Genomic DNA, 57,671 nt, shown 5'->3' with positions numbered 1-57,671 from the left:
CCCGCACCATCATCACCGGCCCCTAAACCAGCAGGCCCCACACCATAAGCTTGGAGGCATTGAGTACCGACTATCGGACTCAGACTAGCCCACGCGGCGGGATACCAGTTCTCCACCTGACTCTCTGCCCTCGAAAATTGACGTGTAGGCAGCTGACGAAGAACAGGTAGAATGGTCAATGGATTTTTGATAACTCTTCCCCTAAACCCGAAATTAGCTCCCGCCCAGCGGATGAGCGGCGGGCCCGGGAACAATAGCCGGCAGATAGAAAGAGAAACAGTGGCAACTACTAATGACATCAAGAACGGCACGGTCCTGAAGCTCGAGGGCCAACTTTGGAACGTCGTTGAGTTCCAGCACGTCAAGCCCGGCAAGGGCGGAGCCTTTGTCCGCACCAAGATGCGTAACGTCCGTTCCGGGAAGCTGGTGGACAAGACGTTCAACGCGGGTCTGAAAATCGAGACCGCAACTGTTGATCGCCGCGATTATCAGTACCTGTACCAGGACGGCGCTGACTTCGTATTTATGGATACCCAGGATTTCGACCAAATCACGGTCAGCGGCGAGACAGTCGGCGACGCCACCAACTTCATGCTGGAAAACCAATCTGTAAATATTGCAATCCATGAGGGCACGCCGCTGTACATTGAGCTTCCTCCGTCCGTAGTTCTGCAGATCACCTATACGGAGCCTGGGCTGCAGGGGGACCGTTCGTCGGCTGGCACGAAGCCGGCCACACTGGAAACCGGCTATGAGATCCAAGTCCCGCTGTTCGTGGAAAACAACACGCGCGTCAAGGTGGATACCCGCGACGGCAGCTATTTGGGACGTGTCAACGACTAGTGGCTTCTCCGGATTCAACCCGGCCCAATTCCGCGCGAAGCAAGGCGCGCCGCCGGGCTCTTGACATATTGTTCGAGGCGGAGCAGCGTTCCGTCTCGGTAACTGAAGCGATCAGGCAGCGGCGTGAGCGCACCGATCAGATCATCAACCTATACACCGTCGATATTGTGGAGGGCGTATGCGCCCTTCAAGGCACCATCGACGAGTTCCTGGAGACCTATTCACAGGGTTGGTCCCTGGAGCGGATGCCCGCGGTGGACAGGATTCTGCTGCGGATCGGCACGTGGGAGCTGCTCTACAATGACGACGTGCCTGACGGTGTGGCCGTCAGTGAGGCCGTTGAACTTGCCAAGTTCCTCTCCACCGACGAATCGCCGCAGTTCATCAACGGTCTTTTGGGCCGATTGCAGCAGCTGAAACCAACGCTGCTGGCTTAGCCTGTGAGGACTTATCAAGAGTTCAGCCAGGGCGGTGCGCGGAGGATTCCGCGGCACCGCCTTTGTCGTCATTAAGCTCAGCTGGATTCAGCGCGCTCACCGGGCGTGGCCCGGTGGCGTGTGCCGGCTTGTTGGCGTGTTGTATCAGCAGCGCCGCCCGTGCCGCCGTCGTTCCTTCCAGCAAGACGCCCTCTAAGCGTACGGTTTCCCGCTGCCGCACTTGAGCCGGTTGGGGGCCGAGAAGTATTCGCTCACGGGTGAAAGCAACCCGGGTGGCCAGGTTGATGAAGCGTTTCATCGTCGCGCCGCCGCCAAAGGTCTTGGCCCAGACAATGGCCCGACGACGCCCCTCGGAGGTTCCAAGCATTCCGATTTCGTTCGGCAGAAACCAGCCGGAATCGGCGTACTCGGTCAGTCTGCGTCTGGTCAGCCGTGCCTCAGACCGGCGAAGCAGGGCAATGCCGAGCGCATACAGAATGAATATCGGTAATTGCAGGGCGCCGTAAATAATCAGAAAATTGGCCCCAATTAGCGAACTGCTGTTCCACAGTGCGTGCAACAGCATCGCGGGGACAAGCCCGACAAGCCAAGCGCAGATGACAAGCCAGGTACGGCCATAGCGAGCGGCATAGCCCACAAACGCACCCAAAACAGCAGTAAACATGACATGGGCAAATGGAGACATGAGGCCCCGTATGACAAAAGTGATTACCAGGCTAGGACCGATTTGCTGAAGATCTGTCATAGCGGAGCCAAAGTAGAGAATATTTTCCGTAAACGCGAAGCCTGCTGCAACGGTACCGGCGTAGACGACGCCGTTAATGGGGCCGTCAAAGGTCCGGCTGCGGAGCAGGAATATCAGTAAGACTCCAAGACCCTTGGACGCCTCCTCCACGAGCGGTGCCTGTACCAGCGTGCTGACCGTCGTGGGATCTGTAAGCGTTGCCCCGGCCAGCAGGATTGGCTTGACCCATTGCCCGACAACGAAGGAGGCCACAACGGACATGCCAGCGCCCCAGCAGAACGCAAAGATGAGTGCACTCTTCGGCTCCGGTTCCCACCGGTCAATCCACAGCAGGGTCAGCAGGCAAATCGCCAACGGAACCAGGGCCAGAGCTCCGCAGATCAAGAAAACGCTGGCGCCGAGTGCGTTCGCAAAGTAAATGAGCGTCGTCGTAGCCACCGTTGCCAGCAGCGCTACCAAGACGACATTGAGGACGCGGAATGCGCGGCTTCCTTCGAGTCCGGACTGCGGTCGCGGCCGTACGACGGCGACGGGCAACCTACCACTGGACAGTTCCGGTTCCGTGTGTGCCGGTTGTGCGTCTACGGGCTGCTGCTCCGGGCCGGCGGGGTCCAGCGAGGGCACGGGCTCCGTCATGTGATAAGCGTATGCGCGACGAAGGCCGCCACCTAGCCGGCGGTCCGGGTCGGCGGCTCTCTAGCCGCACCGGGCGCCAGTGTGGGAGCCTGAAGGCATGAACAAATCAGACCTTGAACAAGCCGCACAACTCGCGGCGGAAACGGAGCGCCAAAGCGCTGCTGATTTCCGGCGCGCAATAGCAGAACAGGATGCCCAGGCGTCTACTACCGGCGATTTCCTTCTGCCCAGCGGAAGGGAATGGGTGATTGCCTATGACGAGCTAAAAGCCGTACAAGACGTTTTGGCGCGGGAGTTCGGGCCTGCGGGCGGGTAATGCGGGCAACGGCAACGCGGACCGTTCTTGCCGCCGGAACCGTAGTTGCCTAGGTAGTAAGTAGGCTTTGGACGTTGCCAAAACCTCTGTTGACGCCTCTACTGAAGACAGTGCAACGCTATTCGTGCTCCGATGATGAAACGAAATAGGAGAGTCTAATGTCTGCTGACCAGTACACTTTTCAGGATCCTACGACGCGATACCCGTACATCAGCCCCCCGGAGCAGGACCAACCCGAGCCAGGCCTGGATCAGAAGCTGGAGCCGCAGACTGACCGAGGTCAGGAATCGTATCGTGGTACCGGCCGGCTGGCCGGGCGGCGCGCTCTGATTACCGGCGCGGACTCTGGTATTGGCGCCGCCGTAGCCATCGCTTTCGCGCGGGAAGGTGCCGATGTTGCGTTGTCTTATCTGCCCGCGGAGGAGCCCGACGCGAAGGAGATAGTCCGGCTTATCGAGGAATGCGGCCGAACTGCTGTCGCTCTTCCCGGGGATATCAGCAATGCTGAAGCCAGCAGGGGTTTGGTGCAGAAGGCTGTGGACGGGCTCGGCGGTCTGGACATTCTGGTCAGTAATGCCGGGAAACAGATCGCCTGTGAGCGGTTGGAGGACCTCAGCGACGAGCAGTTTGATCAGACTTTTAAAACTAATGTGTACCCCCTGTTCTGGATTACCAAGGCGGCGCTGGCCCACCTCCAGCCAGGCTCGTCTATTATTGCCACCACATCGGTGAATGCTTATCTGCCGTCGAAGGATCTGATCGATTACGCGATGACGAAGGCTGCCATTAACAACTTTGTCAAAGGAATGGCACAGCAGCTTGCTCCAAGGGGCATCCGAATAAATGCTGTGGCCCCCGGGCCGTTCTGGACGCCTTTGCAGGTATCCGATGGACAGCCGAAGAAGGCTCTCCCCGAGTTCGGCAAATCAACTCCGCTTGGCCGCGCGGGCCAACCTACAGAACTGGCACCGGCCTATGTGTTCCTAGCCTCTTCGGAGTCGAGCTACGTTGCGGGGGAGACCTTGAACGTAAATGGTGGCATGCCCACGCCCTGACCGCCGGGGAGCGGCCACTGTGACCACCGGGAGCCACCGCCCTGATCACGGGAAGCGGCCGCTGTGATAGTTTTGGGATGCAATGATCCTTTTAATTCCGTCCAGTGAGGCGGGGAAGGGGGAGGCGAGACATGATTCCTGAAGCAGCTGCTGCAGGCGCGTCACGCGTCGTCATGAGCGCAGCGGATATCGACCGCGCGCTCACTCGTATAGCCCATGAAATTCTGGAAGCCAACAAGGGCTCCAAAGATCTGCTTCTGCTCGGCATTCCCCGCCGTGGTTTTCCGCTCGCGCAGCGCCTTGCGGCGAAGCTTGCGGCAACGGACCCGAGCATCGATGCTGACGAGGTTGTCGGCCAGTTGGATGTCACAATGTTCCGCGACGATCTGGCAAGACAGCCGACCAGGGCCCCCGAGCGGACGAGACTCCCGGCCGCGGGGATCGACGACAAAGTGGTTGTCCTAGTGGACGACGTTCTGTTTTCCGGCCGTACGATCCGCGCTGCGCTGGACGCTCTGGTGGATCTTGGCAGGCCCCGCGCGGTACGGCTCGCTGTGCTGGCCGATCGCGGGCACCGGGAGTTGCCCATCCGCGCCGATCATGTGGGGAAGAACCTGCCGACGGCGTCGGCCGAGAAGGTCCGGGTCCGGTTGATCGAGACCGACGCCGCCGGCTCTGGCTGGAGCGGTTCGGATGAGGTCGTCATCGAGGCAGGCTTATGAGGCACCTGCTGTCCACCCAGGACCTGAGCCTGGCGAACACAATACGCATCCTGGACACCGCGGAGGAAATGGCGGCGGTCGGCGAGCGCGAGGTAAAGAAGCTGCCGGCCCTGCGCGGACGTACTGTGGTGAATCTCTTTTTCGAGGATTCCACCCGGACCAGGATTTCCTTTGAGGCAGCCGCCAAGCGTCTTTCAGCGGACGTCATTAACTTTTCAGCCAAGGGTTCTTCCGTTTCCAAGGGAGAGTCGTTGAAGGATACGGCGCAGACCTTGGAAGCCATGAGCGCGGACGCTGTGGTGATCCGGCACTGGGCCTCCGGTGCACCGGCGCAGCTGGCGACATCGGGATGGATCGATGCCGCCGTGATCAATGCAGGGGACGGCACCCACGAGCACCCGACGCAGGCGCTGCTGGACGCGTTCACCATGCGCCGGCACCTGGCGCGGTTGAACGGGACGGATTCGACCGGCAGCAATCTGTCCGGACTGCGGGTCGCGATTGCCGGGGATGTCCTGCATTCACGGGTCGCCAGATCCAATGTCTGGTTACTGCAGACTCTGGGCGCCGAGGTGACCCTGGTGGCCCCGCCCACTCTGCTGCCCGTCGGCGTCGAGCACTGGCCGTGCGCGGTCAGTTACGACCTGGATTCGGTGCTCGAGTCAGGCGTGGATGCGATTATGGTCCTACGTGTCCAAGCCGAGCGGATGAACGCGTCATTCTTCCCGTCCACCCGGGAGTATTCGCGCCGCTGGGGTCTTGACGATGCACGGTTGGCGCGGTTGGACACGCTCGGCATGAAGGACACGATCATCATGCATCCGGGCCCCATGAACCGCGGTTTGGAAATCTCCTCAGCGGCAGCGGATTCCTCCCGTTCCACAGTGCTGGCACAGGTGCGAAACGGCGTGTCCGTCCGGATGGCGGTGCTGTATCTGCTGCTGTCCGGGGATCTGCGCGATCCCGTGGCGCGGCTGCAGTCCCCGAGCATCTCAGTAGACAATCTTCCGAACACCCGCGCCGATGAAACCGGAGTGAATGCCCGATGACAGCACAGAAAACGGCAGGCCAGGCCGGACCTGAAGCCACGGCCCGCTACCTGATCCGGGGTGCCTCACCGCTGGGCAAAGCGCGGACGGATCTGCTGGTGCAGGACGGCCGGATTGTTGAGATCGGTTCCGGGCTGAGCGCCGCCTCGGCCACGGTGATCGACGCAGACGGACTGATCGCGCTGCCGGGGATGGTCGATCCGCATACCCACCTGCGGGAGCCGGGCCGGGAAGATGCGGAAACGGTGGAAACCGGGTCCCGTGCCGCCGCGCTGGGCGGTTATACCGCCGTGCATGCGATGGCGAACAGCTCTCCGGTCGCCGACACTGCCGGCGTGGTGGAGCAGGTATTCAGCTTGGGCCGGGATGCCGGCTGGGTCGATGTACGCCCGGTGGGTGCAGTGACCGTCGGGCTTGCCGGCAAGCAGTTGGCCGAATTGGGCGCCATGGCGGATTCCCGTGCCCGGGTCCGGATCTTTTCCGATGATGGGATCTGCGTCAGCGATCCGGTGCTGATGCGTCGGGCCCTGGAATACGTCAAGGCCTTCGACGGCGTCATTGCCCAGCATGCGCAGGAACCGCGCCTGACTGAAGGCGCCCAGATGAACGAGGGCAAAGTCTCCGCGGTGTTGGGGCTGGCCGGCTGGCCGGCGGTGGCCGAGGAATCGATTATTGCCAGGGATGTTTTGCTGGCCCAGCATGTTGATTCCCGGCTGCACATCTGCCATGTCTCCACCGCCGGTTCGGTGGAGCTGATCCGCTGGGCTAAGGCACGGGGCATAAAGGTCACGGCCGAGGTGACGCCGCATCACCTGTGGCTGACGGAGGAGCTGGTCCGCAGCTACGACCCGGTGTACAAGGTAAACCCCCCGCTGCGCGCCGAAGAGGATGTCGCAGCGCTGCGGGCGGCGCTGGCGGACGGCACCATCGATGTCATCGGCACGGATCATGCTCCACATCCGAGCGAGGCCAAGGACTGTGAATGGGCTCAGGCCGCGATGGGAATGACCGGATTGGAAACCGCGCTATCGGTGGTGCAGCACACCATGATTGAATCCGGGCTGATGGACTGGGAAGGGTTTGCCCGCGTCACTTCCGCGGCCCCGGCCAGGATCGGCCGGCTCGCGGGCCATGGACGTCCACTTGCGGTCGGTGAGCCGGCGAATCTGGTGCTGGTCGATCCTGCCGCGCGCTGGCAAGTGGACCTGCGGACCATGGCGACTAAGGGACGCAATTCACCGTTCAGCGGACGGGTTCTCCCGGGCGCCGTCGTCGCCACGTTTTACCGGGGGCACCCGACCGTGTTGGACGGCAAGCTCAACACCCCATCCCGGCAGAGCGGCCCGCGCGGCACCGAGGGGGAGCGCTGATGGACAGGCTGTTTCCGACGCTGCTGGCGGTCGTGCTGGTACTGGTGATTTTTGCCCTGCTCTGGCTGGGCTGGCGGCATCGACTCCAGCGCCAGGCCGGTATTGCCCCGCTGCCTGTTGTGCCGCAGCAGCTTTCCGCCGCTCTCACCAGCGCGGAAGGGCAGTACGTCGTGACAACGACGGAGGGAGACTGGCTGGACCGCTTGGCGGTGCATGGGCTGGGCATCCGCAGCAACGCCGTTCTGGCGGTGCATCCGGAGGGTATCTTGATTAGCCGCTCGGGAGCGCCGGACGTCTTCATCCCTCGAGACAGTTACAGCGGCGCCAGAACCGAAAGCGGCATGGCCGGGAAGTTTGTCGAGCGGGACGGGCTGATTGTCCTGTCCTGGCGGCTGGGTGGGCATCCCGTGGACACCGGCTTCCGCACCCGGAATGCCGCAGCGAAAACCCCGCTGCTGACGACCTTGACTGACTTTGCACCAGTTGAGACCGGCACGCCTGAGACTCACACGCCTAAGGCTCACACGGCTGAGAACGACACCGTGGTACACCACACCGTGGTAAATGACACCTTGATACATGACACCGAGCAGGCCGATACCGGAAAGAACGAGAATGACTGACCCCGAACAGAGCACATCCGCAACCGCTGCCTTGCTGATTTTGGAAGACGGCAGGACCTTCCGCGGCACCAGCTACGGCGCCACGGGCACGGCACTGGGCGAGGCGGTTTTCGCCACCGGGATGACCGGGTACCAGGAGACCATCACCGATCCGTCTTATGCCCGCCAGCTGGTGGTCCAAACCGCGCCGCACATCGGCAATACCGGTGTCAATGACGACGACGCCGAGTCCCGCCGGATCTGGGTGGCCGGCTACATTGTGCGCGATGCCGCCCGGCGGCCCTCCAACTGGCGCAGCGAACGCAGCCTGGACGACGAACTCGTCGCGCAGGGCATCGTCGGCATCCAGGGCGTGGACACCCGTGCGATCACCCGGCACCTGCGCGAACGCGGAGCCATGCGTGCCGGCATCTTCTCCGGCACCGCCGCACAACAGTCCGAAGCCGAGCTGCTGGCGCAGGTCTGCTCCAGCGCCGCAATGGAGGGTGCCCAGCTGGCCGAAGAGGTCAGCGTTGACCAGCCCTACGTCGTCGAGCCGTCCGATCATGGCTGGGATGGCGAGCCGCGTTTCACGGTGGCCGCGCTGGACCTGGGAATCAAGGCCATGACGCCGCAGCGTTTTGCCGAGCGGGGCATTCGCGTGCACGTCCTGCCAGCGGCCACAACGTTTGCCCAGCTGGAGTCGATCAGGGCGGATGGCGTCTTCATGTCCAACGGCCCTGGAGATCCGGCGACGGCGGACGGGCAGGTTGCGCTGCTGCGCCAGGTGCTGGATGCGCGGGTGCCGTTCTTTGGCATCTGCTTCGGCAACCAGATTCTGGGCAGGGCGCTGGGCTTCGGGACATATAAGCTGCGCTACGGACACCGCGGCATCAACCAGCCGGTGATGGACCGGCGTACCGGTAAGGTCGAAATCACCTCGCAGAACCATGGGTTCGCCGTTGACGCACCCCGGGACGGCGCGGGGCTGGCTCCTCAGGAGCGGTTCGGCCGTGTTGAGGTCAGTCACGTCAGTCTCAATGACGACGTCGTGGAAGGCCTTTCCTGTCTGGATATTCCCGCCTTCTCGGTTCAGTACCACCCGGAGGCGGCCGCGGGGCCGCATGATTCCGCCTACCTTTTCGACCGCTTCATTGACTTGATGGCAGCGGACGCTGCCGGCGCACCGATAAGCGGCGCCGCCGTCGACCATGCAACGGCCACGGCTGCCGCCATTTCAGAGACGCCAGCCATTTCAGAAACGCCAGTCAACCCAGAAACATCAGCACAGAAGCGGGACAAGAACTAATGCCGAAGAGAGCAGACCTCAAGAGCGTTCTGGTCATTGGCTCCGGCCCCATCGTGATCGGTCAGGCGGCAGAGTTCGACTACTCCGGGACGCAGGCGCTGCGCGTGCTCAAGGAGGAAGGCCTGCGGGTCATTCTGGTGAATTCCAATCCGGCCACGATCATGACGGACCCGGAATTCGCGGACGCCACCTACGTTGAGCCCATCACCCCTGAGGTGGTCGAGAAGATCATCGCCAAGGAGCGTCCCGATGCGCTGCTGCCGACCCTCGGTGGCCAGACCGCGCTGAACACCGCGATTGCGCTGGACAAAAACGGCGTGCTGGCCAAATATAACGTAGAGCTGATCGGGGCCAATATCGCCGCGATAGAGCTCGGCGAGGACCGGGAGAAGTTCAAGGGCGTAGTGGAGCGCTGTGGCGCCGAATCCGCTCGTAGCCACATTATCCACAGCATCGGTGAGGGCCTCATTGCCGCCGCTGATCTGGGCTATCCGATGGTGGTCCGGCCCTCCTTCACCATGGGAGGACTCGGATCCGGCCTGGCCTATGACGAGAAGGACCTGCGCCGCATTGTCGGCCAGGGCCTGCAGTACAGCCCGACAACCGAGGTTTTGCTTGAAGAAAGCATCCTGGGCTGGAAGGAATACGAGCTCGAGATGATGCGGGACAAAAACGACAACGTCGTGGTGGTCTGCTCCATCGAGAACTTCGACCCCGTCGGGGTGCACACCGGAGACTCCATCACGGTGGCGCCTGCAATGACGCTGACGGACCGTGAATACCAGCGGTTGCGCGATATCTCTATCGCTGTCATCCGCGAGGTGGGCGTGGATACCGGCGGCTGCAACATCCAGTTTGCGATCGAGCCGGACACCGGCCGCGTCGTGGTGATTGAAATGAATCCCCGCGTCTCGCGGTCCTCCGCGCTGGCGTCCAAGGCCACAGGCTTTGCGATTGCCAAGATCGCCACGAAGCTCTCGCTTGGTTACACATTGGACGAGATCCCGAACGACATCACGCTTAAGACACCGGCGTCCTTTGAGCCGGCACTGGACTACGTCGTCGTGAAGGTTCCGCGCTTCGCGTTTGAAAAGTTCCCGGCCGCGGATCCGACCCTGACCACCACGATGAAATCCGTCGGGGAGGCGATGGCGATCGGCCGTAACTTCACCGAGGCGCTGCAGAAGGCGCTCCGGTCGCTGGAGCAAAAGGGCGCCAGCCTGGACTTCAGTTCAGTCAATTCCCCGGACGTTCCTGACCTGATCGAGGCTGCCAGACGGCCGACGACGGACCGTCTCGCGCAGGTGCAGCGCGCGCTGCTGGGCGGCGGGACGGTGGAACAGCTCTTCGAGGCCACCGGAATCGATCCGTGGTATCTGGACCAGCTGCAGTTGCTCAACGAGATTTCCGCCGAAATCAAGGCATCCGCCGCGCTCGAGCCGGCCATGCTGCGCCGCGCCAAACGACATGGTTTCTCCGACGAGCAGATCGGCGCGCTGACGCACAACAGTGAGGACGTGGTGCGCGGAGTCCGGCAGGCGCTGGGCATTCGTCCGGTCTACAAGACGGTGGACACTTGCGCCGCGGAATTTGCCGCTTACACGCCCTATCACTATTCCTCCTACGACGAAGAGGACGAGGTGGCACTGCACGCCAAACCGTCAGTGATCATTTTGGGGTCCGGGCCGAACCGGATCGGACAGGGCATCGAGTTCGATTATTCCTGCGTGCACGCCTCCATGGCGCTGCGGGCCGCCGGGCACGAAACCGTGATGATTAACTGCAATCCGGAGACGGTCTCCACCGACTACGACGTCTCCACCCGGCTCTACTTTGAACCTCTCACGCTGGAGGATGTCCTGGAGGTCATCGCGGCGGAGGAACGCACCGGTGGCGTGCTCGGGGTGTTCGTCCAGCTGGGCGGCCAGACCCCGTTGAAACTGGCGCAGGCCCTGGCGGATTCGGGTGTGCCGATTCTCGGCACCTCGCCGGAGGCCATTGACCTGGCCGAACACCGCGGCATGTTCAGCCGCGTGCTGGACGCCGCCGGGCTGATCGCACCCAAGAACGGGACCGCGGTGTCCTTTGAGGATGCCAAGAAGATCGCCGATGAGATCGGTTACCCGGTTCTGGTGCGCCCTTCCTACGTCCTCGGTGGCCGCGGCATGGAAATTGTCTACGATGAGCCGAACCTGTCGCGTTACATCAAGAATGCGACCGAAATCACCCAGAACCATCCGGTACTGATCGACAGGTTCCTGGAGGACGCCATCGAAATTGACGTCGACGCGCTCTACGACGGCACCGAGATGTATCTGGGCGGCATCATGGAGCACATCGAGGAGGCCGGTATCCACTCCGGGGACTCCGCCTGTGTGCTGCCACCGCTGACGCTGGGCACGGACGTCTGCGACCGGGTCAGGGCAGCCACGCTGGCCATTGCCGAGGGCGTAGGAGTACGGGGTCTGATAAATATTCAATTCGCCCTGGCCTCGGATGTGCTCTACGTCCTGGAAGCCAACCCGCGGGCATCGCGGACCGTCCCGTTTGTCTCCAAAGCCACCGGCGTCCAGATGGCCAAGGCTGCGGCGCTGATCGGCACCGGCGTGTCCATCGACCATTTGCGCACTGTGCACCACCTGCTGCCGGAAACCGGCGACGGCGGCACGTTGCCGGCCGGTGCGCCGGTCGCGGTCAAGGAGGCCGTGCTGCCGTTCAACCGCTTCCGTACCCCGGAGGGGACCGTCGTCGACTCCCTGTTGGGGCCGGAAATGCGCTCCACCGGCGAGGTGATGGGAATAGACAAGCACTTCGACACGGCCTTTGCAAAGAGCCAGGCCGCCGCCAACAATGCGCTGCCGACCTCCGGAAAGGTCTTTGTTTCAGTGGCAAACCGGGACAAACGGGCCATCATTATGGCGGTCAAGCGGCTGGTGGATCTGGGCTTTGAAATCCTGTCCACGGGCGGCACGGCGGATGTTCTGCGGCGCAACGGCATCACCGCCACGACGGTGCGCAAAGTGGCCGAGGGCAGTTCAGCCGAGGGTGAGGGAACCATCACTGACCTGATTAACAATGGCGATGTGGATATGATATTCAACACTCCCTCCGGTGGCCAGGCGCGCGGAGACGGCTACGAGATCCGGGCAGCGGCCATCTCCAATGGACGCCCGTGCATCACCACCGTGGCGGAATTCAACGTCGCCGTGCTCGCCATTGAGGCGATGCGCACCTACGAGTGGGACGTGACCAGCCTGCAGGAGCATGCGGCCACCTTGCGGGCGGCTGTCCATGCCTGAGCAGGGGGCTGGGCGAACTGAAGCAGTGGTCAGCGGACGGGAGCCCTTCGGGGTCCGGCTTGCGGCCGCGATGGCCGCGCAAGGACCGCTATGTGTCGGCATAGACCCGCATCCGGCGTTGCTCATCGGCTGGGGACTGCAGGACAATGCTGCCGGGCTACGGCGTTTTTCGCTCGCCGCGCTGGAAGCTGTGGGACCGCTGGCGGCTGCGGTCAAGCCGCAGGTTGCTCTCTACGAGCGGCACGGTTCAGCAGGCATTGCTGTATTGGAGGAGCTGCTGGCCGAGGCTGCTGCCGCCGGAGTCCTTAGCATCGCCGACGCCAAACGGGGGGACATCGGCTCCACGATGAGCGCATATGCGGACGCCTGGCTGCGGGATGGTTCCCCCCTGGCCGCGGACGCAGTGACACTGAGCCCGTATCTGGGCTTTGAATCCCTGCGCCCGGCCCTGGATCTGGCAACGAACCAGGGCAGGGGAGTGTTCGTCCTTGCCCTGACATCAAACCCGGAGGGATCCTCCGTTCAGCACGTCGGCGGAAGGGATTCGGTGGCCCGCCGGATCGTTACGGCCGCAGCGGCGGAAAACGCCAGAACGGCGGGGCCGGGCTCGGTCGGGCTGGTGATGGGCGCCACCGTGGGCTCGGCCGTGACGGAGCTGGGGATTGAGCTTGGGACCCTGAATGGGCCTATTCTTGCCCCGGGCCTGGGCGCCCAGGGAGCCACCGCAGCAGATATGCGGCGCACCTTCGGGGCCGCTTACGATCAGGTGTTGGGTACCTCCAGCCGAGGCATCCTAATGGCCGGCCCGGATCCGGCGGCACTGCGGAATGCAACTCAGCGGGCGCTGGACACGCTCCGGGCCTAAACCGGATTCCAGATCCCCAAGTAGGTAGCAGCACCTGCAGCCAAATCGGGGAATGGCTGCAGGTGCTGCTACCTACTTGGGGATCGGGGCGGATTGATTTTGTCTCCCCGGTGCGGATAGGTTCAGGAGAAGTCATTCCCGTCCGGCGCCCTCCGCCCCAGCTTCCAAGGAGTTCCTCGTGAATCTGCGCCCATTGACGGCACAAGAACGAACTGCAGCACTGGCCAAGGCGACTGCGGCCCGCACCACGCGGGCGGCCGTGAAACATAAACTGAAGACAGGCACCGTCACCGTGGCGGAGGTCCTGACCGTCGGCGATGGCGATGAGGCAATCGGCCGGTTGAAGACCAGCGAATTGCTCCAAGCCCTGCCCGGCATCGGAAAGGTACGCGCAACAGTGATCATGAATAAGGTCGGTATTTCCCCGACACGCCGGCTCCGTGGACTCGGGATTCATCAGCGCAAAGCACTGATTGAATTTTTGGGCCAAGACTCGTGACAGCTGATCCCGCGCGAAGCGAGTCGGTCACAACCGAGGAGACAGCCGCTGGCAAGGGCACGAAGGCTGCCACCGGGCTGACGGTCCTGGCGGGCCCCACCGCAGTCGGGAAAGGTACCGTCTCGACGTATATTCGGGATAATTACCCACAGGTCTGGCTTTCCGTTTCGGCCACCACGAGGGCGGCACGGCCCGGTGAGGTCGACGGCGTGCATTATTTTTTCAAGGCCCATGCGGAATTTGATGAGCTGGCCGCACGCGGCGAATTTCTGGAGTGGGCGGTCGTGCACGGGCAGAACCGCTATGGCACACTCCGGAGCACCGTGCAGAAAGCGATTTCCGAGGGAAAGTCTGTGCTGCTGGAGATCGATCTGCAGGGTGCCCGGCAGGTCAAGAATGCTGTTCCGGAGGCAAATTTTGTCTTTCTGGCACCGCCGACCTGGGAAGAATTGGTTCGCCGGCTGGTGGGTCGGGGAACCGAAACACCGGAGGAACAGCGCCGACGGCTGGAAACGGCTAAACTGGAACTTGCTGCCGAGCCGGAGTTCGACCACACCATCGTAAATGATGACGTTCAACGGGCGGCAGACGAGCTCGTTTCATTAATGGGGCTGACGCCCAATCCACGCTGATTGGCGTTGTAAACCTACCGGATTTTGGAGAATTTGTGGCTACCAAGCTTGAAGGCATCATCAACCCGCCGATCGATTCACTGCTCGAGGCAGCGGATTCGAAATACGGCCTCGTCATTTTCGGTGCCAAGCGGGCGCGTCAGATCAACGCCTACTACGCTCAGCTGCACGAGGGCCTGTTTGAATACGTCGGTCCGCTGGTGGATACCCGGCTGAATGAGAAATCCCTTTCGATCGCATTCCGCGAGATCAACGAGGGAATGTTGGTTTCCACCCCCATTGAGGCCGCTGAGTAGCAGCCCGCTCCGTGTCGCCACTGAACATTGTCCTGGGAGTAGGCGGCGGCATTGCGGCCTACAAGGTGGCGTCACTGCTGCGCCTTTTTACCGAGGCCGGCCACGACGTCCGGGTTATTCCTACGTCGGCCTCGGCGCAGTTCGTTGGCGCGGCCACGTGGGAGGCGCTTTCGGGTAAAACCGTCTCCAACAACGTTTTTGACGACGTTGACAAGGTCAATCACGTCCGGCTGGGGCACGAGGCGGACCTGATAGTCATCGCTCCAGCCACGGCCGATCTGCTGGCACGTGCCGCTGCCGGCCTGGCGGATGATCTGCTGACCACTACCTTGCTGATGGCGCGAGGTCCGGTGCTGTTTGCTCCGGCCATGCACAGCGAGATGTGGCAGCATGCCGCCACAGCCGCCAACGTCGCCACTCTGCGCGGTCGCGGTAGCACGGTGCTGGAACCGGCAGTGGGCCGGCTGACCGGCGCGGACTCAGGACCGGGGCGACTTCCCGAACCGGAACAGATCTTTGCCGCGGCACTGGCGCTGGTGAACCGTGAAGCGGCCGGCGAGCTTTCGTCTGCCCGGGCACTGGCCGGCCGGACCGTGACGATCAGCGCCGGCGGTACCCGCGAACCCTTGGACCCGGTGCGGTTCCTCGGCAACAGGTCCTCCGGGAAGCAAGGCGTTGCGCTGGCCGCAGCGGCCCTGCAATCCGGGGCCAAAGTCCGCTTGATCGCCGCCCACATGGACGTTGCGGTTCCGACCGGGGTGGAGCTGATCACGGTGGAAACGGCTTTAGAACTCCGGGACGCGGCGCTGAGCGCTGCGGAGGACTCCGACGTGGTGATTATGGCCGCTGCTGTAGCGGATTTCCGGCCGGCGCATGCGTCTGCAAGCAAAATCAAGAAACAAGACGACGTCGCCGATCCGGTCATAACACTGGTCCGGAACCCGGATGTCCTTCTCGAGTTGGTCCGCGACCGGACACGCACCGGGCGAAGGCAGATTATTGTGGGCTTCGCCGCAGAAACCGGAGACGAACAATCCGACGTTCTGGAGTATGCCCGGGCAAAGCTGCAACGCAAGGGATGCGACCTGTTGGTCGTCAACCAGGTCGGTGTCGACAAGGTCTTCGGCCTTGATCAAACCGAGGTGGTCATTCTCGATTGCAGCGGCGTTGAGCCGGTGATAGCGGCGGGCAGTAAAACCGACGTCGCGGGTGCCGTCATCTCCCTGGTCAGCGACCGGTTGACTGCCACATAAAATTTACCGCCGTCGGCACAGGTGCTCCGCCATCCGCAGGGTTCCCCGCTGTCGGCACGGGGTTGCCGCCGTCGGTCTCTGGGCCGTGACCATCCGTGACCTGCGCCCCGGACGGTGCCACTGAAGGAAGTAGAGTGGATAAGTGACTTCAGCTAAAGGCCGTATGCGCCTGTTTACCTCCGAATCCGTGACCGAAGGTCACCCGGACAAAATCTGCGACCAGATCAGCGACTCGATCCTGGATGCATTGCTCGCGAAGGACCCAAATTCACGGGTAGCGGTTGAAACAATGGCTACGACGGGCCTTGTCCATGTGGCGGGTGAAGTCACCACCGAGGCCTACGTGGAGATCCCGCATCTGGTCCGCCAGACGATTTTGAACATTGGCTACGACTCCTCGGCCAACGGCTTTGACGGTGCACGGTGCGGCGTTTCGGTCTCGATCGGCCAGCAGTCCCCGGACATTTACGACGGCGTTTTCAACGCTCTGGAAGTCCGCGAGGGGACAGCGCTGGATGAGTACGACCAGCAGGGGGCCGGCGACCAGGGCATTATGTTCGGCTATGCCAGCGATGAAACCGCACAGTTCATGCCGACGCCGATCTATTTGGCGCACCGACTGTCCGAACGGTTGGCGGAGGTCCGAAAATCGGGGCTGCTGTCCTATCTTCGTCCGGATGGTAAGACCCAGGTGACAGTAGGATACGACGGCGACAAACCCGTTTCCGTGCAGACCGTCGTCATTTCCAGCCAGCATGCGCAGGAAGCGCCGTTGGGGCAGCTGCGTGAGGATTTGGCGCGCTACGTGATCGATCCCGTGCTGGCGAAGTCCAACCTGGACATTTCGCACGTCAAGAACATCCTGAACCCGGCAGGTCCTTTCGTGGTTGGCGGACCTGTCGGGGATGCCGGACTGACCGGACGCAAAATTATTGTGGATACCTACGGGGGTATGGCACGGCATGGCGGCGGGGCATTCTCCGGCAAGGACCCGTCCAAGGTGGACCGCTCCGCAGCCTACGCCATGCGCTGGGTAGCCAAGAACGTGGTGGCCGCCGGACTGGCGAGCCGGGCGGAGATCCAGATTGCCTACGCGATCGGGCAGGCACGGCCGGTGGGAACATATGTGGAGACTTTTGGCACGGAAACGGTGGACCCCGACCGGATCAGCGATGCCATCGACGAGATCTTTGACCTCCGTCCGCAGGCGATCATCAATGACCTGCAGCTCAAGCGGCCGATCTATGCCAAAACCGCAGCGCACGGGCACTTTGGCCGCGATGACCCTGACTTCACCTGGGAGAACCTCGACCGGGTGGACGCCCTGAAGACGTTCTTTAACGCCTAGTTCCGGCGTGCGGTACCGATGTCTGCGGGCCGTGGTCAGCTGAGCGTGACTGGTAGTCCACCGGTGTGAAGTACAGACGGGATGCCCGGCCGCCAATTAGGGATGCACGGACGGCAATTACGGATGTGAACCACCGGCGCAAGTTACGGATGTGAAACGCAAACGTGAAGCACAGCGGTCGCGTGAAGCAGCGAAGTAAACCGCAGTAGTGAAGGAGCTGATCATGCCGGCCGATGGCGGCTCCGTTGTTCAGCCCTCGCTGCTGCAGGGGTTTGTGACGCATCAGCCCAAACCTGACCCCTATAGCGCGGTGGTGCTGGCCAAGTACTTGCCTGTGGCACGGGTGCTGATCGAGTCGTCCCTGCCGCATCTGGACCGGCTCTTTGATTACAGCGTTCCTGCCGAGCTCGCCGGGCAGGCGCAGCCAGGAGTGCGCGTCAAGGTCAGGTTTGCGGGCCAGAATCTGAATGGATTCCTCACTTCCCGCGCCGAAACCTCGGAAAGCAGTCGCCTCACGCCCCTGACCAAGATAGTCAGTTCCGTTCCGGTGCTGACGCCGTCCGTGCTCATGCTGGCCGAAGCGGTGGCTGCACGCTATGCGGGGACCGTCAGCGACGTGCTCCGTGTAGCCGTCCCTCCGCGGGTGGCGAGCCTGGATAAGCAATACGCCGATAAGCAATACGGGCCCACCACCGAGGCACCGGCTCCTGCTTTGAACACGCAGCCGCCGTCGCAGCCGCAGCCGCCGTCGCCGTCACTCTTTCAGGGATACCGCAACGCCGGTGCCTTTCTAAGCCATCTGGCTGCCGGCGGGAACCCGCGCGGAGTTCTGTCCGCGCTGCAGGGTTTCGGCAAAAACTCCTGGCACCACCAAGTGGCCCACGCCATCGCCACCTGCCACGCGTCAGGAAGGGGCGCCGTCGCCGTCGTGCCCGATCAGCGGGACCTGCTCCTGCTTGAGCAGGCCGTCGCCGCAGTGCTGCCGGCAGATTCCTTCGTCCGGCTGACGGCGGAAGACGGCCCTAACCTGCGCTACCGGAATTTTCTGCGGGTCCTTAGCGGGGAGGTGACAGTGGTGCTCGGAACCAGATCTGCGGCCTTTGCACCGGTCACGAATCCCGGGCTCTTTTGCTGCTGGGACGACGGCGATGACCTGCATGTCGAGCGGCGGGCGCCGTATCAGCACGCCCGCGATGTGCTGCTGCTGCGCGCCGGTCAGGACGGTGCCGCGCTGCTGCTCGCGGGCCACACCCGGAGCACGGAGGCTCAGCGGCTGCTCAACAGCGGATGGGCCCAGCCAATTTACCCGGAGCGCACCCTCGCGCGTGCTGTGACGGCGCGGATCATTAGCACGGCCGACAGCTTTGAACAGGCACGTGATCCGTTGGCCGCCGTCGCCCGACTGCCGCAGCGGGCGTGGCAGAGCGCGAAGGAAGCGCTCAAACGGGGGCCGGTCCTGGTCCAGGTGGCACGTGCCGGGTACGCGCCGAGTCTGGCCTGTCAGCGTTGCCGGGAATCGGCGCGCTGCCTGACTTGCGGCGGCCCGCTGATGGAACTTCCGGCGCGAGGCAACCAAAGTGCCGTCCTGGCGTGCCGCTGGTGCGCCGCCCCGGGGAATGATCACAGCTGTCCCACCTGCGGTTCACGGGAACTGCGCCGCGTTGTCGTCGGGGCCGGGCGGACAGCAGAGGAACTCGGCAGGGCTTTTCCGGGTGTGACGGTCCTTGCCTCTGCGGGAGATCATGTAAAGGCCCGGATTCCGGACAAACCCGCGCTGGTGGTGGCGACGGTGGGTGCCGAACCGCTGGCGCCGGCCGGGTACGCCGCGGCTCTCCTGCTCGACGGGGACACCTTGCTGCGGCGCGAGTCCCTGCGCTCCGGCGAGGACGCCCTGCGCCGGTGGTTCAACGCGAGCGCGCTGGTTCGACCGGCGAAGGAGGGCGGAGTGGTGGTGGTGACAGCGGACGACGCCCAAGTAGTCGGTGCCTTGGTTCGCTGGGACCCCGCCGGTTACGCCGAGCGCGAGCTGGCCCTCCGGCAGGAATTAGGGCTTCCGCCGGCTACCCGTATTGCCTCCATCACCGGGCCGGAGTCTGCCGTGGAAGCATTCGTGGGCCAGCTCGACGTTCCCGCCGAGGTTCGGGTGATCGGGCCCGCGCCGGTGGCGCCCGGTCTGCAGAGACCACGATCCGGCAGCTCGCAGGACGGCGATGAGGAGGCCGAATACCGGACGCTGCTTTTCTTTTCCTACACGCTGGCCCCGCGGATCATCGCTTCGCTGCGGGCACTTAAGGCGGCGAACGCGGCCAAACGCAGCGGCACACCAGTGCAGGTCAGATGCGACGGCTTGGATGTGCTGTAGCTTTGCGTCCGGCTAAAGCCGTGGGCGCCGGGTGCTAAGTTCCTCGGCAATCTCCAGCAGCTCACGCGCCGAGGTGTCCCAGCTGAATTTGGCTGCCTGCAGCACGGACTCGGTGGACCGCTGGCTCCAGATTTCGGGATCGGCGAGGGCAAGGACGGCGGCGGCAAAGCCGGCGGGCGAGTCGGCCGCTACATAGGAGGCCGCGTCGCCGCCCACCTCCTTGAAGATTGGCGTGTCGCTGACCACCACCGGTGTCCCCAGCGACATGGCCTCCACCAGCGGCAGTCCGTAGCCTTCTGCCTTGGACAGCGTCACCAGCGCGGTCGCGCGCAGCAGCAGCTCGTCGTATTCGGCGTCGCTCACGCCATTATGGAAAATAACCTGCGCCCCCGCAGGCACCAGCGGCTCCAGCTCAGCCCGCCGCTGGTCAGTGATCCGGCTGAGTAGGTGGAGGGAAAACCCGTCCAATCCTGCCATCCCGCGGATCAGTGTCTCGACGTTCTTGTAAGGCATGAAGGACCCCATGTAAATCAGTGCCTTTTCCGGCGGCACAGAGGGGCTGCGCGGGGCCCTTTGATCCTGTGGCGCGTTCCCGATAATCCGCACCGGCCGCCGGGTCAAGCGGTGCTGGCGCATCAGCGACTCGGTGGTCGTGCTGATGGTGGTCACCACATCGGCACGATTGAGCAGCAGCCGCTGGGGCCAGTACGCCTTGTGGTACAGCCGCCAGAGCAGGCGCACCGGTGCGGGCAGAAAGCCCGGCGGTGCCGGATGCTCATAATAAATCAGGTCGTGCAGTGTGAGCACCAGCGGATATTTGCGTCCCCAGCTGCCCATAGTCTGCATTGGACAGAAGACCATGTCGGGGCTAAGGCCGTTGACCCGGCGGGCCACAAAAAGCTCCCGCGGCGACAACGGACTGCTGATTTTCGCGTACGGCACGTCGGGGAGCAGCGCCAGCTGGCGGTCATCGCTGATCAGCATGGTCACGTCCGCCAGAGGTGCGACGGCGGCAATCAGGGAGGCGCCGTAGCGGCTGATGCCGTCGTGATGGTCAAACCGGGTAAAGCGTGCGTCTATGACGATCTTCAGCTTTCCCGTCTTGGCGTCGTTATCCGCACTCATGCGCTCTGCCCCGGTTGCGCGGCGGAGGATTCCGGCCGCTGCGCCAGGAAAGCCACGATGGCGCCGGCCGCCGGAACAGGAGTCTCGTAATGGATTAGATGGCCGACGGCGGGAATCACCACCAGCTTGGCGTCCGGCAGGAGCTCCAGCAGTTTGTACTGCGTGGGCAGGGTGGCGATTTCGTCCTCGGCTCCGGCGATCAGCAGGACCGGCAGGGTCAGCTGCGAAGCCACCTGTCGGACGGTTCCTCCGACCGAGGCGCGAAATGACTGCAGCAGCATGCCGCGGTCGGCGAAGAGCGAGAAGTAAGCGTGGTGCTGCTGGTGGATGAAACGCAGCAGCGCCTGGTCCTTGGTTTTGGCCATCGTGACGCTCATGAGGTGCACGATGGTCTTGCTTCGCAGCAGCGCGTTCCCCGCCCTGGCCGGAAGCCGGGCGGAGGCCAGATAGTAAAACTCGGCCAGTTTGGAGAGGATGCCTTTGGGCCCCTCCAGAGCGGGTGCTGCGATCGGATTAATCAGAATCAGCTCGCGGACTTTTCCCGGGTGCTCTGCCACGAAGTGGCTGGCGACAATTGAGCCGAACGAATGTCCGAGCAAAACGGTGCCCGGGCCCAGGTCCAGTGCCGCCATAAAGTCAGCAAGGAATCGACCGTAGGATGGCACGTCATGGGGCGCATCGATGAGTGCGGCCGAGGTGCCGAAACCGGGAAGATCGGGCATGATGACACGTACTCCCGGCAGCTGTTCAACAACCCGTTCCAGGCCATGATGGTCACCTCGGAAGCCGTGCACCACCAATAGGGTCCGCGGCTCCTGCACTGCGGTGAGCTGCGTGCCAGTCGGGGCCGCAGAGTACTGCCAGTAGTCGATCCGTGCGCCGCGGATGGTCACCGTGTGCCGGCTGCGCCGGGCGTCGAGGTCTACTGTGATGTCTGTCAACGAGAAGCCGTCCGTTTCAGATCGGGGTGCAGGGGGAGCCGCCGGGGTAGTCAATCGACCCTGCTCATCGACCTTACCCATTGACCGTGCTCATGGACCTAAGCTAATTGACCCGGCCCGGATCAGATCCGGACCGATGGCCACGGTCCAGAGCCGCAATGGCGGCCATGGCGCCGTCGTCGAGCTGGAAATCAAAAATGTCCCGGTTCTCCCGGATCCGGGCCGGCGAGCTGGCCTTCGGAATGACGATATTGCCGAGCTGGATGTGCCAGCGTAAAACCACTTGGGCTACGCTGCGTCCGAGCCCGGCTGCAATCCTTAACAGCACCGGGTCGGTCAGCAGCTGGCCGCGGGCCAGCGGACTCCACGCCTCGGTCAGGATGCCGGCCTCGCGATTGACGGCCCGCACTTCATTCTGCTGCAGCCAGGGATGCAGCTCCACCTGATTGACGGCGGGCACCACATCGGTGGCGTCCAGCAGCCTGCGCAGATGTTCCGGTTCAAAATTGCAGACGCCGATCGCCCGGACGCGGCCGTCGTGGTATAGCCGCTCGAGGGCACGGTAGGTCTGGATATACAGGTCCTGCTCCGGGCACGGCCAATGAATCAGGTACAGATCCACATATTCGAGCCCGAGCTTGTGCAGGGATTCATCAAAGGCAGTCAGGGTGCGGTCAAATCCGTGGCTGTCATTCCAGACTTTGGTGGTGACAACGACGCCCTCGCGGCTGAGCGGACCGCCGTCGCCCGTGGCCTGCCGGACCGCCCGGCCCACTCCCGCTTCATTGGCGTACAGCGCGGCGGTATCGATGCTGCGGTAGCCGGCCTCCAGCGCCTGGCTGACGAGGGCAAAGCTGTCCGCGGCCGGGACCTTGTAGACCCCGTACCCCAGCTGCCCGATCTCTACACCGTTGTTCAGGGTCACGTTGGGCACTTGTCGCATGACTACGACTCTACCGAGCCGGAGGTCCGGATCGGTGCAGCGCGGGAGGCCCCCTATGAAGTCGTGTCCCCGCGGCGTAAAGTTGGTGCATGAATTGCCGAATCCGAGGCTTGCTTTGATGAGCGATCCATCATGACCCGACTATGGCTACGCTGGCTCCCTGCGGTTGTGGTGCCTGCGGTTATCGCCGCCGGTGCGCTGGCCGGGTCCTTTCAGGCGAGCGCGGCAGATAATCTGCCGGCGAAAACGCCGGAGCAGGTGTTGGCGATGGTCGGTGCAGATACCGTGAGGGCACTGTCGGGGACGCTGGAACAGACGTCGGAGCTGGGACTGCCGCAGCTGCCCGCCGGTGCGCCGTCGTCGAGCGCCGACATGGCCTCTGCTCTTGACTTGCTGGCTGCCCCACACACCGCGCGGATTTATCTTGACGGTCCGGCAAACGCCCGTGTGCAGGTGATGGATCAGCTCGCCGAGCGGGACGTGATCCGACATGGAAATGAGGTATGGACGTACAGTTCCAAGGACAACTCGGTAACTCACGAAACACTCCCTGCCGCCGGCCTAAAAGGGAAAACTGCTGCCGCGACGCCGCAGCTGCAAACGCCTGATCAACTGGCGCAGCGCATGCTGGCCGCCCTTGATGCCAGCACAACCGTGACGGTGGGCCAGGACACCTCGGTGGCCGGACGCCCGGCCTATGCTCTGGTGCTCACTCCACGCAGTGCGGACACGCTAGTTGGATCGGTTTCGATTGCGGTCGACTCCCAGACCGGGCTGCCGCTGAGCGTGGCCGTGCAGGCCAGGGGCCAGGAGAAGCCTGCCTTCCGGCTGGTTTTCACCGACCTCGTCCTGCAGGCGCCGTCGGCCGATCTGTTCGCCTTCACGCCGCCGCCCGGCGCCCACATCACCCAACGCACACGCCCGCAGCAGGCTGACGAGCGGCCGCCGGGGGAGCCCCGTGCTCCCGGTGGGAACAGTGGCAGCGCGACTCCCGCGCACACGGTTTCCGGCCAGGGCTGGGATACCGTGATCGCACTGCCGGCAACCGCAATGCCGGCCGATCTGACGGCGTCGCCGCTGCTCGGGCACGCGGCACAGGCGGTCGACGGCGGCCGGTTGATTTCCACATCGCTGGTGAACGTTTTGCTGACCAACGACGGGCGGATTTTCGCGGGGTCGGTTCCGCTGGCGCGACTGCAGTCCGCGGCCGCCGAGCGGTGACCGCCGAAGAACGTTCCGCTGAACTGGCGATAGAAACCCGTGGGCTGACCAAGACGTTCGGGCACCAAGTGGCAGTAAACGGCATTGATTTGGCCGTTCCACGCGGTGCCGTGTTCGGTTTCCTCGGACCAAACGGGTCCGGGAAGACAACGACCATCCGGATGCTGCTCGGCTTGGCCGCTGCGACGAGCGGGCAGGCCCGGGTGTTGGGACGGGATATGCCCCGCAGCCTCCGGGAGGTATTGCCGCTGGTAGGTGCGCTGATCGAAGGACCGGCGTTCTATCCGTTCCTCTCCGGTGCAGCGAACCTGCACCGGCTCGATACTGCGGACCGCGACGCGCCGTCCAGAACGCGCGCAGCCCGGGTGCACCTGGCGCTCGAGCGCGTCGGGCTGACGCAGGCGGCGGGTAAAAAAGTCCGTGCGTATTCCCTGGGGATGAAGCAGAGGCTGGGCATCGCGAATGCCTTGCTGGCACCACGGGAACTGCTGGTCCTGGATGAGCCGACGAATGGGCTGGACCCGCAGGGAACCCGGGAGGTCCGTGCCTTGGTGCGTCTACTGGCCGCCGGGGGCACGACGGTGTTCGTATCCAGCCACCTTCTTGGCGAGGTGGAGCAGATGTGCACACATGCGGCGGTGATGAGCGCCGGGAGGCTGGTGGCCCAGGGCACTCTCGATGAATTGCGCCGGTCGGGCACGTCCCGGGTGCAGGTCCGAACGCCGGACGCGGAAGCGGCGCGGCGCGTGCTGGCGGGCCTGGGTCTGGCGGCGGAAGACGCAGGCCGGCCGGCGGCCGCCGACGCAGCCGACGGCCTGGTCACGGCCGTGTTGGCTGTGCATCCTGGCGGACCGGACCTCGCTGGCGGGCCGGTTTACGCCGCCGGGCTACAGGAAAGCCTGGCGTCCGGGCGTGCGCCCAAGCCTGAGGAGATCGTCTGCGCCCTGGTCGCAGCGGGAGTGCGGGTGCGGGGTTTTGCAGTGCTGGGAAGCAGCCTGGAGGACAGGTTCGTAGCGCTGACCGGGGAGGGGTTTGATGTTGCCCAGTGACCCCAGTCTGCCCAATGACTCCAATCCGCCCCGTGACCGGCCTGCCACGGCAGGCTGGGCTCGGGCGGGATGGCCCCTGCTGGCCTCGGAATTGCAGATGTTGTTTGGACGCCGGCGAACGTGGGCGATGCTGCTGGTGCTCGCGGCGGTTCCGGTCCTCATCGCCGTCGTAGTTCGGCTCTCTTCCGGGCCGGGTACGCCGGGTCGCGGGCCGGCGTTTTTGGACCGTGTCACGCAGAATGGGCTGTTCGTCGGTGTCACGGGGCTCGTAGTTTCCATCCCGCTGTTCCTGCCGCTGACCATTTCCGTGGTCGCCGGCGACACCATCGCCGGGGAAGGGAGCCTTGGCACGTTGCGGTACCTTTTGGTGGCGCCGGCGGGACGAGTTCGTCTGCTGTTGGTCAAATACGCCGCAGCACTGGCGTTCTGCATTGCGGCGACCCTGGCCGTTGCCGTGCCGGGAGCAGTTGTTGGCGTCCTGCTGTTCCCCGTTGGCCCGGTGACGCTGCTTTCCGGTGACACGATTGGCGTCGGTGCATCGGTGCTGCGCCTGCTGTTGGTGGCAGCTTACGTGATGGTCTCGCTCGTGGGGCTCGCCGCCGTCGGGCTCTTTATTTCGACGCTCACAGACGTGCCGGTCGGCGCGATGGCCGCGACGATAGTCCTCACGGTGGTGTCCGCTGTACTTGACGCGCTGCCGCAGGTCACGTGGCTGCATCCGTGGCTCTTCAGCCATTATTGGTTCGACTTCGCTGACCTGCTGCGCCAACCCGTGTCGTGGAGTTCCTTCGGCGCCAATGCCTGGCTGCAGGCCGGATATATTGCTGTTTTTGGTGCGCTGGCCTATGGCAGATTTGCCAGCAAGGACGTGTTGTCCTAAGCCGGGCTGCAATGCCTGCGCGCACTAAGGGGGGCCGCGCTATCTGCCTGCGCGCCGGGGGAAGAGGGCGTTAGCTCGAATAGTCCCGATGCTCTGCCGTGCTGAATTCCGCTGCCCCCGCTGTGTCCGGATCCACAAGGATTCGTGCGGTGGTCTCATCAAGAATGAGGTCCGTGGCCAATCCGGCTGCGAGCGCTCCACGCAGACCACTGATCTTTGACGCCCCGGAGACAACGCACACGCGTCGGCGCACCGTGCGCAGCACATCCAGGTCGGGACCACTGGAGCGCAGGTTCATGGCAATGCCGTCGGAGGATCCGTTCGCGCGGAAGAACACCGTGGCTACATCGCCGACCACATTCCCGGCTGAGAGCGAGTCAAGGTCCGTCTCGTCAAGGTATCCACCGGAATAGACATGGCTGGGAATGTCCGCATCGATGGAACCGACGCCGAATATCGCCATCGTCATCCGTGCCTGCAGATCAAGTATTCTCCGCACGCTGCGTTCATCCCACATAAGCGTCTTGGTTTCCGCATGGTCAAAGAATGCGGGAACGGGAAATTGTTCCACCTTGGCTTCGTAGGCATTACCGAAACGGCGCATAATTTCACTGGCATAAGTAATGCCCGTGGTTTGCGTATTTCCCGCCCCGTTGAGCTGCACAATCGTGCTGCCATGTGTAATTTTCCGGGTCAGGTGGCGGCTTAGCGTGCTCACGGTCGAACCCCAGGCAACTCCAATCACGGCGCTGGAATCCACCAGCGGGCTAATCAGGCGAGCTGCTTGAATACAGACCCGTTCCAGCACCTCCGCCTCGTTGAGCGTATCGAGTACGGGCACCACATGGACGTCGACCCTGAATCTGCTGCGGAGGGCACGTTCCAGCTCCGGCGCGCTGTCCTGTGGACTGCGGATCTGGATCTGCACCAGCCCGCTCTCTCGCGCAGCGGATAACAACCGGGAGACCGTCGAGCGTGAGGTACGCAGTTCGCGTGCAATCGCATCCATCGTCAGATCCTGCAGGTAATACATCTGTGCTGCCCGAAGGCTCTGCGAGGCTGCGCTTCGCTTGGCGGGCATGGCCGCTCCTCCGTTCTGCACGTTTGTGCATACCTGTTGACTATATTTTCCAACTGTCCCAACAATAGTGGGAGAAGGCGCCCAACGGCGCAAACTTCGGGACTCGAAGGGGTCACATTGAGTATCACCGGATCGGCCGGCACACCCGCCGGAGCAGAAAAGCAGAATACCAAGGGGCAGGACTCCCCGGCAGCGGAACCCGCCGCACGCGCAGGCGTGGAGCAGCTGCGCGACAGACCGCACGCCCAGGTCCTGATCATTGGCGGCGGCATCAACGGAGTCGGGACTTTCCGCGACCTGGCCCTGCAGGGAATCGATGTGGCCCTCGTCGAGCGTGGTGACTATTGCCAAGGGGCCAGCGGAGCGTCATCGCACATGATCCACGGCGGCATCCGCTATCTGGAGAACGGGGAATTCCGTCTGGTGCAGGAGTCGGTGGTCGAGCGAAATGGCCTGCTCAACATTGCACCGCACTACGTCAAGCCGCTGAAAACAACCATTCCGATTTTTAGTACTTTTTCCGGTATTTTGGCCGCCCCGCTGCGGTTCCTGACGCATAAGCAGCAGGGCAAACACGTGGAGCGCGGAGCCTTCCTGATCAAGGCCGGCCTGACTCTTTATGATTCGTTTTCCCGCAATGGCGGTTCGGTACCGAGGCATCAGTTCATGGGCCGCAAAACGGCCCTGTCCGAACTGCCGAAGCTGAATCCGGAGATTAAGTACGCGGCAACGTATTTTGACGCGTCGGTGCACAATCCGGAGCGGTTGACACTGGACGTGCTGCAGGACGGCGAAAAGGCAGGTGCCGCAGGCGGTGGTACCACCGGTGCCGGCGACAATACGGCCGGTGTCAGCCAAGCACGCGCCATCAACTATGTGGGCGCTACAGCGGTGACGGACGACGGCGTCGAACTCACCGATCAGCTCACCGGCAAGTCGTTCAGCTTTACGGCCGACGTCGTGGTTAACACCACGGGCGCGTGGGTGGATCAGACCAATGCCGTGTTGGGCGGAGCCACCCGGTATATGGGCGGTACCAAGGGTTCGCACATCGTGCTGGACCATCCGGAGCTGCTCGCAGCCTGCAACGGGCGGGAAATCTTCTTCGAGCACACCGATGGCCGGATCGTCTTGATCTACCCGATGGGCGACCGCGTCCTGGTCGGCACCACCGACATCGACGCCGACATGACCGAGACTCCGGTCTGCACGCCGGAGGAAGTGGACTACTTCTTCGAGCTCATCGGGCATGTTTTTCCCTCGATCCCGATGGACCGCGGGAACATCGTCTATAGTTTCGCCGGCGTGCGTCCGCTGCCCCGCCATGATGAAACGCAGCCCGGATTTGTGTCCAGGGATTACCGGATCGAACGCAGTGAGGTGACCCTCGGTGGGAAGGCAAGCGGCGGCAGGAAGGTGTCCACGTTGAGCCTGGTGGGCGGAAAATGGACCACCTTCCGGGCATTGTCGGAGCACATGGCCGACGATGTGCTCGCCATTTTGGGCAGCGAACGCAAGGTCAGCACCGCCAAGCTCGCCATTGGCGGCGGCGCCGGATTCCCGTGTACGGATGCGGGAATCGAAGCGTGGATCCGCGGCCACGTCACGCCCACCCTGGATGCGACCCGGGCGGGTGTTCTCCTCACCCGCTACGGCACCAGGGCCACCGAAGTGATCGCGTACCTGCAGAACGGGCCATCGGGTCAGGATGGAGCAGACCGGGTCTTTGACTCCACCCCCGAACTGAGCAGCCGTGAGATCGCCTTCATGGTGGAGCACGAGCAGATCGGCCACCTCATTGACGTGCTGATCCGGCGCACCTCGCTCGCTTTCCGAGGGCTGGTCACCGCCGACCTGCTGACCGAAACAGCGCAGGCGCTGGCCGGCCCATTGGGGTGGGACGCCTCCCGCTGCGCCGACGAGATACAGCACGCGCAGGATATTCTGCACCGTTTTCACGGCGTCCAGGATAAAAGCCTGATCGCCTGAATCCCGTCCCCTGGAAGATATTTGCAGGGAAATCGATGGGAAAAGGTGCAAGAACGGTGGTTCACGTTCGGGCCGCTTTACAATGAACCCGTATATAACAGAATAGATTCTGACAACAGAATAGATAAAGGAGTCAAGGATGTCTCTTGGAATTGTGTTCCTATCGGAAATAATGGGAACCATGATGTTGACGCTGCTCGGTTGCGGCGTTGTAGCGAACGTTGCCCTGCGGGGCACAAAAGGTAACGCCGGCGGGTTCCTGATGGTCAACTTTGGCTGGGGTCTTGCCGTGATGGCCGGCGTTTTCGTCGCGGCCAAATCCGGCGCCCAGCTCAACCCCGCAGTGACCATCGGTGTGCTGGTCAGCGGCGCGAAGGAATTTGCCCCCGGTGTCGCGGTCAACGCCGGCAGCGTCTTCACATCCTTAGGTGGAGAAATGATCGGTGCCATCATTGGTGCCGTCCTCTGCTGGTTGGCATACAAGCAGCACTTTGACGCCGAGCCCGACGCCGCGGCAAAACTGGGCGTCTTCTCGACCGGTCCGGCCATCCGTAACTACGGCTGGAACGTAGTGACCGAAATCATCGGCACCTTCGTGCTGGTGTTTGTCATCCTGCTCTTCGGCAAGAGTGCCGCAGGTCTTGGCCCACTGCCGGTTGCCCTCCTCGTCGTCGGAATTGGCGCCTCCCTCGGTGGACCGACCGGTTACGCCATCAACCCGGCCCGTGACCTCGGGCCTCGTATTGCACACGCCTTCCTGCCGATCAAGGGCAAGGGTTCCAGCGACTGGAGCTACTCCTGGGTGCCGGTAGTCGGTCCGCTGATCGGCGGAGTGCTGGCCGGAATTGGCGTGCAGATCATGCCGCTGTTGGTCAAGTAAGCACAGGAGTACGTTAACAGCAGACACACCTGTTCAACGCAGGCATAGCAGAAGGAAACAATGATGTCTCAATATGTAATTGCTATCGATCAAGGAACCACCAGCAGCCGGGCGATCGTTTTCGACCACGACGGCAACATCGTCTCCAGCGGCCAAAAGGAGCACGAGCAGATTTTTCCGAAGGCCGGATGGGTGGAGCACGACGCCGTCGAAATCTGGGACAACACCCGTGAGGTGATCGGGACCGCCCTGTCCAAGGCGAACCTGACCCGGCACGATATTGTCGCCGTCGGCATCACCAATCAGCGTGAAACGGCCGTCGTGTGGGATAAGACCACGGGCAAACCGGTCTACAACGCGATCGTCTGGCAGGACACCCGCACGCAATCCATCGTTGACGAGCTGGCGGCCGACGGCGGCGTCGAGCGTTTCAAGCAAAAGGTCGGCCTGCCGCTGGCCACCTACTTCTCCGGCACCAAGATCAAATGGATCCTGGACAATGTGGACGGCGCACGGGAAAAGGCCGAGGCGGGGGACCTGATCTTCGGCAACACCGACAGCTGGGTCACCTGGAATCTGACGGGCGGCACCGACGGCGGCGTGCATATCACCGACGTCACCAACGCCTCCCGCACCATGTTCATGGATCTGGAGACGCTGTCCTGGGATGATGACATCCTGGCTGCCTTCGGGGTTCCGCGCTCGATGATGCCCGCAATCAAGTCCTCCTCCGAGGTCTACGGTACGGTGCACACCTCTCAGCTGCTGCGCGAGGTCCCTGTTGCAGGAATCCTTGGGGACCAGCAGGCGGCTACCTTCGGTCAGGCGGCGTTTGAAAAGGGCGGCGCCAAGAACACCTACGGGACCGGCAACTTCCTGATCGTCAATACCGGCGAGGAGATTGTGCACTCCAAGAACGGGCTGCTCACCACCGTCTGCTACCGCCTTGGCGACGCAAAGCCGGTTTACGCATTGGAGGGTTCCATTGCCGTCACCGGTTCGCTGATCCAGTGGCTGCGCGATAACTTGGGACTGATTTCCAGCGCGCCAGAGGTGGAAAAGCTTGCCCGCACGGTGGAGGACAACGGCGGCGTATATATTGTGCCGGCGTTCTCGGGACTCTTCGCACCGTATTGGAAGGGCGATGCGCGCGGTGTCATGGTGGGGCTCACGCGCTTTGCCAACAAGGGCCACATTGCCCGGGCGGCATTGGAGGCCACGGCATTCCAGACCCGCGAGGTGCTCGATGCGGCTAACGCCGATGCCGGGGTTGACATGGAGGATCTGCGGGTCGACGGCGGCATGGTCGCCAACGATGCACTGATGCAGTTCCAGGCGGACATCCTCGGGATCCCTGTCATCCGGCCGAAGGTGACCGAAACGACGGCCCTCGGTGCTGCCTATGCGGCCGGGCTGGCGGTTGGTTTCTGGAAGGATACCGAGGAGCTGGCCAAGAACTGGTCTGAGGACAAGCGTTGGGAGCCGAATATGGACGCCGACGAGCGGGACCGGCAACTGCGGTTGTGGAAGAAGGCTGTCACGAAGTCGATGGATTGGGTTGACGCCGACGTAAGGTAAGTGCCCGGTGCCGCTACGCGGCGGCGGACCGCTGATTTCCCGGCGACTGGCCTCGTTCCTCGGCCTCTGACGTCGCCTACATAAATCAGCGGCTCCGCCGCCACTGTTTCCTCGACTCCGGATTCTGCCCATGCGGTAGTCTGGCTATATGGCTTACTTCCTTGGCTAGCCCCTTGCTGCTGTGATGTTGTTATGTGCGGCGTCGAGGGGCTTTTGTGCGTGAAGAAGGCAATTCGCCAACAGGCCAATCATGAGTGTAAAGGCAGGATACGTGAGCGTGCAGTCCCGGACTGAGGCAGAAAAAGACGAGCAGGGCGTCTATAACTTCGCACAGATGGAGGCTAAATGGCCTGCTGTCTGGGACGATCTTAAAATCTTCACGCCGCTGGACGATGGTTCGAAGGAACGCCGCTACGTGCTGGACATGTTCCCCTACCCCTCGGGCGATCTGCATATGGGGCACGCCGAGGCCTTTGCGATGGGCGATGTTATGGCGCGCTACTGGCGCCAGCAGGGCTTTGATGTGCTGCACCCGATCGGCTGGGACTCCTTTGGTCTGCCGGCGGAGAACGCCGCCATCGCCCGCAACGCCCACCCCAGCGAGTGGACCTACGCCAATATTGATACGCAGGCCGCATCCTTCCGCCGCTACGCCATCTCGGTGGACTGGTCCAGACGGCTGCAGACCTCCGATCCGGAGTATTACCGTTGGACTCAGTGGCTGTTTAAACGCTTCTACGAGCGGGGACTGGCTTACCGGAAGAATTCTCCGGTCAATTGGTGCCCGAAGGACCAGACCGTGCTGGCCAACGAACAGGTGGTCAACGGTGCCTGCGAACGGTGCGGTACGCAGGTCACCAAGAAATCCCTGAACCAGTGGTACTTCCGGATCACCGAGTACGCGGACCGGCTGCTCAATGATATGAACGAGCTCAAGGGGCACTGGCCGGAGCGCGTCCTGGCGATGCAGCGCAACTGGATTGGCCGTTCCGAGGGCGCCCATGTGCGCTTTGTCATCGAGGCAACGCACGACCAGCCCGAACACGAGGTTCCGGTTTTCACCACGCGGCCGGACACGCTCTACGGTGCCACCTTTTTCGTGGTCGCAGCCGACGCGCCCCTGGCCGAACAGCTGGTGACCGCGGAACACTCCCGAACGCTGATCGAATACCGCGAGCAGGTCAAAAAGCTCAGCGAGATCGAGCGACAGTCCACCGAACGCGAGAAGACCGGGGTGTTCACCGGGCGGTACGCGGTCAATCCGCTCAACGGTGAGAAGCTCCCGGTTTGGGCCGCTGATTATGTGCTGGCGGACTACGGTACCGGCGCCATTATGGCCGTGCCGGCGCATGACCAGCGGGACCTGGACTTTGCCCGGGCCTTTGCTCTGCCAGTGCGCGTGGTGCTGGACACCGGCCAGGATGATCCTGCCGTGTCCGGCGTTGCGGCTACCGGTGAGGGCATCCTGGTGAACTCGGGGGAGCTGGACGGTCTGGCCAAGGACGAAGCCATTTCCGCCGCCATCGGCATTCTCCAACGCCACGGTACGGGGGAGAAGTTCGTCAATTTCCGGCTGCGTGACTGGCTGCTCAGCAGGCAGCGGTTCTGGGGAACGCCCATCCCGATCATCCACTGCGGTGCCTGCGGCGAAGTTCCTGTTCCGGACGAGCAGCTGCCCGTGACGCTGCCGGCGGATCTGCGCGGTGAGGACCTCTCACCCAAGGGCACGTCCCCGCTCGCGGCGGCGGAAGCCTGGGTGAATGTCCGCTGCCCCCGCTGCGAGGGTCCGGCCAAGCGGGACACCGACACGATGGATACGTTTGTCGATTCCTCCTGGTATTTCCTGCGCTTTACCTCCCCGGAGTTCATGGGAGGGCCGTTTGACCCGCAGAAGGCCAACCAGTGGATGCCGGTGGGGCAGTACGTAGGCGGCGTGGAGCACGCGATTCTGCATCTGCTCTACGCCCGGTTCTTCACCAAGGTGATCCATGACATGGGAATGCTCGACGCCGACGAGCCGTTCAGCGCGCTGCTGAACCAGGGGCAGGTGCTCAACGGTGGCAAGGCGATGAGTAAATCGCTGGGCAACGGAGTCGACTTGGGCCAGCAACTGGACAAATATGGCGTGGACGCGATTCGGCTGACCATGGTGTTCGCAGGTCCCCCGGAGGACGAGGTGGACTGGGCGGACGTCTCGCCATCGGGTTCGGTCAAGTTCCTGGCACGTGCGTGGAGGTTAGGCAACGATGTGACCAGCGTCGTCGGCGCCGATCCGGCAAGCGGGGACCGTGCCCTGCGCGCGGTCACTCACCGGACCATCGCGGACGCGACTGAACTGATGAAGCAGCACAAATTCAATGTTGTGGTGGCCAAGCTGATGGAACTGGTCAACGCAACCCGCAAGGTCATCGATGCTGGTGTCGGCGGAGCTGATCCGGCGGTCCGGGAAGCAGCCGAGACCGTCGCCGTCGTTCTGAGCCTTTTTGCCCCGTACACGGCAGAGGACCTGTGGAACCGGCTCGGCCGCGAGGCGTCCGTGGCCAATGCTGGCTGGCCGGCAGTGGATGCGGATCTGTTGGTCCGCACGACGGTGACGGCGGTGGTTCAGGTCCAGGGCAAGGTGCGGGACCGGCTTGAAGTTTCCCCCGATATTTCCGAGGACGAGCTGCGCACGCTGGCCATGGCCTCCGGACCGGTCGCCAAGGCTCTGGACGGTCGAGGGGTGCGTACGGTGATTGTCCGTGCCCCCAAACTGGTCAACATCGTTCCCGCTTAGGCCCCCGCATTATGTCCCAGCGTGAGCCTGCAGTGTTGTCCTGGCTGCGCGACCAGCTGGCCGGTAGACGTCCCGGGCAGGATCCGCTGGCGGTTCGTCCCGATGTGGCAGTCATTACCGACTCCGCGTCCGGACTCCCGCTGGGCTGGGCTTCTGCTCTGCCCGACGACGGGCGGCTCACGATCGTGCCAATGCCGGTACTGGTGGGAACGGAAATATTTGGTGAGGGCATGGACGATCTTGCTGAGGCCATTGCCGTCGCCCTGGCGGCCGGAGAGCCGGTGACGACCTCCCGCCCCTCGCCTGGACAGTTTGAACGCGCGTATCTTGCGGTCAGGTCCGCGGGATTTGCCGCTGCCGTTTCGGTGCATATTTCCGGCGGATTGTCCGGCACAGTGGAAGCCGCACGCCTGGCGGCCTCGCGCGTTGACTTTCCCGTGGAAGTCGTGGACAGCCGAACCGCGGGCATGGCGCAGGGGTTTGCCGTGCAGGGCGCGTTGGTCGCTGCTGCAGCAGGGCTGGATTCAGCCGGCGTTGCCGCTGCAGCGGGAGAGGAGCTGGCTGCGGCCCGTATTTACTTTTATGTCCCCAGCCTGGATCAATTGCGCCGCGGCGGCAGAATAGGGGCGGCGGCCTCATGGCTGGGAACGGTTTTCGCCATTAAACCGCTGCTCTCCATCCAAGACGGGAAAATCGTACCCCTTGAGCGGGTGCGGTCCGCCGCCCGGGCAATCGCCCGTCTGGAGGAACTGGTGCTGGCGGACGTTGCGGGCAGGCCCCCCGGCACGGCAAAAGCCGCCGTCCATCACTTCGGTAATGAGTCCCAGGCGCGGGAGTTGGTCCAGAGGCTGCGCACGGCTGCCCCTGGACTGGCCGAAATTGGCATTACGCCTCTGCCCGCTGTGCTGGCCGCTCATGCAGGCCTCGGTGTCCTGGCCGTCATCGTTGGTGGCCCGTCCACCCGCTGCTGACCGGGCAATCATTGCTGCAACGGGGTACAAGTCTTTATCGCGTCCCCTCCCGGTGTAATTTTGGACGTTCGCGACGGCGTCGATCGGGGTGAGATTTTCCATGGAGCTGGGCAGTTTGCCAGGCACTCGCCTAGGGTTGAAGGTGGACGAAAGGAGCATTTCATGAAGAAAATCCTCATGGTATTGACCAGCATTTCCGAGATTGGCGATACGGGAGAGAAGACGGGCTACAACGTGGCCGAGGCTGCACATCCCTGGAAGATTTTTAAGGATTCCGGGCATTTCGTCGACTTCGCGTCCATCCAGGGCGGCCAGCCCCCGCGCGACGCGGTGGACTCAGAAGATCCTATCCAAGTTGCCTTCACGCAGGACGAGGCGACGCGCGCCGGTCTCTACAACACGGCGCGCGTCGACGTCGTTGATCCCGAACAGTACGACGCCGTTTACCTCGTCGGCGGTCACGGCGCCATGTGGGACTTCCCGGACAGCGAAGGCCTGCAGCACCTGGTTGCCAGCGTCTACGACGCCGGCGGCTTGGTGGGCGCGGTCTGCCACGGACCGGCCGGCCTGCTGAACGTGGAATTGGCGAACGGGCGTCGCCTCGTTGAGGGCCGGAAGGTGGCCGCTTTCACTAACGACGAGGAGGTTGCCGCGGGGAAAGACAAGGTCATCCCGTTCTTTTTGGCGGACCGGCTTGAGGAACAGGGTGCGAGCCACGTCCTGGCTGACGTCTTTGCCGAGAAGGTTGTGGTTGACGACCGGCTGGTGACTGGCCAGAACCCGGCTTCAGCCGCGGGCGTGGCCAAGGAGATGGAGAAGCTCTTCGCCGAGGTCATCCACCAGGAAAAAGCCGAGGTACAGCACGAGGCGGAGGCTCTGCGCGCCGGGAAAGACGCCGAGAAGGCAGCCGCAGCGGCCGCAGCAGACGCGGAGCACTGACGCCAACAGCGCATTGAAACTGACGGCCACCCCGACGACGGGGCGGTCGTCAGTGGTCGTTTCCCGGCAAGGTTGCCCATTTTTCTCATTCGCAGACAACTATCCAACCTGGTGGTGGACCACCTATTAGAGGTTGCATATGCGGGAGTGAGCGGCAGGACTTTAAACGACGAGCTCGACCAAATCTTCGCCGTCCGTGACCGGAACAACGTGCAGCCAACCATCGATGCTTTGCTCCCCCTCTATGCTTCCCGCCCCGGGAACGCACGGGTGCTCTTCGAAGTCGGCGGGGCATATGACACGGCAGGCCAGGAAGAAACGGCGCAGGGATTCTATGAGCACGCCCTCGCTGCCGGGTTAGAGGATGATCTGCTCCGCCGGTGCTATCTCCAGTACGGTTCAACCTTGAGGAATATGGGCGAATACAGGAAATCCTGCGAAGTCTTCACGACAGCCCGAAAAACATTCCCCGCATCGCAGGCGCTGAGGGTTTTCGAAGCAATTACCCTCCACGCCGCAGGCCAACCGAATCAAGCCATTGCTTCGCTGCTTGACCTGATGGTGGACTTCGTCCACACGCCGGATATGGATAGGTACAGACCGGCAATCAGTGGGAACGCCGCTTTCATCCGCTCGCTGGAAGGAAACGGAGCACCCCTCCAGCTGAGTCGCACTGAGGGAGCGGCTTAGGGAATGTGCGGCAACTGTGCTGGAGTCGACTTCAATAGCGGCCACTCCCACTACCACTATCGAGGCCCGACCTTACCCGAGCGGAGGCCCCGCTTACGCGCCGGGAGCCAACTGGTCCTGCACAACTGCCTTACGGCGGCGGCGGGCCCACAGATGCCGCTATGCTGTTCGCGCGCTGGCGTTATGAATCTAGCGTGGGCAATATGGTCAGGCAGGCGAGGCATTCGGGCGCGGCGGACGGCGGGCCCGGCCATCGGCTCAGCGGTCTGTTACTGCCGTTACCAGAGGAGATAAGTTCGGATGCCGCGGCGGATCCGCAGATTCCCGCTGCAGAGCATGCTGCGGGTGTGTCTTCGGCCGCCGGGAGATTTCGGTGGCGGGTCGGCTCAAACGCGATACTCATTATTCTTGCCGCGCTGGCCAGCGCGGTACTGGTCTTGGTCCTTCACGCCATGGGTCAGCAACTCGCAAACGAGAATGTTGCTGAGGCGATTCAGGTTAGGGTTCCGATAAACGGCCGGGCAGATACAGCAGGCCCGGCAGGTACAGCAGGCCCGGCAGATACAGCAGGCCCGGCAGGAACGGCAGGGGCGGCAGGAACGGCAGGGGCGGCAGGCACGACGGGGGATGGAGCATCGGCAGCGGTGTCAGGTTCGCCACCTGCTGGGTCCCAGCAACAGGGCGCGGTGCCAAATCCCGGATCCCCGGGCCCATCGAGTCCCACGGCGGGAAACAGCGGCAGCTCCGTCCTGGTGCATGTGGCCGGGGCCGTGGTCCATCCCGGAGTCGTTGAGCTGCCGTCGGGAAGCCGGGTTTACCAGGCCATTGCAGCGGCCGGCGGAGAGCTGCCCGAAGCGGCTGCAGATGCCGTCAACTTGGCGGCTGTTCTGCAGGACGGGGAACAGCTTTTCATTCGTACGAAGGATCAGGCCGCCGCGGTACCGGGGCCTGGAGCCCAGAGTGGGGCGGCGGGAGCCGCAGGTCCACCGCCCGGGGGAGCTGTTATCGGCCCGACCGCCGGCACAATAGTGGACCTCAATACTGCCGGTCTCGCGGAACTGATGACGCTGCCGAGGGTGGGTCCGGTGCTGGCTCAACGGATCCTGGATTTCCGGCGGCAGCATGGCACGTTCGCTACCGCTCAGGAGCTGGACGCCGTGGATGGCATCGGACCGAAGCTGTTGGCGTCACTGCTGCCGCTGCTGAGAGTCTAAGCAAGGGTGACCATGGATGGAGGAAGCGGCCTCGGCGACGGCGGCGGGCCGCATGGGCAGCGCTGGGAACGCTATCTCCGGGCCGCCGTACGCCAGGGGGACCGGCCCGCAGTTTCTTCCGCCGGGTGGACGGATTTGAGCCGCAGACAACGCCGTCGCGGCATTGTCGCTGATTTCATACGGCAGGTTGCGGTTAAGACGCACACGCGGGAGCACAGCGGATTCGGTACGGCATTTGAAGACACCACGGACCACGGGGACGAGGACGTCCGCCGACGGATCGACATGCGGACGGTTCCGGCGGCCATGCTGAGCTGGCTTGCGGCATTGGTCGGCACGGCACTGCCAGGCCGCGTGGCGATGTTGGCCGGTCTCCTCTGCGGCGTCCTTGCGGTGCTTACCTGGGTCAGTGTTTCCAGACGCCGTACCTCACCCTGCCGTCCGGCCACGGACCGTGGACCTCATCCGCGGTCAATCACGAATTCACTCCGCGCCAGCGTGCGACCCCTGGTTCCGGCTGCGGTGCTGGCGATCGTGTGCGGATCGGGCATCCTGCTGACGGCCGGTGCGCAGACCGGAATGAAGACGCAGGGCCCGATTGAGCAGGCGATTGCCGCGTCCAGAACCGTTACTGCTGTGCTCTTGATCCGCAGCGATCCCCGTGCTGTGAAAGGGGCAGGTGGGCGGCTGATGATCACTGCACTGCTGACCGAGGCCACGGCGGACGGCAGGAAATTCCAAGCGGCAGCCCCGGTGCTGGTAGTGGCCGATTCCCAATGGGTGGATGTATGCGATGGTCAGTACATAGCCGCCGCTGGCACGCTGCGGGCTACCGACCCGGGCACGGACGCCGTCGCCTACTTCAGCGCCAAAACAGCTCCTCGGCTGGTTACCGCGGAGACGGCGTGGTCCCGCTGGCCGAAGGAATTGCGCACCCGGTGGCGTGACGTTGTGCAGTCCCAGTGGGGTCGCATCTGGCCTGACGCCGCGGGGCTGCTGCCGGGGATGATTACCGGCGACCGGTCCGCTCAGCCCGCAGAAATGGACGCGGCCATGAAACGGGTCGGACTGACGCACTTGACGGCTGTCAGCGGGGCCAATTGCACGTTGATCCTCGGGGGCCTGATTTATCTGGCCCGATGTGCTCGTTTTCCGCGCTGGCTGGCGGCACTACTGGCCGTCGGGGGTCTTGGTGCCTTTGTTACGGTCGTAGGCCCGGATCCGAGCGTGCTGCGGGCGGCGTTAATGGGGCTGATTGGCATTCTCGCGATGCTGTCCGGACGGCCAAAACGAAGCTCGGCCCTGTTGGCGGTTTCCGTGGTGTGCCTACTGACTGCTGACCCTTGGCTGGCAGTGGACTTTGCCTTCATCCTTTCAGTGCTTGCCACATTGGGGTTGGTGCTGGTGGGGCAGCAGTGCAGCCGATGGCTGCAGACATGGCTTCCGCTCTGGCTCGCGCAGGCCGTGGCAATCCCACTAACGGCACAGCTCTTTTGCGCACCAGTGATTGTGCTGTTGCAGCCACAGCTGATGACGTATTCGCTGCCCGCAAATATGGCCGCCGCCCCCGTTATCGCGCTGGTGACGGCGGCCGGAACGCTGGGCCTGGCCATGGTGACACTCGCCCCGTGGGCAGCATCGGTCTTGGTGTTCCTCTCCGGTACAGGGGCAGCCTGGGTGGGGGTGGTGGCAAAATTCTTTTCCGGCCTGCCCGGGGCGGCGGTACCGTGGCCGGAAGGGGCGGCAGGTGTGAGCTCTATGGGCGCTTTGTCCATTGCGACCGTTGCCGTTCTATGGATAGGGGTACACCACCGCAGATTCCGTGCTGGTGCAGCGCGTGTCCGGAAGCGATTGCCGCCCCGATGGCAGCCTCTTGCCGGATTGCCGGGGGCTGTCGCACTTGCCGCGGGCTCTGGAGCGGCTCTGGGGTGGATGCTGGCCTCGTCCGGGGCGGTGTGAATCCACGGCGTGAATCCACGGCGTGAATCCACGGCGTGAATCCACGCCGTGAATCAGCGGCGTGAATCCGCAGCGTGAATCGGCGGCGGGGAGGCTTCCAGACTATGGAATGTCCGGGCCGCATGGCAGGGTAGTTTCCATGACCTATATCCAACCGTTGATCCTGCAATGACACCTGCAGCAGCGAATTCCCGTGGAACGGCGGGGACTTCCAAGGGGTCCCGCCTGGTGAGCTGGCGCGACGTTCCGCCGGCAAGCGTCGTATTGGTGCACGGGCCGGAAGAGTTCATCGCCGCGCGGGCAATGGAAAATCTGCGTCGGACGCTGCGCGGCCAAAGCCCCGAACTGGAGGTTACCGCAGTCGACGCCTCGGCCTATACCGCCGGGCAGTTGTCCATGCTGGCCAGCCCGTCGTTGTTCGGTGAGGCCAAACTGATCGAGGCTTCCGCACTGGCCAGTATGAACGATGATTTCCTGATCGACGCGCTGGCCTACCTGAAAGCGCCGGAGCCGGACGTCGTCGTGGTCCTCCACCACGGCGGGGGAAACCGCGGGAAGAAACTGCTGGACGCAGTCAAGGCCAGCGGTGCGCCGATCGTCGAGTGCCTGCCGCTGAAAAAGGACCAGGAAAAGGCGGACTTCGTCAGCACCGAGTTCCGGCAGGCCGGGCGCCGGATCGAGCCGCAGGCCGTGCGGGCGTTGGTCGCTGCTGTGGGCGCCAGCCTTGCGGAACTAGCGGCAGCGTGCAGTCAGTTGATAGCCGACGTCCCCGACGCGGAAGGGTCCGTTGCCGTCTCTGCTTCGATGGTGGATAAGTACTACGGCGGACGCGTAGAAGCGACGGCCTTCCGGGTCGCCGATGCCGCATTGGCCGGCAATGCCCCGGTGGCGCTTTCCTCGCTACGGCACGCACTGGCCACCGGGGTGGACCCGGTACCGCTGGTGGCAGCGTTGGCCATGAAGGTCCGGACGCTTGCCAAAGTATATTCGGCCCGGGGGAGTTCAGCGCAGATTGCCAAGGACCTCGGGATGCAGGCCTGGCAGGTTGACTCGGCCAAACGGGACATCGGTGCGTGGACCCCGGAGGCGCTGATCACCTGCATCCAAGTGCTGGCCGAGGCCGATGCCCAGGTCAAGGGAGCGGCCAAAGATCCTATCTATGCAGTGGAAAGAGCCGTTACGGTAATCGCGACCTCCGCCCGGCGCCGCTAGCGCGGGGAAAACAGCGGCACCAACGAACTGTGGCCGGCACCCGGAGGTGCCGGCCACAGCCGATGCGCGAAGCAATGGATTCCTAGAGAGCGCTAACCTTCTTGGAGATGGCCGACTTCCGGTTGGCGGCGTTATTGGCATGGATAACACCCTTGCCAACAGCCTTGTCCAGCTTGCGGCTTGCGCTTGCCAGCGCGAGCGTAGCGGCATCCTTATCAGTTGCCTCTACCGCCGTGTTGACTGCGCGGATAGCGGTCTTCAACTCGGATTTCACCGAATTGTTACGCTGGCGCGCCTTCTCATTGGTAAGAATGCGCTTCTTCTGGGACTTAATATTAGCCACGTATAGACTCTCTTTTTTAATGCGGACTTCGGTCGTAGAGGGCGTAGGTTGACCATTGACAGCGGCGTGGGGATGCTCGAATTACGGTGAACGTCCGGCCAACCTGTAGTGACCGCCGACCTGCACGGGCACACAGCTTCTAATGCTAACAGACCGCAGCAGAGACTTACGTCCCGAGTTGCCGGCGCGCCTGCACGTGTACCTTGCGCCACGATCAAAGCACCGTGCTCAAAGTAGCGTGCTCAAAGGTGTCCCGCCGGGGAACGTGAATTTTGGTGAACAAAGCTGGATCCCTGCTACAACCAACGGCGTTGGATGCCGTCGTGAATTCTACCGGCGCTCATGAGGCAAGGACTGCCGCCGCCGCGATAGTGCCGCTGCGGCGGCGGCAAGGGCGCCTGTCGCTAGGACAACCATGGCTGCGACTGCCATATGCGAGTCCTGCCGGGATGCCCGCGGACGCTGCGCGTAGGCCTTTTCCGGCTCTTCCCCGCTGCCCGCCGGATCTCCGTGCAGCGCCGCGGCCAGCAGCTCAGCCAGATGCATCCCCTCGCGTCCGCCCGCGTCGCCCTGCTCAATTTGAGTCCGGCAGCTGAACCCGTCGGCCAGGACAACATCATCTGTCGCGGCGTCGCGCAGGGCCGGGAAAAGCACTCGTTCCCCGCATGCCTCGGAGACGTCATAGTGACCCTTCTCGAAGCCAAAGTTTCCGGCTAACCCGCAACAGCCGGAGTCCAGCACTTCCGTTTCTACTCCCATCTTCTGCAGCAGCGACAGATCCGCCTCAAAGCCCATCACCGCGTGCTGGTGGCAGTGCGTCTGGATCAGGGCGTGGCGGGCCAGTAGCGGTGGTTCCCATCCTGGGCTGTGTTCGCTGAGCAGCTCGGCCAGGGTGACGGTTTGCTGGCGCAGGCGCTGCACATCGGTGTCATGCGGGAAGAGCTCGGCCGCATCGGAGCGGAAGACCGCAGTGCAGGACGGCTCCAGTCCCAGGACCAGGGTGCCCGCGCGCAAATAGGGGGAGAGAACGTGCACCGTGCGCTGGAGCACTTTTTTGGCAATATCAAGCTGACCGGTGGAAATCCAGGTCAGGCCGCAGCAGAGAGCTTCCTCCGGGACCACTACTTCCCAGCCCGCAGCCTCGAGGACTTCCACCGCGGCCTGCGCCACGTGCGGATGGAAGGAGTTGCTGAAGGTATCGGGCCATACCACCACCGGTCCCCGGTGACCGCTCCCGTGCGGGCCGCGCTGCTGATACCAACTTTGAAACGTCTGCGGCGCAAACTGCGGGATTTGGCGCTGGGGTGCAGCACCGGCCGCGGCTAGTGCCAGGCGGGAGAGGCCGGGCGCCTGGGAGAGTGCGTTAATGACCCGCGGAAGCCGGCTGGCCAGCTGCGCCCAGACCGGGAGCCAGCCCATGGAGTAGTGCGCCAGCGGACGCAGCCGTCCGGCATAATGGTGGCTGAGGAATTCCGCTTTGTAGGTTGCCATGTCCACATTGACCGGACAGTCCTTTTTGCATCCCTTGCAGGCCAGGCACAGATCCAGTGCGTCGAGCACCTCGGTGGAGCGCCAACCGTCCTGGATAGGCGAGTCCGGATGCCCCTGCAGCATTTCAAACAGCACACGGGCTCTGCCTCGAGTGGAGTCTTCCTCTTCGCGGGTCACCATATACGACGGACACATGACCCCGCCTTCGTGCCGGCGGCACTTGCCCACTCCTACGCAGCGAAGCACGGCGGCATCAAAACTTCCGCCGTCTGCCGGAAAGGCAAAGTGCGTCTTCAGCTGTGCTGGCTGGTAGTCCGTTCCCAGCCGAAGATTCTCATCAATCCGGTACGGCGCGGCCATTTTGCCGGGATTCATCCGGTTGTCCGGATCGAAAATGGTCTTGAACTGGGCAAACGCACGGATGAGCTCCGGCCCGTACATGATGGGCAACAGCTCGGCCCGGGATTGCCCGTCGCCGTGCTCCCCGGAGAGGGATCCGCCGAGGGAAACCACCAGTCGGGCGGCGCGTTCCATAAACTCACGGAACTTGGCCACACCAGCGGCGGTAACCAGGTCGAACGGTATCCGGGTGTGCACGCAGCCCTGCCCATAATGTCCGTACAGGGACGCGGTGTCGTAGCCGAACTCCTGGTAAAGCTTCCGCAGTTCCCGAAGGTATCGGCCGATCTGCTCGGGTGCCACAGCGGAGTCCTCCCACCCGGACCACATATTCGCAAGTCCCGGCACCTGTGCGGTTGCTCCAAGGGCCGCCTCGCGGACCTGCCAGATCTGCTCTTGACGAGCGTCGTCGTCGTACACCGTCACGGAAGGTTCCGAGCCAAATTGCTGCGCTGCCTGTGCAAACGTGTGCGCGTCCGCCGCGGCCTGCTCCGGGGTGTCCGCGCCGAACTGGACCAGCAGCCAGGCACCTTGACCTTCGGGCAGATCGTGGTTCGCGGTCGGGTTGAGACCTTTGGCCTGCTGATAGCTGATGACCTTGGAATCGAAACCCTCCAGCGCGATCGGGTCGTATTTCAGCACTGCCGGTACGTCGTCGCCGCTGCTGCCCGCGTCCGGGTAGCCCAGCAGCACCACCGACCGGGCGCGGACTACCGGCATGAGCCGCAGCTTTGCCCGGAGCACCAGAACGCAGGTGCTCTCCGAACCGACCAGTGCCTGCGCCAGATTGAACGTGTTCTCCGGCAGCAGAGAATCAAGGTTGTAACCGGAGACCCGGCGTGGAATCTCCGGATAGGCGGCCCGGACGTCGGCGCCGTAAGTATCGCGCAGAGTCCGTAGTTGTCGGTAGATTTCCGCCCGACGACCGCCCGAGCGGACTATGTCAGCGTATTCCTGATCATCCGTGGCGGACACTTCCATCCGGGTGCCGTCCGGCAGCATGACCTCCAGGGCCAGCGTGTTATCCACCGTTTTGCCCGTACGCTGTGCCGTGGCACCGCAGGAGTTATTGCCGATCATCCCACCGAGCGTGCAGTGATTGTGGGTGGCCGGTTGGGGCCCGAATTCAAGGCCGTGCTCCGCCAGCTGCGCATTGAGTTCGTCCAGCACAAGGCCCGGTTCAACCCAGCAGCTGCGGTCGTTGACGTCAACGGAGAGCAGTTGGGTGCAGTACTTGGAAAAGTCGACGACGACGGCGGCATTGGTGCATTGCCCCGCCAGGCTTGTACCGCCGCCCCTGGACAGGACCGGTGCGCCGAAATCCCGGCAGACCAACATGGTTTCCGCAGCCGCCTCCACAGTGCGTGGGACCACCACGCACACCGGAATTTGGCGGTAGTTGGACGCGTCAGTGGAATACGCTGCGCGGGATCCTGCGTCGAAGCGGACTTCCCCTTCCACACGTTCGCGCAGAGCCTTTTCGAGTCCTGCAACGTCTAAATGCGGGACGGGAGCGGCCGGATCCGCCGGCCGGACGACGGGTTCCGGAAGATCAATACGTGTCATGACTTGGCCTTTGTTAGTCCCGCACCCGAAAACGCCATTGCTGTTGCAGCCCGCATCCGTTGTGCCCATGCTAGGACTGCCGCTGACCGGAAGTACAGGGCACAGCGCCGGAGGTACAGGGCACAGCGCCGGAGGATGGGCGACTTTCAGCCCAGCCGGCTGGATGCGCCCCCGGGCAGCATCCCGTGGGAGACTGTTAGGGTGCCCGTGGCGCGGATTCGATCGGTTGATGTGATCGGCCGGGACCAGCACCGGGCTCGTCCCGTCCTCGTCCCGTCCAACAGTTAGGAACGCGAGTGTCCCCCATGGCCCGCACCGCCCCGGTGCCCGCTGCCACCGATCCGGCGATCATTAGGAACTTTTGCATCATCGCCCACATCGACCATGGGAAATCCACCCTGGCGGACCGGATGCTGCAGCTGACCGGTGCCGTGCAACAGCGCGATATGAAGGCCCAGTATTTGGACCGGATGGACATTGAGCGCGAACGCGGAATCACCATTAAGTCCCAGGCGGTCCGTGTGCCGTGGGAAATGGACGGAACCGCTTACTGCCTGAACATGATTGACACGCCCGGCCACGTGGACTTCACCTATGAGGTCTCCCGGTCCCTGGCGGCCTGCGAGGGTGCCATTTTACTGGTTGACGCCGCGCAGGGCATCGAGGCCCAGACCCTGGCGAACCTGTATCTGGCGATGGAAAACAACATGACCATCATCCCGGTGCTGAACAAGATTGACCTGCCGGCGGCGCAACCGGAGAAGTATGCCGCGGAGATCGCAAATCTGATCGGCGGGGAGCCCGAAGACGTCCTGCTGGTTTCCGGCAAGACCGGGATGGGCGTCGAGGCCCTGTTGGATCAGATCGTCCGGGACATTCCGGCCCCGGTGGGGGACCCGGCGGCTCCGGCCCGTGCCATGATTTTCGACTCGGTGTATGACACCTACCGTGGGGTGGTGACGTACGTGCGGGTGGTGGACGGGCACTTGAAACCGCGTGAACGCATTCAGATGATGTCAACCCGGGCTACCCACGAGCTTCTGGAAATCGGTGTCAGCTCCCCTGAACCCACTGTCTGCAAGGGCCTGGGTGTTGGTGAAGTGGGCTACCTGATTACCGGCGTAAAAGACGTCCGGCAGTCAAAGGTCGGTGACACCGTGACCACGCTGAACAAACCGGCGGCGCAGTCACTCGGTGGTTACCAGGACCCCAAGCCGATGGTGTTTTCCGGTCTGTACCCCCTTGACGGCACCGATTACCCGGTGCTGCGGGACGCGCTGCAGAAATTCACCCTCAATGATGCGGCCCTGGTGTATGAGCCGGAGACCTCTGCGGCGCTCGGTTTTGGTTTCCGCGTGGGCTTCCTGGGCCTGCTGCACTTGGAAATTACCCGTGAACGGCTGGAGCGGGAGTACAACCTGGACCTCATTTCTACAGCCCCTAACGTGGAATATGACGTCACTCTGGAGGACAAGAAAGTCCTCACGGTGACCAACCCCAGCGAGTATCCCACGGGCAAGATCGCCGAGGTCCGGGAGCCAATGGTGGCTGCCACGATCCTGGCTCCCACGGAATTTGTCGGTGCGATCATGGAGCTGTGCCAGCAGCGCCGCGGCGTCATGGGGGGTATGGACTACCTCTCCGAGGACCGAGTGGAGATCCGCTACCGGTTGCCGCTGGCGGAAATTGTCTTTGACTTCTTCGATTTGCTCAAGTCCAAAACGCGCGGCTACGGCTCGCTCGATTGGAAGGCCGACGGCGGCCAGGTTTCGGACCTGGTCAAGGTGGACATCCTGCTGCAGGGTGAACAGGTGGACGCGTTCAGCGCCATTACGCACCGTGACAAGGCCTACGCGTACGGAGTCATGATGACGGGGAAGCTGCGTGAGCTCATTCCCCGCCAGCAGTTTGAAGTCCCGATTCAGGCGGCCATCGGGGCCCGCATCATTGCACGCGAAAGCATTCGTGCGATTCGCAAGGATGTGCTGGCCAAGTGCTACGGCGGCGACATCACGCGGAAGCGCAAATTGCTGGAGAAGCAAAAAGAAGGTAAGAAGCGGATGAAAATGGTCGGCCGGGTCGAGGTTCCGCAGGAGGCTTTCATTGCCGCGCTGTCTTCGGATGACTCCAAGGACAAATCGAAAAAGTGACAGGTCAACCGGAAAGCAGTCATGCCTAGCGCTCTGCCCCTTGGCGATCCGGCACCGGGCGACGGCGTGCTGCCGGAGCAGGCGGCAGAGGGCGCCGCTGGGCGCATGTTCAGCCTGTATGCACATATTCCGTTTTGTGCCGTTCGCTGCGGCTATTGCGATTTCAATACCTACACAGCAACGGAGCTTGGCGGCGGCGCGTCCCAGGATGCCTACGCCGCCACGGCTGCTTCGGAAGTGTCCTTCGCCGCCCGGGCGATGCAGGAGTCCGGACTGCCGGAGCGGAAATTGGGTACTGTGTTTTTCGGCGGTGGCACTCCGACGTTATTACCCGCCCGAGACCTCGTTTCGGTGCTGCGTTCGGCAACTGATGCCTGGGGGCTAGCCGAGAATGCCGAGATTACTACGGAGGCCAATCCCGACTCGGTCAGCCCCGACTCCCTGCAGGAACTGGCCGATGGTGGATTCACCCGGGTCTCCTTCGGCATGCAGTCCGCCGTCCCGCACGTTCTGCAGGTTCTGGACCGCACGCATGAACCGGCCAGGGTACCGCAGGCCATCGAATGGGCACGGAACGCCGGACTCAAGGTCAGCGTGGATCTGATCTACGGAACGCCGGGGGAGTCCGAACAGGATTGGGAGATATCCGTACGGACGGCTCTGAGTTACCAGCCGGACCACATTTCCGCCTATTCGCTCATTGTCGAGGACGGGACCAAACTAGCTGCCCAGATCCGGCGCGGCCAGGTCCCCGGCATCGAGGATGATGACCATGCCGTCAAGTACACGCTGGCGGACGAATTGTTTCAAGCCGCTGGGCTGTCCTGGTATGAGGTCAGTAACTGGGCGCGGACACCGGAGGACGCCTGCCGGCACAACCTGGCGTACTGGCACGGGGACGACTGGTGGGGGATCGGCCCAGGGGCACATTCGCACATCGGCGGAGTCCGTTGGTGGAATGTCAAACATCCTACGGCCTACGCGGAACGTCTGGCGCGGGGCCTGTCCCCGGCGGCCGGACGCGAGACGCTGAACGACGAAACCCGCGAGATGGAAAGGATAATGCTGCTGACGCGACTGTCCGGCGGAATCCGGGTGGACTCGCTGTCCGCGCCGGCCCGGCGCTCCATGCCCCAGCTGATAGCGGATGAGCTGGTAGACGGCCGGGCTGCGTTCACCGGTGTACTGCAGCTGACGCTCAGGGGCAGACTGCTGGCTGACGCCGTCGTGCGAAGGTTACTTTCGGACTGACGCCTGGTCGGGGCCGCGTGCGGACAGTCACCATATGTAGACAATCACCGTTTGTAGATCAAACCGTTTGTCGACAATACCGTTTGCCGACAACACCGTCAGTGGATCAGGCGAAGACTGAACATGTAGCGGTACGGCTGGCCGCGGTTAACCTGCACGGCGGCAAGGACTGAGTAGACCGTGAGGAAAATCCAGATCCCCACCGCGATGAACGCGAAGACGGTACCGGTCAGAGGTGAAATGCCCGAGAAAATGACCGCAATGATGTTTGCCACTGCCGCCACGATTGTCGGCGGGGCGGTGAAGTTCAGGGCTTCTTTGGATTCCTGTTCGGTGAACGGTCCGCGGTCCCGGAAGACCAAATAGATAATCAGCGACGGGATGAAACCGAGAACCCCGCCGCAGTGGGCCATGAACGCCCACTGCCTGTCTTCGGCGGGCGTTAATGCCGGTGCGCTGGCAGGGACAGCCTCGTAGTGCGCAGGCTCCCGGCGGTCCGCAGCTGGTTTGGCTCCGGCACTGCTGGTGCCGCCGCCGTCGTTTCCGTTACCGCTGCTGCCGCGTGCTGTCTTAGCCACTGGCTGTTTCCTCTATCTCAAATTGGCCGAGCGGATGCTCGTTAGTTTCTCCTAGGATACTGGAACAGTCAGGAAATCGATCACTTCCTCCACGCGCCCCAGCAGTGCCGGCTCAAGATCGGCGTAGCTTCCGACCTTTCCCAACAGCCTCCGCCAGCCCAGTGCGATGTCTGTCGGCGTCCGGTGCGGCCAGCCGAAGGACTGCAGGATTCCCACTTTCCACTCCACCTCGCGGGGCACCTGCGGCCACGCCTGGATACCGAGCACCTGCGGACGAATGGCCTGCCACACATCCACATAGGGATGCCCCACAATGAGCACATTATCCCGTGCCCCCGGCACCCGCATGGCATCGGCGGCTATCTTGGATTCCTTGGAACCGGGGACAAGGTGATCAACCAGAACGCCGAGCCGGCGGCCAGGACCGGGGGAGAATGCGCGGATGGCGCCCGCAAGATCGTCGACGCCGTGGAGGGGTTCCACGACGATTCCCTCCACGCGCAAATCGTCTCCCCAGACTTTTTCGACCAATTCTGCGTCGTGCTTGCCTTCCACCCAGATCCGGCTGGCCTTCGCAATCTGCGCACGCATCCCGGTGACCCGGACCGAGCCGGAAGCTGTCCGGGTCTTCGTTACGTTGGTCACGGTTTTTTTGGCCACGGGGGCGATGATTTCGACCGGACGTCCTTCGAGTAAAAAGCCGAAGCCAAGTTGAAAGGATTTTGTCTTCCCGCGGCGGTCTTCAAGGACCAGGATATGCATGCCGCCGGACTTCTCGGTCCGCAGCACTGCGCCCACCCAGCCGCTCTGCACGTCCTCCAACACCAGCCCCGCGGTGGCCGGAACCTGGGGCAGGGCGGTTCTACCGGGGGCGGAAAGGTCCTGCGGACCCCACTGGTCATAACTCACGGCGTGTACCTCTCATCGCGGAGCTCCCATGCTAACAACCCCATGCGCACAGCAAATACTGACCGGTGTACTGACGGCCCCTGCGCAGGCCCGGCGGCGAAAGTATTAGACTTAGCAGTTGGACACGTAGAGTGCTAATGTCGGCCGCGATGGGTGAACGCGCGGCTTTAACGAACCAAACCGGGTGGAGGTGGGTTGATGAGTGAGCGGCGCAAACTTGAGGTTTTGCGGGCGATTGTCGAGGACTACGTCCATTCGCGCGAGCCCGTCGGGTCCAAGGCCTTGGTCGAACGCCATCATCTCGGTGTGTCCAGCGCGACCATCCGCAACGATATGGCGGCGCTGGAGGAAGATGGCCTGATCACTGCTCCGCACACCAGCTCGGGCCGGATCCCGACGGATAAGGGCTACCGGCTCTTCGTCGACCGGATCTCCGCCGTTCAACCACTGTCGGCCGCGGAACGGCGCGCCATCCAGGCGCTGCTGGACGGCTCCGATGATTTAGATGAAATCCTGGACCGCACCGTCCGCACCCTCGCGCAACTGACTAATCAGGTCGCCGTCGTGCAGTACCCACGGACCACGTCCGCCACGGTGCGGCATATTGAATTTGTCCTGCTCGCCCCGCACCAGGTGCTGATTGTGCTGATCCTGGGCACCGGCAAGGTTGATCAGCGCGTGATCGACGTCGGCCAGCAGCTGGATGAGGCAACGTTGGCCCAGCTGCGCGGCAGCTTTCTGGCCGCCGTGCTGGGGGCCGAATTGGCTGCGCTGCCGGCAGCACTGGCGGCGGTCCCGGGGGGCCTGTCGCGGGAAACGAGACAGGCCGGTCTCCGATTGGCTGCCGCACTCGCGCAGCTGGCAGTTGCCGCCCGCGAAGACCGCATTGTCATGGCGGGAACCGCGAACCTGGCACGGTCAAATGTCGACTTCCCGCTGAGCATCGGCCCGGTGCTGGACGCGCTTGAGGAACAAGTCGTCATGTTGAGACTGCTCACCGACATGGCACAGGATGCCAGGGGAGTGTCGGTGAGTATTGGGCGGGAAAACCCGCACGATGCCTTGGTGGAGGCGTCGGTGGTCGCGACCGGTTACGGGCCGGATGCGCTGGCGAAGATCGGCGTGCTGGGCCCTACCCGGATGGACTACCCCAACACGATGGCGGCGGTGCGGGCGGTGGCCCGCTATCTGTCCCGGATCTTGGCCGGCTAGGGCGCGCACCGGCCAGAATCACAGACATACATACATACAGCCATACAGACATACAGACAGATAAGGTCTGGCCTGAGTGCGGCGCCGTGAGGTGCCCGCAGCCGGCCGGGCAGAGGACAACAGAGAAAGTATGAGAACTTGAGTAACCATTACGACGCATTGGGTGTATCCCGGGATGCCACCGGCGAGGAAATCAAGAAGGCCTACCGCAAACTGGCGCGCAAGTACCACCCCGACGTAGCCGAGGGGGAGGACGCCCAGGATCGTTTCAAAAATGTCAGCCACGCATACGAGGTGCTCTCCGACCCCGCCAAACGACGTATCTACGACACGACCGGAAACGAAAACGGAACGGACAACGGCTCGGGTTCCGGCTTCGGCGGCCAGGGTTTTGCCTTTCAGGACATCTTCGAGACCTTCTTCGGCGGTTCCGGACAATCCGGGCCGGCCTCGCGGACCCGTCGGGGCCAGGATGCGCTGATCAATATCCGCATTGACCTGCGCGACGCTGTTTTCGGAGTCAATAAAAAGATTGAGGTGGAGACCGCCGTGGTCTGCCCCACCTGCGACGGTGGCTGCTGTCAGCCCGGCACGCATCCGACCACCTGCGACATCTGCCATGGCAGCGGCCAGGTGCAGCGTCCGGTGCGTTCCATCCTCGGCCAGGTGATGACGGTGGCGCCGTGCGGATCCTGCCAGGGAATTGGGACCATGATTCTGGATCCCTGCAATGAATGCAACGGCGAGGGTCGCGTACGCAGCCGCCGCACACTGACCATCAAGGTTCCCGCGGGGGTGGGAACCGGTACGCGCATCCAGCTCGGCGGCCAGGGTGAGGCCGGTCCTGCCGGTGGTCCAGCCGGCGATCTGTATGTAGAAATAAAGGTCAACAACGATCCTTCGTTCCTGCGCGACGGCGACGATCTGCACGCCACCTTGAGCGTGCCGATGACAGCGGCCGCGCTGGGCACCGAATTAACGTTGGAAACGTTCGACGGCGAGCAGCCGATCAGCGTCAAGTCCGGTCTGCAGTCCGGTGAGGTCATCCTGTTGCGCGGCCTGGGTGTGACGCATCTGCGCGGCTACGGCCGCGGGGACCTTAAGGTCCATATCAATGTCGAAACGCCCGTGCGGATTGACGCTGCCCAACAGGATCTGCTCAAGCAGCTGGCAGCGCTGCGCGGTGAACAGGTCAGCGAAGGTAAGTTGGTGACCAGCGGTGGAATGTTCTCCAAACTGCGGGACAAGTTCGGGAGCCTCTAGGGCGAATGACCAGCCCCATATTCTTTGCCGGTGCCGGTGAACTCGCTGCGCTGGATGTTGGTTCGGTTTTTGTCCTTGGCGGGGCGGAGGGCCGGCACGCGAGCACTGTCAAACGTCTTGCTGCCGGCGAACGGATCCATCTGGTGGACGGCGCCGGGCGACGGGTCACCGCTGTGGTGCGCTCGGCAGGTGCCGGCGAACTGACTGTGCTCGTGGACGGCGTGAGCGTCGAACCGGGTCCACTTCTTCGACTGGTCTTGGTCCAGGCCCTCGCGAAGGGTGATCGCGACGAACTGGCCATCGAGGCGGCCACTGAACTCGGTGCCGACGGTTTCGTCCCCTGGCAGGCCGAGCGTTCGATTGTCAGGTGGAAAGGGGAACGGGCCGCAAAGTCTCTGGCGAAGTGGCGCGCTATTGTCGCGGCCGCGGCAAAACAGGCCCGGCGCGCCTGGATCCCTGACGTCACGGAGGCTGTGGAAACCACCGCCCTATTGCCACGCATCCAGGCAGCGGCACTTGCCCTGGTCCTTCATGAAGATGCACGGCAGCCGCTCACCGACGCCCTGGCGCAGTGGTGTGCGCAGGACCTGGCTGCTGAGGACTTGGCTGCGCAGGACCTGGCTGCTGAGGACTTAAGCCGACGGGAAACGGCTGGTCACCAGTTGGCTGCGCTGGAACCCGGTAGTCCGCGGCAAATCCGGGAGATCCTCATTCTGGTCGGACCGGAGGGCGGTATTAGCCCTCGGGAGCTTGATCTGCTCACGGGAGCAGGTGCGGTTCCGGTACGCCTTGGCCCGCATGTGCTGCGCTCGTCCACTGCCGGCCCTGCCGCCGTCGCCCTGCTCAGCGTTGATCTGCACCGCTGGTGAAGTCAACTGACTGTAATAGTTTTTGAGTCAATGCCGTCCTGCGCGGCAGGGTCGGTCGGAACAGCGCGGAAGACCCGTAATTCATAGGAGCCCGCCGGCGGCTGCAGGCTGAAGCTGAAGTCGCCCAGCTGGGCGGGACCGGTGCTGACTGCTACCGTCCCGCTTTGGTAGGGGCTCTCGCGGCCGTCCGATCCGCGTTTGATCAGCTGCCAGGCAAGTTCTCCCGTGCCGGAGATTCCCTGGCCGGTGACCAGTACCGGGGATTTGACCGTGCTGCCCTCCTGCGGATCAATGATCCATACCGGGGCGACAAATCCGCTGTCCCGCACCAGCGGTTTATCCAATTTAACCTTGTCGAACGCCAAATAATCGGTGTGGCCGTCAACCAGCAGCGAGACCTGGACAGGCTGGTTGGCGACGATGAGCCCTGCGTTGGCCGCGGCCGCGGTGGCCGTGTAGACGAGTTGGGCCAAGGCACGCTGGGCGATGCCTTCATCGACGTTGGTGCTGAAAGCGTCGGCGGAAATATCCACTGTGATGACATTCTTAGCGGAGATGGACACACCGAGTTTGCTGGGTTTCTTCCACGGCGTGAAATAGTCGCTGTCCAGTGGCTTATCCGTCGTCATGGCCAGCAGTGCCGCCTGGATTGGATCACCGTTACCCTCAACGGCAAGGAACTCACGGTACAGAAAGACGCCGTTGCCGCTGTGTCCGAGCCAGTAAACCGGGAGCTTGGCCGAGGATTGAGCGGATTCTAAGGGAGCCGCCGTGACGGCGGAGGTCGCCGAGCTGCCGGCCGAAGCGGGCATGGTCGTGTCTGCCGGCGGCGGCAGACTGTCAGGGGTGCAGCCGGTGAGAAACAGCGCGGTGCAAAGAACAACGACTGAGGCCACAGCGCAGCGCCGGGAGGTTCGCTGCCGGGGTAGAGACGCAGAAAGAGGTAGAGACGCAGAAAGAGGCACAGACCTGATGACGCATCCTTTCCGCGAAAACCCCCAAGAGCACCCCGCCGACGCCGGGGTCCTAACCACCCTTGCACAACGTCCGGCGCCGGACTGACCTCAGGGCGCTTTCCGGCGGAACTGAAACCGTATCGAAACCCTTTTGAGATCGCGCCGATATTATTTGTGTCCGAGCTGTGAGCCCCGCTGCCTGCCGGCTTCGCTCAGCGTCTTCGCTTGGCGCTCCCGGTGCGGGTTCCTACGGCGCACGCCCCGCAGGGGCCGAAACCAGTGCCGTAGGATAAGAGGGAAGGACGTGGTGGGAAAACACGTCAACTACGCCAGGGAGAGATTCAGGGCCGGAAGCGGCCTGCCGATATGACAGATTCAACAGCAAGCAATCACCCTTTGCGGCACCCCGCAGACACCTCCTTCGTGGAGGCTGCGCAGCCCGGCACCCGGACCGAAGTAGTTTCCTTCGATTCTCCGGAGCAAATGGTGCAGTCCTTGGGTGCGCAGGACGAGGCGTTGCGTTTCGTTGAAGCCGCTTACCCTACGCTGGACTTTCACGTCCGCGGCAACGAACTCGCCATCTCCGGCCCGGCGGCCGACGTACCCCGGATCATGCGGCTCTTTGAAGAGGTCAGGGGGCTGGTGGAACGTCGGACGACCGTAACCCCCGCCGTGCTTGAACAGCTCGTTTCCATGCTGCACTCCCAAGCGGCATCACCCGTTGACGTACTCACCCACAACATCCTCTCCAGCAGGGGCCGCACCATCCGGCCCAAGACGCTGAATCAGAAAAATTACGTGGATGCTATTGACGCCAACACCGTTGTCTTTGGGATCGGCCCGGCGGGAACGGGAAAGACCTATCTGGCGATGGCCAAGGCTGTCCAGGCCCTGCAGCAAAAGGAAGTCACGCGGATTATCCTCACCCGACCGGCAGTCGAGGCCGGCGAACGGCTGGGCTTTCTGCCGGGTACGCTGAGCGAGAAGATCGATCCGTATCTACGTCCCTTATATGACGCCCTGCACGAGATGATGGATCCGGAATCCATTCCGCGGCTGATGGCCGCCGGTACGATCGAAGTGGCGCCGCTGGCCTATATGCGCGGCAGAACGCTCAATGACGCCTTCATTATTCTCGACGAGGCTCAGAACACCACGCCGGAACAGATGAAAATGTTCCTGACCCGGCTCGGGTTCGGTTCGAAGATGGTGGTGACCGGTGATGTGACCCAGGTTGACCTGCCGGCCGGGGCCCGTTCCGGGCTGCGGATAGTGGAGAAAATACTCACCGGCATCGACGATATCCATTTTTCCTTTCTGGAGGCCGCCGATGTGGTGCGGCACAAGCTTGTCGGTGACATTGTCAGGGCCTACGGCCGCTGGGACGAAGAGCAGATCCTTAGCGGATACAGCGGCCACTCCGTGAACGGACGATCATGAGCATCGAAGTCAACAATGAATCGGGAATCTCCGTGGCGGAGACGGAACTAATCCGGCTGGCACGGTTCATTCTCGAACGGCTCTATGTCCATCCGCAGGCCGAGCTGTCGATCATTCTGGCCGATGCGGCGGCGATGGAGAAGCTGCACATCGAGTGGATGGATGAGCCGGGGCCAACCGATGTGCTGTCCTTCCCGATGGACGAGCTGCGCCCGGGTACGCCGGATCGGCCCGCACCGGCCGGCCTGCTCGGGGACATCGTGCTCTGCCCGCAGGTTGCCACCGAGCAGGCAGAGGCGGCCGGGCATCCGATGGATGAGGAGCTGCTGCTGCTCACCACGCATGGTCTCTTGCATCTGCTGGGCTACGACCACGGCGAGCCGGAGGAGAAGGAAGAGATGTTCACCCTGCAGCGGGAACTGCTTTCCGGCTTCCTGGGTAAGGACGCACCCCGGGAGACCATGCAGTGATCACCCTGGCGTTGACCGCTATGGGACTTGTCTTCCTTGCCTTTGCGGCCGTGCTGACCGCGGCGGACGCGGCCTTCAATTTCTTCCCTCGGCATGATGCCGAAATTGTGGCGGCGCACAGCCGGGGGGTTTCGCTGGCGAAAATCATGGCCGCTCCCGTCACGCACATGAACGCGCTGCGGTTCTGGCGGGTCTTTTTCGAAATGGCCGTCGCTGTCTCCGGTGCGGTCCTTTTTCTGAACTTGATGGACAATATCTGGCTGGCCGGGCTGGTGGCCACCGCCGTTATCACCGTCATCGCGTTCGTTTTGGTCGGTGTATCTCCGCGCCAGCTGGGCCGGTTGCACTCCGCCGCGGTCGTTGGAAGGACTGCTGCACTGGTGCGTTTTCTGTGCTGGCTGTTGGGCCCGGTACCCGGCTGGCTGGTTCGGCTCGGAAACATTGTGGCTCCGGGGGCTCCGATCGGCGACGATGCCTTTGTCAGCGAAGAGGAGTTCCGCGAGTTCGTTGACCGGGCGAGCGATTCGGAGATGATCGAGGACAACGAGGCGGAATTGATTCAGAGCGTCTTTGATCTTGGCGACACCGTGGTGCGCTCGGTCATGGTGCCGCGAACGGACATGGTCGGCATCGACAAGGGTTCCACGCTGGCGGAGGCCATGACGCTGTTCCTGGACTCGGGCTACTCCAGGATACCGGTCATTGGTGACAATACCGATCAGATCCTCGGCATCCTGTACCTGAAGGACGTCGTGGCCACTGAACACCGGCTGGCCGCAGACGGAACCGCTCCGGCTGTGGAAATAATTGCCCGCGCCGTGCGCTACGTGCCCGATTCCAAGTTAGTGACGGACCTTCTCAAGGAACTGCAGGTCGAATCGACCCACGTCGCTATCGTCATCGACGAATATGGCGGCACTGCGGGGCTGGTGACGCTCGAGGATCTGATCGAGGAGATCGTCGGGGAGATCGTGGATGAGTACGATTCCGAGGCCCCGGAGGTCCAGGACCTGGGCCACGGCCGTTATCTGGTCAGTGCGCGGCTGGGTGTCGATGATCTGGGCGAGCTTTTCGGGCTGGATCTGGACGACGACGAAGTGGACACCGTGGGCGGACTCCTTGCCAAACATTTGGGCCGTGTACCCATCGTTGGCAGTGAAGCGCAGGTGGCCGGAATCCGGCTGCACGCGCAGCGGCTGGAAGGCCGGCGTAACCGCGTCAGCCATATTATTGCCACCGCCCCGCTACCGGCGGACACTGAATCTACGACCGACAACGCCTTCAACGCCACCATCTTGCACGACGACGACAGCAACAGCGCCGGTAACAGGGCCGACAACAGCGCCGGTAACAGCGCGACAGGGAGCAAAGCATGACAAAGTCCAGGAATAAGGACCAGCAGGGTACCGATGACCAGTACGGGGGTTTCCATGCCGGCTTCGCCGTCCTGGCAGGGCGCCCGAACGCGGGAAAATCCACCCTGACCAACGCCCTGGTGGGGCAGAAGGTGGCTATCACCTCGGCCAAGCCGCAGACCACCCGGCACACCATTCGTGGCATCGTGCACCGGGAAAATTTCCAGCTGATCCTGGTGGACACCCCTGGGCTGCACCGTCCGCGGACCCTGCTGGGACAGCGGCTCAATGACCTCGTCGCAGCCACCTTGTCCGAGGTGGACGCAATTGGTT

The 57,671-nt window shown here is 63.2% G+C and carries 50 protein-coding genes (1 of these 50 running past the window's edge); 39 read left to right on the top strand and 11 right to left on the bottom strand.

What is annotated here, in order from left to right; translation table 11 throughout:
- Nucleotides 1-279 precede the first annotated feature (279 nt).
- Nucleotides 280-843, top strand: a complete 564-nt coding sequence (gene efp / locus IV500_RS12880; protein WP_196397207.1) for an elongation factor P — start codon at nucleotides 280-282, stop codon at nucleotides 841-843.
- Nucleotides 843-1,280, top strand: a complete 438-nt coding sequence (gene nusB, locus IV500_RS12875) for a transcription antitermination factor NusB (RefSeq protein ID WP_196397206.1) — start codon at nucleotides 843-845, stop codon at nucleotides 1,278-1,280. Before efp ends, nusB begins: the two co-directional genes overlap by 1 nt.
- Before the next feature lie 22 nt (nucleotides 1,281-1,302).
- Here the strand turns inward: nusB and IV500_RS12870 are convergent, their stop codons facing one another.
- Complete coding sequence (locus IV500_RS12870; protein ID WP_196397205.1) at nucleotides 1,303-2,661, bottom strand: PrsW family intramembrane metalloprotease; 1,359 nt, start codon at nucleotides 2,659-2,661, stop codon at nucleotides 1,303-1,305.
- A 97-nt stretch (nucleotides 2,662-2,758) separates the two neighbouring features.
- On the opposite strand from IV500_RS12870, the gene IV500_RS12865 reads away from it, so the two are divergent.
- From IV500_RS12865 to IV500_RS12795, 15 genes are all read left to right on the top strand, one after another.
- A complete protein-coding gene (locus IV500_RS12865; RefSeq protein ID WP_196397204.1) occupies nucleotides 2,759-2,977 on the top strand; it encodes a hypothetical protein in 219 nt (72 codons plus the stop codon).
- Nucleotides 2,978-3,135: 158 nt separating this feature from the next.
- On the top strand, nucleotides 3,136-4,032 hold the full coding sequence (locus IV500_RS12860; RefSeq protein ID WP_196397203.1) for an SDR family oxidoreductase: 897 nt from the start codon (nucleotides 3,136-3,138) through the stop codon (nucleotides 4,030-4,032).
- 131 nt (nucleotides 4,033-4,163) lie between these two features.
- Entirely contained in the window at nucleotides 4,164-4,754 is a 591-nt protein-coding gene (gene pyrR, locus IV500_RS12855) for a bifunctional pyr operon transcriptional regulator/uracil phosphoribosyltransferase PyrR (RefSeq protein ID WP_196397202.1), read from the top strand.
- Nucleotides 4,751-5,803 (top strand): aspartate carbamoyltransferase catalytic subunit, encoded by a 1,053-nt coding sequence (locus tag IV500_RS12850; protein ID WP_196397201.1) that lies wholly within the window; start codon nucleotides 4,751-4,753, stop codon nucleotides 5,801-5,803. Before pyrR ends, IV500_RS12850 begins: the two co-directional genes overlap by 4 nt.
- Complete coding sequence (locus IV500_RS12845) at nucleotides 5,800-7,173, top strand: dihydroorotase (RefSeq protein ID WP_196397200.1); 1,374 nt, start codon at nucleotides 5,800-5,802, stop codon at nucleotides 7,171-7,173. The genes IV500_RS12850 and IV500_RS12845 overlap by 4 nt, the downstream gene beginning before the upstream one ends.
- A complete protein-coding gene (locus IV500_RS12840; protein WP_230854901.1) occupies nucleotides 7,173-7,796 on the top strand; it encodes a PH-like domain-containing protein in 624 nt (207 codons plus the stop codon). Before IV500_RS12845 ends, IV500_RS12840 begins: the two co-directional genes overlap by 1 nt.
- Nucleotides 7,789-9,084, top strand: a complete 1,296-nt coding sequence (gene carA, locus IV500_RS12835) for a glutamine-hydrolyzing carbamoyl-phosphate synthase small subunit (protein WP_196397199.1) — start codon at nucleotides 7,789-7,791, stop codon at nucleotides 9,082-9,084. The genes IV500_RS12840 and carA overlap by 8 nt, the downstream gene beginning before the upstream one ends.
- Entirely contained in the window at nucleotides 9,084-12,383 is a 3,300-nt protein-coding gene (gene carB / locus IV500_RS12830) for a carbamoyl-phosphate synthase large subunit (protein WP_196397198.1), read from the top strand. Before carA ends, carB begins: the two co-directional genes overlap by 1 nt.
- Complete coding sequence (gene pyrF, locus IV500_RS12825; protein WP_196397197.1) at nucleotides 12,376-13,248, top strand: orotidine-5'-phosphate decarboxylase; 873 nt, start codon at nucleotides 12,376-12,378, stop codon at nucleotides 13,246-13,248. The genes carB and pyrF overlap by 8 nt, the downstream gene beginning before the upstream one ends.
- 178 nt (nucleotides 13,249-13,426) lie before the next feature.
- Entirely contained in the window at nucleotides 13,427-13,747 is a 321-nt protein-coding gene (gene mihF / locus IV500_RS12820) for an integration host factor, actinobacterial type (RefSeq protein WP_196397196.1), read from the top strand.
- Between the two features lie 77 nt (nucleotides 13,748-13,824).
- Entirely contained in the window at nucleotides 13,825-14,379 is a 555-nt protein-coding gene (gene gmk / locus IV500_RS12815; RefSeq protein ID WP_230854921.1) for a guanylate kinase, read from the top strand.
- 35 nt (nucleotides 14,380-14,414) lie between these two features.
- Nucleotides 14,415-14,675: a DNA-directed RNA polymerase subunit omega gene (rpoZ, locus tag IV500_RS12810; protein ID WP_196397194.1), complete on the top strand. Its 261-nt coding sequence runs from the start codon at nucleotides 14,415-14,417 to the stop codon at nucleotides 14,673-14,675.
- A gap of 20 nt (nucleotides 14,676-14,695) precedes the next feature.
- The gene (coaBC, locus tag IV500_RS12805) at nucleotides 14,696-15,928 is read left to right on the top strand and encodes a bifunctional phosphopantothenoylcysteine decarboxylase/phosphopantothenate--cysteine ligase CoaBC (RefSeq protein ID WP_196397221.1); all 1,233 of its coding nucleotides are present in this window, start codon (nucleotides 14,696-14,698) and stop codon (nucleotides 15,926-15,928) included.
- Nucleotides 15,929-16,091: 163 nt separating this feature from the next.
- Nucleotides 16,092-17,276, top strand: a complete 1,185-nt coding sequence (gene metK, locus IV500_RS12800) for a methionine adenosyltransferase (protein WP_196397220.1) — start codon at nucleotides 16,092-16,094, stop codon at nucleotides 17,274-17,276.
- Nucleotides 17,277-17,499: 223 nt separating this feature from the next.
- On the top strand, nucleotides 17,500-19,638 hold the full coding sequence (locus IV500_RS12795) for a primosomal protein N' (RefSeq protein WP_196397219.1): 2,139 nt from the start codon (nucleotides 17,500-17,502) through the stop codon (nucleotides 19,636-19,638).
- A 12-nt stretch (nucleotides 19,639-19,650) separates the two neighbouring features.
- Here IV500_RS12795 and IV500_RS12790 read toward each other — a convergent pair whose 3' ends face one another.
- The 3 genes from IV500_RS12790 to IV500_RS12780 are packed head-to-tail and all read right to left on the bottom strand — an operon-like array spanning nucleotide 19,651 to nucleotide 22,647.
- Nucleotides 19,651-20,730 carry a glycosyltransferase family 4 protein gene (locus IV500_RS12790; protein WP_196397218.1) on the bottom strand — a complete coding sequence of 360 codons (1,080 nt, stop codon included), beginning with the start codon at nucleotides 20,728-20,730 and terminating at the stop codon, nucleotides 19,651-19,653.
- Nucleotides 20,731-20,759: 29 nt separating this feature from the next.
- Nucleotides 20,760-21,785, bottom strand: coding sequence for an alpha/beta fold hydrolase (locus tag IV500_RS12785; protein WP_196397193.1), 1,026 nt, complete (start codon nucleotides 21,783-21,785; stop codon nucleotides 20,760-20,762).
- A gap of 22 nt (nucleotides 21,786-21,807) precedes the next feature.
- A complete protein-coding gene (locus tag IV500_RS12780; protein ID WP_196397192.1) occupies nucleotides 21,808-22,647 on the bottom strand; it encodes an aldo/keto reductase in 840 nt (279 codons plus the stop codon).
- A 132-nt stretch (nucleotides 22,648-22,779) separates the two neighbouring features.
- Here IV500_RS12780 and IV500_RS12775 point away from each other — a divergent pair, with 132 nt between their 5' ends.
- The 3 genes from IV500_RS12775 (at nucleotide 22,780) to IV500_RS12765 (ending at nucleotide 25,797) form a co-directional block, all read left to right on the top strand.
- The gene (locus tag IV500_RS12775; RefSeq protein ID WP_196397191.1) at nucleotides 22,780-23,868 is read left to right on the top strand and encodes a LolA family protein; all 1,089 of its coding nucleotides are present in this window, start codon (nucleotides 22,780-22,782) and stop codon (nucleotides 23,866-23,868) included.
- Complete coding sequence (locus tag IV500_RS12770; RefSeq protein WP_196397190.1) at nucleotides 23,865-24,917, top strand: ABC transporter ATP-binding protein; 1,053 nt, start codon at nucleotides 23,865-23,867, stop codon at nucleotides 24,915-24,917. The genes IV500_RS12775 and IV500_RS12770 overlap by 4 nt, the downstream gene beginning before the upstream one ends.
- A gap of 97 nt (nucleotides 24,918-25,014) precedes the next feature.
- Nucleotides 25,015-25,797, top strand: coding sequence for a DUF2705 family protein (locus IV500_RS12765; RefSeq protein ID WP_230854900.1), 783 nt, complete (start codon nucleotides 25,015-25,017; stop codon nucleotides 25,795-25,797).
- Nucleotides 25,798-25,867: 70 nt separating this feature from the next.
- Here the strand turns inward: IV500_RS12765 and IV500_RS12760 are convergent, their stop codons facing one another.
- Nucleotides 25,868-26,878, bottom strand: coding sequence for a sugar-binding transcriptional regulator (locus IV500_RS12760; RefSeq protein WP_196397188.1), 1,011 nt, complete (start codon nucleotides 26,876-26,878; stop codon nucleotides 25,868-25,870).
- A 216-nt stretch (nucleotides 26,879-27,094) separates the two neighbouring features.
- Between IV500_RS12760 and IV500_RS12755 the strand changes: the two genes are divergently transcribed.
- The 7 genes from IV500_RS12755 (at nucleotide 27,095) to IV500_RS12725 (ending at nucleotide 36,701) form a co-directional block, all read left to right on the top strand.
- Nucleotides 27,095-28,867: a glycerol-3-phosphate dehydrogenase/oxidase gene (locus tag IV500_RS12755; RefSeq protein ID WP_196397217.1), complete on the top strand. Its 1,773-nt coding sequence runs from the start codon at nucleotides 27,095-27,097 to the stop codon at nucleotides 28,865-28,867.
- 139 nt (nucleotides 28,868-29,006) lie between these two features.
- Nucleotides 29,007-29,747, top strand: coding sequence for an MIP/aquaporin family protein (locus tag IV500_RS12750; protein ID WP_196397187.1), 741 nt, complete (start codon nucleotides 29,007-29,009; stop codon nucleotides 29,745-29,747).
- Between the two features lie 63 nt (nucleotides 29,748-29,810).
- A complete protein-coding gene (gene glpK, locus IV500_RS12745) occupies nucleotides 29,811-31,325 on the top strand; it encodes a glycerol kinase GlpK (RefSeq protein ID WP_196397216.1) in 1,515 nt (504 codons plus the stop codon).
- Nucleotides 31,326-31,596: 271 nt separating this feature from the next.
- Nucleotides 31,597-34,101 carry a leucine--tRNA ligase gene (gene leuS / locus IV500_RS12740; protein WP_376770208.1) on the top strand — a complete coding sequence of 835 codons (2,505 nt, stop codon included), beginning with the start codon at nucleotides 31,597-31,599 and terminating at the stop codon, nucleotides 34,099-34,101.
- An 11-nt stretch (nucleotides 34,102-34,112) separates the two neighbouring features.
- A complete protein-coding gene (locus IV500_RS12735) occupies nucleotides 34,113-35,072 on the top strand; it encodes a DegV family protein (RefSeq protein ID WP_196397185.1) in 960 nt (319 codons plus the stop codon).
- A gap of 162 nt (nucleotides 35,073-35,234) precedes the next feature.
- Complete coding sequence (locus IV500_RS12730) at nucleotides 35,235-36,011, top strand: type 1 glutamine amidotransferase domain-containing protein (protein WP_196397184.1); 777 nt, start codon at nucleotides 35,235-35,237, stop codon at nucleotides 36,009-36,011.
- 147 nt (nucleotides 36,012-36,158) lie between these two features.
- Complete coding sequence (locus IV500_RS12725) at nucleotides 36,159-36,701, top strand: tetratricopeptide repeat protein (protein WP_196397183.1); 543 nt, start codon at nucleotides 36,159-36,161, stop codon at nucleotides 36,699-36,701.
- Between the two features lie 498 nt (nucleotides 36,702-37,199).
- Here the strand turns inward: IV500_RS12725 and IV500_RS12720 are convergent, their stop codons facing one another.
- Nucleotides 37,200-37,361, bottom strand: coding sequence for a hypothetical protein (locus IV500_RS12720; protein WP_196397222.1), 162 nt, complete (start codon nucleotides 37,359-37,361; stop codon nucleotides 37,200-37,202).
- A 26-nt stretch (nucleotides 37,362-37,387) separates the two neighbouring features.
- On the opposite strand from IV500_RS12720, the gene IV500_RS12715 reads away from it, so the two are divergent.
- The 3 genes from IV500_RS12715 (at nucleotide 37,388) to holA (ending at nucleotide 41,086) form a co-directional block, all read left to right on the top strand.
- Nucleotides 37,388-37,915: a ComEA family DNA-binding protein gene (locus tag IV500_RS12715; protein ID WP_312875920.1), complete on the top strand. Its 528-nt coding sequence runs from the start codon at nucleotides 37,388-37,390 to the stop codon at nucleotides 37,913-37,915.
- 12 nt (nucleotides 37,916-37,927) lie between these two features.
- Nucleotides 37,928-39,874, top strand: coding sequence for a ComEC/Rec2 family competence protein (locus IV500_RS12710; protein ID WP_196397182.1), 1,947 nt, complete (start codon nucleotides 37,928-37,930; stop codon nucleotides 39,872-39,874).
- Between the two features lie 168 nt (nucleotides 39,875-40,042).
- Entirely contained in the window at nucleotides 40,043-41,086 is a 1,044-nt protein-coding gene (gene holA, locus IV500_RS12705; RefSeq protein WP_196397181.1) for a DNA polymerase III subunit delta, read from the top strand.
- Nucleotides 41,087-41,168: 82 nt separating this feature from the next.
- Here holA and rpsT read toward each other — a convergent pair whose 3' ends face one another.
- Entirely contained in the window at nucleotides 41,169-41,429 is a 261-nt protein-coding gene (gene rpsT / locus IV500_RS12700; protein WP_196397180.1) for a 30S ribosomal protein S20, read from the bottom strand.
- 330 nt (nucleotides 41,430-41,759) lie between these two features.
- Nucleotides 41,760-44,885, bottom strand: coding sequence for an FAD-binding and (Fe-S)-binding domain-containing protein (locus tag IV500_RS12695; RefSeq protein WP_196397179.1), 3,126 nt, complete (start codon nucleotides 44,883-44,885; stop codon nucleotides 41,760-41,762).
- A 296-nt stretch (nucleotides 44,886-45,181) separates the two neighbouring features.
- Between IV500_RS12695 and lepA the strand changes: the two genes are divergently transcribed.
- Both lepA and hemW read left to right on the top strand, forming a co-directional pair.
- Nucleotides 45,182-47,035: a translation elongation factor 4 gene (lepA, locus tag IV500_RS12690; protein WP_196397178.1), complete on the top strand. Its 1,854-nt coding sequence runs from the start codon at nucleotides 45,182-45,184 to the stop codon at nucleotides 47,033-47,035.
- A 21-nt stretch (nucleotides 47,036-47,056) separates the two neighbouring features.
- A complete protein-coding gene (gene hemW / locus IV500_RS12685; RefSeq protein WP_196397177.1) occupies nucleotides 47,057-48,286 on the top strand; it encodes a radical SAM family heme chaperone HemW in 1,230 nt (409 codons plus the stop codon).
- Between the two features lie 98 nt (nucleotides 48,287-48,384).
- Here the strand turns inward: hemW and IV500_RS12680 are convergent, their stop codons facing one another.
- Together IV500_RS12680 and IV500_RS12675 are read right to left on the bottom strand one after the other, a co-directional pair.
- Nucleotides 48,385-48,864: a DUF4870 domain-containing protein gene (locus IV500_RS12680; RefSeq protein ID WP_312875919.1), complete on the bottom strand. Its 480-nt coding sequence runs from the start codon at nucleotides 48,862-48,864 to the stop codon at nucleotides 48,385-48,387.
- Between the two features lie 51 nt (nucleotides 48,865-48,915).
- A complete protein-coding gene (locus IV500_RS12675; protein WP_196397176.1) occupies nucleotides 48,916-49,773 on the bottom strand; it encodes a DUF3097 domain-containing protein in 858 nt (285 codons plus the stop codon).
- 198 nt (nucleotides 49,774-49,971) lie between these two features.
- On the opposite strand from IV500_RS12675, the gene hrcA reads away from it, so the two are divergent.
- From hrcA to IV500_RS12660, 3 genes are all read left to right on the top strand, one after another.
- Nucleotides 49,972-50,985: a heat-inducible transcriptional repressor HrcA gene (gene hrcA, locus IV500_RS12670; protein WP_196397175.1), complete on the top strand. Its 1,014-nt coding sequence runs from the start codon at nucleotides 49,972-49,974 to the stop codon at nucleotides 50,983-50,985.
- A gap of 138 nt (nucleotides 50,986-51,123) precedes the next feature.
- Nucleotides 51,124-52,248, top strand: coding sequence for a molecular chaperone DnaJ (gene dnaJ, locus IV500_RS12665; protein ID WP_196397174.1), 1,125 nt, complete (start codon nucleotides 51,124-51,126; stop codon nucleotides 52,246-52,248).
- Nucleotides 52,249-52,253: 5 nt separating this feature from the next.
- On the top strand, nucleotides 52,254-53,117 hold the full coding sequence (locus IV500_RS12660) for a 16S rRNA (uracil(1498)-N(3))-methyltransferase (RefSeq protein ID WP_196397173.1): 864 nt from the start codon (nucleotides 52,254-52,256) through the stop codon (nucleotides 53,115-53,117).
- A gap of 2 nt (nucleotides 53,118-53,119) precedes the next feature.
- Here IV500_RS12660 and IV500_RS12655 read toward each other — a convergent pair whose 3' ends face one another.
- Nucleotides 53,120-54,013 carry a GerMN domain-containing protein gene (locus IV500_RS12655; RefSeq protein WP_196397172.1) on the bottom strand — a complete coding sequence of 298 codons (894 nt, stop codon included), beginning with the start codon at nucleotides 54,011-54,013 and terminating at the stop codon, nucleotides 53,120-53,122.
- A gap of 426 nt (nucleotides 54,014-54,439) precedes the next feature.
- On the opposite strand from IV500_RS12655, the gene IV500_RS12650 reads away from it, so the two are divergent.
- The 4 genes in view from IV500_RS12650 to era are tightly spaced (each overlapping or abutting the next) and all read left to right on the top strand, a layout consistent with a single transcriptional unit that may run on beyond the window.
- Nucleotides 54,440-55,513: a PhoH family protein gene (locus IV500_RS12650; RefSeq protein WP_196397171.1), complete on the top strand. Its 1,074-nt coding sequence runs from the start codon at nucleotides 54,440-54,442 to the stop codon at nucleotides 55,511-55,513.
- Nucleotides 55,510-55,983 (top strand): rRNA maturation RNase YbeY, encoded by a 474-nt coding sequence (ybeY, locus tag IV500_RS12645; RefSeq protein ID WP_196397170.1) that lies wholly within the window; start codon nucleotides 55,510-55,512, stop codon nucleotides 55,981-55,983. Before IV500_RS12650 ends, ybeY begins: the two co-directional genes overlap by 4 nt.
- Nucleotides 55,980-57,359 (top strand): hemolysin family protein, encoded by a 1,380-nt coding sequence (locus IV500_RS12640; RefSeq protein WP_196397169.1) that lies wholly within the window; start codon nucleotides 55,980-55,982, stop codon nucleotides 57,357-57,359. Before ybeY ends, IV500_RS12640 begins: the two co-directional genes overlap by 4 nt.
- Nucleotides 57,356-57,671: the 5' portion of a GTPase Era gene (gene era / locus IV500_RS12635; RefSeq protein ID WP_196397168.1), read on the top strand. The gene runs 653 nt beyond the window's last position; 316 of the gene's 969 nt are visible here — the first part of the coding sequence; its start codon is at nucleotides 57,356-57,358; its stop codon lies off the right edge, out of view. Before IV500_RS12640 ends, era begins: the two co-directional genes overlap by 4 nt.

It is taken from the genome of Arthrobacter terrae (assembly GCF_015708085.1).
In the GTDB taxonomy this organism is placed as follows: Bacteria; Actinomycetota; Actinomycetes; order Actinomycetales; family Micrococcaceae; genus Arthrobacter_M; species Arthrobacter_M terrae.
Note: the sequence above shows the minus strand (reverse complement) of the source record. Positions and strands in the feature narration are given on the sequence as shown.

Excerpts from the sequence above, each read along its gene's own strand:
- IV500_RS12840 (WP_230854901.1), top strand. The coding sequence starts at position 7,173 with ATGGACAGGCTGTTTCCGACGCTGCTGGCGGTCGTGCTGGTACTGGTG.
- glpK (WP_196397216.1), top strand. The coding sequence starts at position 29,811 with ATGTCTCAATATGTAATTGCTATCGATCAAGGAACCACCAGCAGCCGG.
- pyrF (WP_196397197.1), top strand. The coding sequence starts at position 12,376 with ATGCCTGAGCAGGGGGCTGGGCGAACTGAAGCAGTGGTCAGCGGACGG.
- IV500_RS12865 (WP_196397204.1), top strand. The coding sequence starts at position 2,759 with ATGAACAAATCAGACCTTGAACAAGCCGCACAACTCGCGGCGGAAACG.
- IV500_RS12795 (WP_196397219.1), top strand. The coding sequence starts at position 17,500 with ATGCCGGCCGATGGCGGCTCCGTTGTTCAGCCCTCGCTGCTGCAGGGG.
- IV500_RS12650 (WP_196397171.1), top strand. The coding sequence starts at position 54,440 with ATGACAGATTCAACAGCAAGCAATCACCCTTTGCGGCACCCCGCAGAC.
- hrcA (WP_196397175.1), top strand. The coding sequence starts at position 49,972 with ATGAGTGAGCGGCGCAAACTTGAGGTTTTGCGGGCGATTGTCGAGGAC.
- IV500_RS12730 (WP_196397184.1), top strand. The coding sequence starts at position 35,235 with ATGAAGAAAATCCTCATGGTATTGACCAGCATTTCCGAGATTGGCGAT.
- IV500_RS12710 (WP_196397182.1), top strand. The coding sequence starts at position 37,928 with ATGGATGGAGGAAGCGGCCTCGGCGACGGCGGCGGGCCGCATGGGCAG.
- pyrR (WP_196397202.1), top strand. The coding sequence starts at position 4,164 with ATGATTCCTGAAGCAGCTGCTGCAGGCGCGTCACGCGTCGTCATGAGC.
- IV500_RS12870 (WP_196397205.1), bottom strand. The coding sequence starts at position 2,661 with ATGACGGAGCCCGTGCCCTCGCTGGACCCCGCCGGCCCGGAGCAGCAG.
- IV500_RS12750 (WP_196397187.1), top strand. The coding sequence starts at position 29,007 with ATGTCTCTTGGAATTGTGTTCCTATCGGAAATAATGGGAACCATGATG.
- IV500_RS12695 (WP_196397179.1), bottom strand. The coding sequence starts at position 44,885 with ATGACACGTATTGATCTTCCGGAACCCGTCGTCCGGCCGGCGGATCCG.
- IV500_RS12845 (WP_196397200.1), top strand. The coding sequence starts at position 5,800 with ATGACAGCACAGAAAACGGCAGGCCAGGCCGGACCTGAAGCCACGGCC.
- holA (WP_196397181.1), top strand. The coding sequence starts at position 40,043 with ATGACACCTGCAGCAGCGAATTCCCGTGGAACGGCGGGGACTTCCAAG.
- IV500_RS12780 (WP_196397192.1), bottom strand. The coding sequence starts at position 22,647 with ATGCGACAAGTGCCCAACGTGACCCTGAACAACGGTGTAGAGATCGGG.
- IV500_RS12765 (WP_230854900.1), top strand. The coding sequence starts at position 25,015 with ATGTTGTTTGGACGCCGGCGAACGTGGGCGATGCTGCTGGTGCTCGCG.
- IV500_RS12775 (WP_196397191.1), top strand. The coding sequence starts at position 22,780 with ATGACCCGACTATGGCTACGCTGGCTCCCTGCGGTTGTGGTGCCTGCG.
- hemW (WP_196397177.1), top strand. The coding sequence starts at position 47,057 with ATGCCTAGCGCTCTGCCCCTTGGCGATCCGGCACCGGGCGACGGCGTG.
- IV500_RS12760 (WP_196397188.1), bottom strand. The coding sequence starts at position 26,878 with ATGCCCGCCAAGCGAAGCGCAGCCTCGCAGAGCCTTCGGGCAGCACAG.
- ybeY (WP_196397170.1), top strand. The coding sequence starts at position 55,510 with ATGAGCATCGAAGTCAACAATGAATCGGGAATCTCCGTGGCGGAGACG.
- metK (WP_196397220.1), top strand. The coding sequence starts at position 16,092 with ATGCGCCTGTTTACCTCCGAATCCGTGACCGAAGGTCACCCGGACAAA.
- IV500_RS12860 (WP_196397203.1), top strand. The coding sequence starts at position 3,136 with ATGTCTGCTGACCAGTACACTTTTCAGGATCCTACGACGCGATACCCG.
- IV500_RS12785 (WP_196397193.1), bottom strand. The coding sequence starts at position 21,785 with ATGGGTAAGGTCGATGAGCAGGGTCGATTGACTACCCCGGCGGCTCCC.
- IV500_RS12735 (WP_196397185.1), top strand. The coding sequence starts at position 34,113 with ATGTCCCAGCGTGAGCCTGCAGTGTTGTCCTGGCTGCGCGACCAGCTG.
- carA (WP_196397199.1), top strand. The coding sequence starts at position 7,789 with ATGACTGACCCCGAACAGAGCACATCCGCAACCGCTGCCTTGCTGATT.
- IV500_RS12660 (WP_196397173.1), top strand. The coding sequence starts at position 52,254 with ATGACCAGCCCCATATTCTTTGCCGGTGCCGGTGAACTCGCTGCGCTG.
- IV500_RS12850 (WP_196397201.1), top strand. The coding sequence starts at position 4,751 with ATGAGGCACCTGCTGTCCACCCAGGACCTGAGCCTGGCGAACACAATA.
- carB (WP_196397198.1), top strand. The coding sequence starts at position 9,084 with ATGCCGAAGAGAGCAGACCTCAAGAGCGTTCTGGTCATTGGCTCCGGC.